Source organism: Paenibacillus sp. PAMC 26794 (genome assembly GCF_000316035.1).
Taxonomy (GTDB): Bacteria; Bacillota; Bacilli; order Paenibacillales; family Paenibacillaceae; genus Paenibacillus.
Map to the genome: position 1 here is coordinate 57672 of NZ_ANHX01000011.1, position 57671 is coordinate 115342.

47 protein-coding genes and 1 pseudogene (2 of these 48 cut by a window edge) are annotated in these 57671 nt (G+C 43.3%); 39 read left to right on the plus strand and 9 right to left on the minus strand.

Features of this window, described 5'->3' with window-relative positions:
* Positions 1 to 368, minus strand: partial view of an aromatic ring-hydroxylating dioxygenase subunit alpha gene (locus tag D829_RS0105410; RefSeq protein WP_017687832.1) — the 5' end (the start) only. The gene continues 679 nt to the left of window position 1, outside the view; the window shows 368 of its 1047 coding nt (coding positions 1-368); its start codon is at positions 366 to 368; its stop codon lies off the left edge, out of view.
* Between the two features lie 408 nt (positions 369 to 776).
* Between D829_RS0105410 and D829_RS0105415 the strand changes: the two genes are divergently transcribed.
* Together D829_RS0105415 and D829_RS0105420 are read left to right on the plus strand one after the other, a co-directional pair.
* Entirely contained in the window at positions 777 to 1223 is a 447-nt protein-coding gene (locus D829_RS0105415; RefSeq protein WP_017687833.1) for a carboxymuconolactone decarboxylase family protein, read from the plus strand.
* A gap of 32 nt (positions 1224 to 1255) precedes the next feature.
* Entirely contained in the window at positions 1256 to 2191 is a 936-nt protein-coding gene (locus D829_RS0105420; protein ID WP_017687834.1) for a sigma-70 family RNA polymerase sigma factor, read from the plus strand.
* A 100-nt stretch (positions 2192 to 2291) separates the two neighbouring features.
* Here D829_RS0105420 and D829_RS0105425 read toward each other — a convergent pair whose 3' ends face one another.
* Entirely contained in the window at positions 2292 to 3245 is a 954-nt protein-coding gene (locus tag D829_RS0105425) for a hypothetical protein (RefSeq protein ID WP_017687835.1), read from the minus strand.
* A gap of 240 nt (positions 3246 to 3485) precedes the next feature.
* Positions 3486 to 4069: pseudogene (locus D829_RS30455) on the minus strand (spore coat protein).
* 193 nt (positions 4070 to 4262) lie between these two features.
* Between D829_RS30455 and D829_RS0105435 the strand changes: the two are divergent.
* A complete protein-coding gene (locus tag D829_RS0105435; protein ID WP_017687836.1) occupies positions 4263 to 4799 on the plus strand; it encodes a hypothetical protein in 537 nt (178 codons plus the stop codon).
* Positions 4800 to 4828: 29 nt separating this feature from the next.
* Complete coding sequence (locus tag D829_RS0105440) at positions 4829 to 5557, plus strand: DUF1361 domain-containing protein (RefSeq protein WP_017687837.1); 729 nt, start codon at positions 4829 to 4831, stop codon at positions 5555 to 5557.
* 141 nt (positions 5558 to 5698) lie between these two features.
* Here D829_RS0105440 and D829_RS0105445 read toward each other — a convergent pair whose 3' ends face one another.
* The gene (locus D829_RS0105445) at positions 5699 to 6637 is read right to left on the minus strand and encodes an alpha/beta hydrolase (protein WP_017687838.1); all 939 of its coding nucleotides are present in this window, start codon (positions 6635 to 6637) and stop codon (positions 5699 to 5701) included.
* Positions 6638 to 6821: 184 nt separating this feature from the next.
* On the opposite strand from D829_RS0105445, the gene D829_RS0105450 reads away from it, so the two are divergent.
* Together D829_RS0105450 and D829_RS0105455 are read left to right on the plus strand one after the other, a co-directional pair.
* On the plus strand, positions 6822 to 7415 hold the full coding sequence (locus D829_RS0105450; RefSeq protein WP_026081014.1) for a TetR/AcrR family transcriptional regulator: 594 nt from the start codon (positions 6822 to 6824) through the stop codon (positions 7413 to 7415).
* Positions 7416 to 7558: 143 nt separating this feature from the next.
* A complete protein-coding gene (locus D829_RS0105455) occupies positions 7559 to 8581 on the plus strand; it encodes a serine hydrolase (protein WP_017687840.1) in 1023 nt (340 codons plus the stop codon).
* An 87-nt stretch (positions 8582 to 8668) separates the two neighbouring features.
* Here the strand turns inward: D829_RS0105455 and D829_RS0105460 are convergent, their stop codons facing one another.
* Positions 8669 to 9649 (minus strand): serine hydrolase, encoded by a 981-nt coding sequence (locus D829_RS0105460; protein WP_017687841.1) that lies wholly within the window; start codon positions 9647 to 9649, stop codon positions 8669 to 8671.
* Between the two features lie 708 nt (positions 9650 to 10357).
* On the opposite strand from D829_RS0105460, the gene D829_RS0105465 reads away from it, so the two are divergent.
* From D829_RS0105465 to D829_RS33335, 5 genes are all read left to right on the plus strand, one after another.
* Complete coding sequence (locus D829_RS0105465) at positions 10358 to 11665, plus strand: SPFH domain-containing protein (protein ID WP_017687842.1); 1308 nt, start codon at positions 10358 to 10360, stop codon at positions 11663 to 11665.
* A complete protein-coding gene (locus tag D829_RS0105470) occupies positions 11665 to 12408 on the plus strand; it encodes a hypothetical protein (RefSeq protein ID WP_017687843.1) in 744 nt (247 codons plus the stop codon). Before D829_RS0105465 ends, D829_RS0105470 begins: the two co-directional genes overlap by 1 nt.
* A 481-nt stretch (positions 12409 to 12889) precedes the next feature.
* The gene (locus tag D829_RS0105480; protein ID WP_017687845.1) at positions 12890 to 13360 is read left to right on the plus strand and encodes a hypothetical protein; all 471 of its coding nucleotides are present in this window, start codon (positions 12890 to 12892) and stop codon (positions 13358 to 13360) included.
* Between the two features lie 289 nt (positions 13361 to 13649).
* Positions 13650 to 15002 (plus strand): glucoamylase family protein, encoded by a 1353-nt coding sequence (locus tag D829_RS0105485; protein WP_017687846.1) that lies wholly within the window; start codon positions 13650 to 13652, stop codon positions 15000 to 15002.
* Between the two features lie 104 nt (positions 15003 to 15106).
* Positions 15107 to 15340, plus strand: coding sequence for a UTRA domain-containing protein (locus D829_RS33335; RefSeq protein ID WP_277422754.1), 234 nt, complete (start codon positions 15107 to 15109; stop codon positions 15338 to 15340).
* Positions 15341 to 15490: 150 nt separating this feature from the next.
* Here D829_RS33335 and D829_RS0105495 read toward each other — a convergent pair whose 3' ends face one another.
* Entirely contained in the window at positions 15491 to 17029 is a 1539-nt protein-coding gene (locus D829_RS0105495) for a hypothetical protein (protein WP_017687848.1), read from the minus strand.
* A gap of 241 nt (positions 17030 to 17270) precedes the next feature.
* Here D829_RS0105495 and D829_RS30460 point away from each other — a divergent pair, with 241 nt between their 5' ends.
* The 5 genes from D829_RS30460 to D829_RS0105520 all read left to right on the plus strand — a co-directional run bounded on the left by D829_RS30460 (position 17271) and on the right by D829_RS0105520 (position 23373).
* Positions 17271 to 17867 carry a cupin domain-containing protein gene (locus tag D829_RS30460; RefSeq protein ID WP_017687849.1) on the plus strand — a complete coding sequence of 199 codons (597 nt, stop codon included), beginning with the start codon at positions 17271 to 17273 and terminating at the stop codon, positions 17865 to 17867.
* Between the two features lie 207 nt (positions 17868 to 18074).
* On the plus strand, positions 18075 to 18755 hold the full coding sequence (locus tag D829_RS0105505; protein ID WP_017687850.1) for a hypothetical protein: 681 nt from the start codon (positions 18075 to 18077) through the stop codon (positions 18753 to 18755).
* A 548-nt stretch (positions 18756 to 19303) separates the two neighbouring features.
* Positions 19304 to 20893: a methyl-accepting chemotaxis protein gene (locus tag D829_RS0105510; RefSeq protein WP_017687851.1), complete on the plus strand. Its 1590-nt coding sequence runs from the start codon at positions 19304 to 19306 to the stop codon at positions 20891 to 20893.
* A gap of 24 nt (positions 20894 to 20917) precedes the next feature.
* The gene (locus D829_RS0105515) at positions 20918 to 21343 is read left to right on the plus strand and encodes a chemotaxis protein CheW (RefSeq protein WP_017687852.1); all 426 of its coding nucleotides are present in this window, start codon (positions 20918 to 20920) and stop codon (positions 21341 to 21343) included.
* A gap of 14 nt (positions 21344 to 21357) precedes the next feature.
* Positions 21358 to 23373: a chemotaxis protein CheA gene (locus D829_RS0105520; protein ID WP_017687853.1), complete on the plus strand. Its 2016-nt coding sequence runs from the start codon at positions 21358 to 21360 to the stop codon at positions 23371 to 23373.
* A 97-nt stretch (positions 23374 to 23470) separates the two neighbouring features.
* Here the strand turns inward: D829_RS0105520 and D829_RS0105525 are convergent, their stop codons facing one another.
* Entirely contained in the window at positions 23471 to 24355 is an 885-nt protein-coding gene (locus D829_RS0105525) for a LysR family transcriptional regulator (protein ID WP_017687854.1), read from the minus strand.
* A gap of 112 nt (positions 24356 to 24467) precedes the next feature.
* Here D829_RS0105525 and zwf point away from each other — a divergent pair, with 112 nt between their 5' ends.
* The 8 genes from zwf to D829_RS0105565 all read left to right on the plus strand — a co-directional run bounded on the left by zwf (position 24468) and on the right by D829_RS0105565 (position 35000).
* Positions 24468 to 25991 (plus strand): glucose-6-phosphate dehydrogenase, encoded by a 1524-nt coding sequence (zwf, locus tag D829_RS0105530; protein WP_017687855.1) that lies wholly within the window; start codon positions 24468 to 24470, stop codon positions 25989 to 25991.
* A gap of 37 nt (positions 25992 to 26028) precedes the next feature.
* A complete protein-coding gene (gene fsa, locus D829_RS0105535; protein WP_017687856.1) occupies positions 26029 to 26694 on the plus strand; it encodes a fructose-6-phosphate aldolase in 666 nt (221 codons plus the stop codon).
* Between the two features lie 60 nt (positions 26695 to 26754).
* On the plus strand, positions 26755 to 28173 hold the full coding sequence (gene gndA / locus D829_RS0105540; RefSeq protein ID WP_017687857.1) for an NADP-dependent phosphogluconate dehydrogenase: 1419 nt from the start codon (positions 26755 to 26757) through the stop codon (positions 28171 to 28173).
* A gap of 245 nt (positions 28174 to 28418) precedes the next feature.
* A complete protein-coding gene (locus tag D829_RS0105545) occupies positions 28419 to 29522 on the plus strand; it encodes a metallophosphoesterase (RefSeq protein WP_017687858.1) in 1104 nt (367 codons plus the stop codon).
* A 322-nt stretch (positions 29523 to 29844) separates the two neighbouring features.
* Positions 29845 to 30699, plus strand: coding sequence for a PRD domain-containing protein (locus D829_RS0105550; protein ID WP_017687859.1), 855 nt, complete (start codon positions 29845 to 29847; stop codon positions 30697 to 30699).
* A gap of 132 nt (positions 30700 to 30831) precedes the next feature.
* Entirely contained in the window at positions 30832 to 32751 is a 1920-nt protein-coding gene (locus D829_RS0105555) for a beta-glucoside-specific PTS transporter subunit IIABC (protein WP_017687860.1), read from the plus strand.
* A gap of 49 nt (positions 32752 to 32800) precedes the next feature.
* Positions 32801 to 34264, plus strand: coding sequence for a 6-phospho-beta-glucosidase (gene ascB, locus D829_RS0105560; protein ID WP_017687861.1), 1464 nt, complete (start codon positions 32801 to 32803; stop codon positions 34262 to 34264).
* A 169-nt stretch (positions 34265 to 34433) separates the two neighbouring features.
* Positions 34434 to 35000, plus strand: a complete 567-nt coding sequence (locus D829_RS0105565; protein ID WP_017687862.1) for a hypothetical protein — start codon at positions 34434 to 34436, stop codon at positions 34998 to 35000.
* 9 nt (positions 35001 to 35009) lie between these two features.
* Here D829_RS0105565 and D829_RS0105570 read toward each other — a convergent pair whose 3' ends face one another.
* Positions 35010 to 35894: an AraC family transcriptional regulator gene (locus tag D829_RS0105570; protein ID WP_017687863.1), complete on the minus strand. Its 885-nt coding sequence runs from the start codon at positions 35892 to 35894 to the stop codon at positions 35010 to 35012.
* Positions 35895 to 36028: 134 nt separating this feature from the next.
* On the opposite strand from D829_RS0105570, the gene D829_RS30465 reads away from it, so the two are divergent.
* The 11 genes from D829_RS30465 to D829_RS0105625 all read left to right on the plus strand — a co-directional run bounded on the left by D829_RS30465 (position 36029) and on the right by D829_RS0105625 (position 50139).
* On the plus strand, positions 36029 to 38749 hold the full coding sequence (locus tag D829_RS30465; RefSeq protein ID WP_017687864.1) for an alpha-L-rhamnosidase: 2721 nt from the start codon (positions 36029 to 36031) through the stop codon (positions 38747 to 38749).
* 149 nt (positions 38750 to 38898) lie between these two features.
* On the plus strand, positions 38899 to 39432 hold the full coding sequence (locus tag D829_RS0105580; protein WP_036660402.1) for a GNAT family N-acetyltransferase: 534 nt from the start codon (positions 38899 to 38901) through the stop codon (positions 39430 to 39432).
* A gap of 140 nt (positions 39433 to 39572) precedes the next feature.
* A complete protein-coding gene (locus tag D829_RS0105585) occupies positions 39573 to 40661 on the plus strand; it encodes an acyltransferase (protein WP_017687866.1) in 1089 nt (362 codons plus the stop codon).
* A gap of 157 nt (positions 40662 to 40818) precedes the next feature.
* On the plus strand, positions 40819 to 41580 hold the full coding sequence (locus D829_RS0105590) for a hypothetical protein (RefSeq protein WP_017687867.1): 762 nt from the start codon (positions 40819 to 40821) through the stop codon (positions 41578 to 41580).
* Positions 41498 to 42058: an AAA family ATPase gene (locus tag D829_RS0105595; RefSeq protein ID WP_026081015.1), complete on the plus strand. Its 561-nt coding sequence runs from the start codon at positions 41498 to 41500 to the stop codon at positions 42056 to 42058. Before D829_RS0105590 ends, D829_RS0105595 begins: the two co-directional genes overlap by 83 nt.
* A gap of 56 nt (positions 42059 to 42114) precedes the next feature.
* Positions 42115 to 42420, plus strand: coding sequence for a hypothetical protein (locus D829_RS0105600; RefSeq protein ID WP_017687869.1), 306 nt, complete (start codon positions 42115 to 42117; stop codon positions 42418 to 42420).
* Positions 42421 to 42644: 224 nt separating this feature from the next.
* Entirely contained in the window at positions 42645 to 43487 is an 843-nt protein-coding gene (locus D829_RS0105605; RefSeq protein ID WP_017687870.1) for a PRD domain-containing protein, read from the plus strand.
* 167 nt (positions 43488 to 43654) lie between these two features.
* Positions 43655 to 45592 (plus strand): beta-glucoside-specific PTS transporter subunit IIABC, encoded by a 1938-nt coding sequence (locus D829_RS0105610; protein WP_017687871.1) that lies wholly within the window; start codon positions 43655 to 43657, stop codon positions 45590 to 45592.
* Between the two features lie 444 nt (positions 45593 to 46036).
* Positions 46037 to 47950 carry a beta-glucoside-specific PTS transporter subunit IIABC gene (locus D829_RS0105615; RefSeq protein ID WP_017687872.1) on the plus strand — a complete coding sequence of 638 codons (1914 nt, stop codon included), beginning with the start codon at positions 46037 to 46039 and terminating at the stop codon, positions 47948 to 47950.
* Between the two features lie 34 nt (positions 47951 to 47984).
* Positions 47985 to 49427, plus strand: a complete 1443-nt coding sequence (locus D829_RS0105620; RefSeq protein WP_017687873.1) for a 6-phospho-beta-glucosidase — start codon at positions 47985 to 47987, stop codon at positions 49425 to 49427.
* 313 nt (positions 49428 to 49740) lie between these two features.
* Entirely contained in the window at positions 49741 to 50139 is a 399-nt protein-coding gene (locus tag D829_RS0105625) for a RidA family protein (protein WP_017687874.1), read from the plus strand.
* A gap of 120 nt (positions 50140 to 50259) precedes the next feature.
* Here the strand turns inward: D829_RS0105625 and D829_RS0105630 are convergent, their stop codons facing one another.
* Entirely contained in the window at positions 50260 to 51417 is a 1158-nt protein-coding gene (locus tag D829_RS0105630; protein WP_017687875.1) for a S8 family peptidase, read from the minus strand.
* 220 nt (positions 51418 to 51637) lie between these two features.
* Between D829_RS0105630 and D829_RS0105635 the strand changes: the two genes are divergently transcribed.
* The 4 genes from D829_RS0105635 to D829_RS0105655 form a co-directional block, all read left to right on the plus strand.
* Positions 51638 to 52159, plus strand: a complete 522-nt coding sequence (locus tag D829_RS0105635) for a GNAT family N-acetyltransferase (RefSeq protein ID WP_017687876.1) — start codon at positions 51638 to 51640, stop codon at positions 52157 to 52159.
* 118 nt (positions 52160 to 52277) lie between these two features.
* Positions 52278 to 53138 carry a Cof-type HAD-IIB family hydrolase gene (locus D829_RS0105640; protein ID WP_017687877.1) on the plus strand — a complete coding sequence of 287 codons (861 nt, stop codon included), beginning with the start codon at positions 52278 to 52280 and terminating at the stop codon, positions 53136 to 53138.
* Between the two features lie 411 nt (positions 53139 to 53549).
* Positions 53550 to 54755 carry an ACP S-malonyltransferase gene (gene fabD, locus D829_RS0105650; protein ID WP_017687879.1) on the plus strand — a complete coding sequence of 402 codons (1206 nt, stop codon included), beginning with the start codon at positions 53550 to 53552 and terminating at the stop codon, positions 54753 to 54755.
* Positions 54756 to 55030: 275 nt separating this feature from the next.
* On the plus strand, positions 55031 to 57671 hold the beginning of the coding sequence (locus tag D829_RS0105655; RefSeq protein ID WP_017687880.1) for a non-ribosomal peptide synthetase. The gene runs 9245 nt beyond the window's last position; 2641 of the gene's 11886 nt are visible here — the first part of the coding sequence; it begins with the start codon at positions 55031 to 55033; its stop codon lies beyond the right edge, outside the window.

A 57671-nucleotide genomic window follows, 5' to 3' on the forward strand; every position in this document is an offset into this window, starting at 1 on the left:
TACACGATAAGTTTGAGCTTAGGCGAGATCTTGGAGCTTGGGTGCGCAGGAACTACGGTACATTTTCCTTCACAATTATAACGGAAACCGTGATAAGGGCAGACAATCTCACCATTTTCTACCCAGCCTTTGCTAAGTGGGGCCCCGCGGTGAAAACAAAGATCCTTGGCTACGACAACCTGATCATTACTGCGATAGAGAACCAGCTTCACATCGAGTAATTGAGCAGCTAGTGGTTTGTCAGTTACTTCGGTTGCTTGGACTACCGGATACCAGTATTGGGATAATACATGCCAGTCTTCAGCGGTGAACGTACAGCCTCTAGGCAATTCGGACGTCCCATTACGGTTTGCGTTGGAAGTTATCATAGGAAACACTCCTTGCCGATATGAATAAACGATTCTCTTTTTTATGTCAGAAAAGTTAACTTGATTAGCCGTATGTTACTACTCTTTTGGTCAAAGTATCAATATATCCAACCTATTTTTGGTTGAAATCACAAACGCTACAGCAAAAACCGTACATGAATACGGAAATTTTCGGGTTTTCATTACGTCAGATGTTAATTATAGAAAAGAGAACAATCTTTCAGTATGTTTTTCCATTACTGATTATTAACTCCATGGAGGTTGTCCTGCCATCAGAATCTCAGTGTGAATATTCGTTAGTTGAGCAACCGTTCTTGTGGGCATAAAAAGATTTTCGCAAAGAATGTCACAGATTCCGGCCGTCATTTGTCTACAGTATGTAAACCAAATGACGGAGGCGAATGAGAAATGAATTTAAGAACAAATTACAGAGTAGCAAGTCCAGGTGCTTTTAAAGCGATGATGGCAATGGAGCAATATATATCCGGGCAATTTGAAAATAAAGTATTGTATGAGTTGTTAAAAATCCGGGTGTCCCAGATTAATGGCTGCGCCTTTTGTCTTGATATGCATGCCAAAGATCTGATGAAACTTGGAGATTATGCGGATCATATTCTCCTGCTGAGTGTGTGGCGTGAAGTGGCTTTCTTCACGGATCAAGAACGTGTTATGCTGGAGCTGGCTGAAGCGGTGACCCGAATCTCGGAACACGGTGTACCCCTTGCGTTGTACGATAAGGTTCGTGAACATTTCAGTGAATCCGAACTGGTGGATCTGATCCTGGCCATTAACACGATTAATAACTGGAACCGGATTGCGATTACAACTGGGATGTATCCGGGTTGCTTTAACTAAAAATACACGCACCATGCCAGAGGAGGCTTCTTATGAATTCTAATTTCCACGCTAATGAGCCAGAAGTGTCTTCTCTGGATGTTGGTGAGTTGTATATTCGTTATAAAAATTATGCATTTTCAATAGCTTACCGCATACTGGGCAGTGTGGTAGAAGCTGAAGATATTGTGCAGGATTGCTTTGCGGGGATTCAGAGTGCGTCTGCTCAGGATATTCGTAATCCCAAGTCCTACATCGCCAGACTGGTTGTGAACCGAAGCTTGAATCTGTTAAATTCCGCCCGTAATCAGCGGGAAAGTTATGTTGGTGAGTGGTTGCCAGAGCCGATGGGTGACAGTGAAGTGGCGAACATGCCAGAGGAAACGATGGAGAAAAAAGAGCTGATCTCCTACGCCTATCTGGTCATGTTGGAGCGTCTATCGCCCATGGAACGGGCTGTTTTTGTCCTTCGTGAAGCGTTCCGATATGATTATTCCGAAATAGCGGATTGGCTGGGCAAAACGGAGAGTAACTGCCGTCAAATCTTTAGCCGCGCCAGACGAAATCTGCCCGAAAGACTTCCGCCGATCGAGCAGAGTGATGCGGATATGATAGCCAAAGGTGAATTGCTGAGCCGTTTTACAACGGCTTTCCTTCGTTATGACGTCTCTGCCATGCTTGAGTTACTGGCGGATCAGCCTGTATTTACAGCAGATGGCGGTGGCGTTGTGCATACGGTTATGAGAACAATGAACGTTCACAAAGGTGTGCTTGCACTCCTGACCTCACGGCGAGTCCTTACGCGATTGCGTGAGAGAGAATGGGTACCGATGTGGATCAATGGCGAACTTCAACTCGCGTTGATGAAAGAAGGGCAGTTGTCCGAGGTACTCTGTTTGGAGTTGGACGCTTCCGGAGAGCGGATTGAGGGAGTATATCTCGTCGTAAATCCGAATAAACTTACATCAATAGACACTTCAACTCTTTGATTCGAAACGTAAGGACTTGATATGTAAACTTCAAAGCGGCACCCTCTGTCACGAGGATTGCCGCTTTTTTGGCATTCACATTTTGCTATTCAGCATCCGATTATTCACGGGAAAATTGTTGTTGAACAGGTTCAATGATTGCTCTGACTTCAGGTGTAAGCTCATCATTGTTCTGATTGAGAACCAGTAAAATCTTTGCCATAGTGTCCAGAAGAACACTCTCCGTATTGGGCTCCCGCTTAGCCAAAGCTTTTTCGTAAGCCTGTTTCACCTCAGGGTCCATGGTGCGGATTTCTTCGTTCGTGTACCAATCATATACAGGCGTGTTGTCACTTCCGTAAAACAGGTAATCCACAAATATCCACTGCTTCACTGCTGATGTGCGATTGGAATTCGGGAAGTTGTTCAAGAAGGCTTCTTTCTCCAATGCACGCTGGATTAATTCGTTCCAAGAGATGATAATGCCACCATCTGAAGTCGTCATTTGGTTGGACTCAGTAGCCATAATATTAATGTACGCAGCAATATCAGCCTTAACAAAAGATTTGAACTTTTGATATATCTCATAATTGATGATGGGGTAATACAAGCCTTCACTGGTTTCCAGTTTGAACCCAAGCTCTGATGCTTCCTGCAGAAGCTTCTTCACTGTCGGATCTTTAATTTCTTTGAGCAGACGACTATATGTAAGCTTCTGTTCGTAACCAAGTTGTTCATGGGCTTGAGATATGGCCTGTTGAAATTGTTCCGTATACATTTGGTAATCCATATCAGCCAGCTTCACGTTCAGCATGTTCTCCAATTGCAGCGTCATTAGTGTGGCCTGCCAAGGGCCGACTTTATCGATATGATTCATCAAGTATTTACGCGCTTTAACCAGACTTTCTGTGGACTTCACTGCTTCTGTTCGATAGGTTTGGAACTGATGATACACCGCTTTGGAAGCGGGAACAGGTGCAGCCAGTGTTGTTGAAGGTGTAATTATTGCGCCAATGGCAGTACAGCCGAGAGCCATAGCCAGTAAACCAAGTTTAGCAGGTTGCTTCCATCTCATTTGTATACCTCCCCATAATGAAGAAAAAGCCATTTAAATTTTCTTATAACAGCATTTCACCGTATTTTATATGTATGATCCGTATGTTGAATATGTAAGTTCTGTCTTTGATTAAACCAGTTTCTGGTAAGCGAATCAAGTGTCTTCAGTATGAAAATGATTTCAAATAATGAAAGAACAGCCCCTAAAACCCGAAAGGGTTAAAGAGACTGTTCTAGGTATTCGGATTCTATTTTCTAATTAATGGAGTGGTTTATTGTTAATAGGCATCTGAGGTGCCCCGCTTGCTAGAATGTATGCCTGAAGCATCTGTTGTGTATCACTTGCAGTGAGTTGAGGTACTTGATAATAGGCGTTTTTATTCTGGAACATGAAAATTTCATAGGCCATCTCGATAAAATGCTGGATCTGAGAAGCGATGACTCGGCGAACCGTTCCATTTGTGATCTCGCTACAGGACATGCCGAGCAGACTCGCATGTGACTTGATCAGTCCCAGCATATGACCGCTAATCCCGGCATCTTTTACATCGGCCAAGCTCTCTGGTTTGGCTTTTTCGGTGCTGAGGGCTTAAGACCATATACCGGTGGTACGATGTTGGGGATCATATAGGTTGCCGTCTCTTGATGAGGCTTCTGTCCGGATGCAAAACACTCTGCTGTCAGATTGTACTGGGATAAAATGAAGTTGTACTGCCGGTCCAGAATGCCTATCAGTTCCTGGCTCTGCACAAATGTACGAAAGATCATATATTGATCCAGCACGTTAATGGTGGAGGACAGAATCTCATGGACATCGAACATCTCATGACCGCCATGATTCATGTTAGGGGTGATATTTGGATTTGCATTCAATGTGGGTTGTACTAAATTCTGAGGGTGCATCGAATTCCGATTCATTGTAAATTTGATTCTCCTTTGGTAAATGGTATGATTCTAGTATGCTTGGAGAGTAGTAAACTTATGTAATATGTTAGGAGTATACGCACAAATAGGAATAGGCATGGTGGTGGTTAAGATGGAAGAGACCGATTGGAGTGTAGCAAAGGATTTGTTCGTCAAACATTACGGGAGCGCTATACAGATGCATCGAGAAGGCGTGTATGCCGACTATAAGCAATGGGACGTACCCCAAGAGTTAGAGGAACAATGGATAGGAGAGCGAATTCAACAATTAAGTTCCGAGCTGTCTATCATGAATTGGGATGCGGTGGACGAACTTGCATTGATTGCCAAACATCGGACAGAACCCAGTATTATTACGGCAATTACAGCATTTGCTTCAAGACAATTGAAGAGTGCGGACAGTATGGTTCGACTCGTGTATGCTGAACGTTTGATTGAGCTGATTAAACGGTATGAATCCTCTCTGCCGATGGACAAGCTACGGGAAACCTATCAATTGACGATGGACTTGCTGGTTGATGTGGCGACGAAACCGTTGGTGCTTGATCCAGGGCATGAATTACAGCAGTATGGATTAAAGGATAAACGTGGATTGAATTTGCGTGTTGAAAAGAATAAGGAAGAAATCATCCGATATTTTCGAAACTAATTGAATTTTATCAAGTGAGGTCAGAATCATTGAGAAAACTGAATTATATTCGCATATTTATTTTCCTTAGTGTGGTTACTGTAGTAACGCTTGGGTTGTACTATGTAGCCGCAGATTGGCTGGATCAGCGTTATTTCCGCTTCCTGATCTGGAATCTGTTCTTGGGCTGGATTCCCTTTGTGTTCTCATATGCAGCATATCTTCTAAGTGATGTGAAATGGAAAGGTGCCGCATGGCTTGCAGTCGCAAGTGGTCTGCTGTGGTTGTTATTTTTCCCGAACTCTTCTTATATTGTTACGGATTTGATTCATCTGACAGCTAGAAGTTCCCGGTATTATGGTGGCAATGGAGTGGACTACACGTATTGGTACGACTTAAGTGTTGTATTAATGTTTGTCTGGACTGGACTCCTGCTTGGATTCCTGTCGATGTATCAGCTTCAGGAAGTGATCTATTACCGAATTGGACGCTGGGCATCCTGGATCTTTGTATTGGCAGGTTGTGCTTTGGGAAGTTATGGAGTATTGCTTGGACGTGTATATCGACTGAATAGCTGGGATGCACTGACGAATCGCGAGACGCTGATTGAGCTGATGCACGAAAGTGTAAGCCGCCCGTCTCTTGCGTTTTGCCTGTTTTTTGGCACGTTTATCACTACAATCTATACCACATTGTATTATCTGATCAATACAAGATCTCCCCGTGAAATGAAGAAGAGTGCAGGAAGTCCCGAAGTGGATCTGCAAGCGTTACGCTAACGTATGTTTTCTTAAGGCCGAACTCATTAGATCTAATCTTAATGTATATTGCTTAAAGGGCTGTTCCAAGTCATATACATGGCTATTGGAACAGCCCTTTAACATGGGATCGAGCGCAGGATATTCTGAAGAATGATACCTCTACTTATCAGAGATTAGCTCAAGGATTGTTTTCACAACCAGTTCAGGTTCATCGTGAATAATCATATGACCACTGCGTGTTGCCATGATGAGTTGACTATCCTTTGATATATTCAACATGTTACGCTGACCCGATTGCCATATGGATTCGAGCTTCTGCCCAATTTCAACCGGAATCCCCGCACTAGCATAGTCTTGAGGACGTCCGCGTGCAATGATACGTACAGGGATTGATCCAAGACGTTGGCCACGAATGGCATCTTCTGTTGAATGGGCGTGGAGGGCTTCTTCTTCTTTGGCGTGAAAATAGGAGGGGGTAGCAATCACATTAACAAAAGTATCCCGATCTTGCTTGGCAACCAGACCATCAAGCATAAAGTCTGGAAATAATCTGAAAGCTCCAGATACCTTCAGTAAAGATAACAAGGAGGCAGGAGGGTTTCCCTGAAACTGAGCCTGTTCCAACAAAGCCTTTGTATTCTGCTCATCATCCTCAGGTCTCGCATCAATGAGGACAAGGCTCTGAACCTCATTTGAATAGGTCTGTGCAAAGAGTCTAGCATACATACCCCCAAGAGAATGACCTACCATAACGTAAGGACCACGGATATTCCCTTTCTCCAGAGCTGCATGTAAATCTTTGACGATATTCGCACCTGTACGTTCTGTAGATGCAGATTCACTCCAGGCATATCCTGCGCGATCATACGTGACCACCGTTGCATGTTGGGCTAGTTCCACAGGAATGTCTCTCCACGACAAACTGGTCTCACCACTTCCAGCCTCCATAAGTATGGTCGGTGAACCATTGCCTTGTTTATGAATGTGTAGTTGGTAACCGCCGACTTGAACTAACGTACCGGGAGGTGGAAAGTCCTTTTTGGCCTGCGACGAAGCAAACCACTCATAGAGGATTGCGGCACCTATCAGTAGTAACATTGTGCAGAATAGCCTTACTATGAAGGTGAAAACTCTGAATTTCTTGCGTTTTGAGGCGGGGGTAGTTGTATGCATGATCGTATGAATTCCTCTCCTACAGCTGTTTTTATATTTTAGTACAATGTATTAAAAAGATTATAGCACAGTGTATTACAAAAAGAGAAGCTTGGTGTATAATGTTGTCATGCCAAAAATCGTAGATCATGAAGCTCAAAGGAAAATCGTTGCTGATGCAGCAATCCGGGTCATTCAAGTGCACGGACTGGAGCATGCTACAGTTCGGAATATAGCGAAGGAAGCGGGACTATCTGTAGGTTCCATGCGTCATTATTTCGCCACACAGGCTGAATTGTTCACCTTTTGCATGAATCTTTTTGCAGAACGGGTACAGAAAAGGGTGGAGGCGTTACAGATGAGTGAATCTGTACTGCAGGATATGAAGAATCTGCTCTTGCAATTTCTACCGTTGGACGAAGACAGAATGATGGAAATGGAGGTCTGGTTTTCGTTTACAGCCAAATTATTGGTGTACCCCGAATTAAAAAAGTTAAGTGATCAGATGCATCAAGGGATGTATCGATCGGTTCAATGGGTGATAGAGGAGTTGCAGAAGCAGGGGATGACACATCCTGAACTGGATGCCGAGATGGAAACAGAGAAGTTATATGCTCTTGTGGATGGACTCGCCATTCATATGTTAATGCAGCCAGATAGACTTACGGTAAAACGAGTGGAACAAGTGATTGAACAGCATTTGAGCATGCTTTGTCAAACTTAATTTTACGTTGTCCGAAGAAGGGTTATTTCCTTTTATAAGGGAGTAATCCTTCTTTTTATGAAAATTTGGCAGGTAAGCAGGATATGACGAAGAATTAAGAATGAGAATGTAATGAATACATAGACAAGTAGGTGAACAACAAAATGTTGAATGCAGTAGAGCTGACAACAAAAGTAGAAGAAGTCATGGAACGCGTGAATTTTTCGGGTGTTGTATTACTTCAGCAAGCCGGGAAAACCCTTTTGAATATGAAACGTGGTTATGCGAATCGCAGTGAAGAACTTGCCAATCAGGTGGACACACGCTTTGGAATTGCATCAGGATGTAAGATCTTCACGGCAGTGAGTGTATGCCAACTAATTGAAGCAGGCAAGTTGTCTGCGGATTCCAAGCTGAACGATGTGTTGGATGTGGAGTTTCCACTGTGGGACGAAGAAATCACCATCCAGCAGTTGTTAACACACACGTCAGGCATTCCAGATTATTTTGATGAAGAAGTGATGGAAGACTTTTCAGAATTATGGAAAGATAGACCCGTCTACGCGATGCGGCGATTAAGTGACTTTCTGCCCATGTTTCAGCATCTGCCAATAAAGTCTGCTCCGGGTGAACGTTTTCATTACAATAATGCGGGATTCATTGTGCTGGGGCTTATCGTGGAACAACATTCAGGACTGTCGTTTACAGATGTTGTGGAAGAGCACATTTTCAAAAGGTGTGGCATGAAGGACTCCGGTTATTTCTTAACAGATCAGCTTCCGCGCAACACAGCTTTAGGGTATATCGATCATGAAAATGGCTCTTGGAACACCAATATGTTCTCTATTCCTGTCAAAGGTGGATCAGATGGTGGAGCCTATGTTACGGCACCGAATATGATTCGATTTTGGGGTGCTTTAGTGGGTCACCAATTGTTGAATGAAGAGACGACACAGCAGTTATTAAATCCACATGCTCATAAAGAGGGTGAAGAGTATTATGGGCAGGGTATCTGGATTGACCGCAAGGAGGAAGATATTTTCAAGTTCCATGTCATGGGGTTTGATCCAGGGGTGTCGTTCATGTCTTCCGTGTATCCGGACTATGATCTACAACTGGTTGTGATCTCTAATCAAGAGTCTGGTCCATATCCAATAACCATTGCCATCGAAGAAGCTTTGGCATGACCAATAAACCCTCAACCTATGGGCTGGTTAATGCCTACATAAGGTTGGGGGTTCATTGGTCGAACAGGATAGAAGGACTGCCTACGTTTATAACATTTTCCATAGATCAGGGGCGATTAAACGAGGGAAAACATCGAGCGGAGGTTTCTCTTTCTTTCGTTTGTCATTGGTTAACACCGTAACAAGTTCGAGCTCTGGGACAATATATACATACTGACCACCAAATCCTCGCGCGTAATAATAATGGAGATTGGGTTTGTCGTCTTCAGCAGCAATATTTTCGGAGTCAGACCTTTCGTTCGGATAGACATCCACCCACCAATGCCAAGCATAACTGCTGTGATTCGGTGGAGTGACTGTAATGAAAGGCTGCGTCGAACGGGATACGAGATCACTTGAAATGAGAGACTCACCCTCCCACATACCTTGCTGTAGAAACAGCTGACCGAATTTCAACAGATCTACGGGTAACATTTTAAGGCCGAATCCGCCAGTATGTACACCGTGAGGGTCACTTTCCCATTCGTAATCCGTAATTCCGAGCGGGCCAAAAAGATAACGTTCTGCGAACTCGGCTACGTTCATACCTGCATTTTGCATCAGGATGGCGGATAGGACCTGTGATACTCCTGAGTTGTACTCCATATATGTACCCGGTACATGGCTTAAGCGTTGTTCCAATGCAAAATTCACCCAATGATCGGTGCGGGTCATGCGAGGGAATGAATTCTGCCCGCCGAACTCGTCCCAGTTGAATCCGGCTGTCATGGTGAGCAGTTGTTCCAGCGTGATCGAAGGTTTACGCGGATCAGGATCGGATGTCAACTGTGGGAAAAAGGTGGAGATTGGGGTTGATGCCTCTGGCAACAAGCCTTTATCCATCGCTATACAGATGAGTGCGGATAGCACACTCTTGGTACATGAATTGACTTTTGCAATATCTGTCGCAGCCTCTTGGTTGCGGTAGTGTTCGAACATGATCTCACCGCGTACGCTGACGAGGCAGCTTCGCAGATCCAGCGGCGGAATGATCTGTTGTAATTTGGATGACAGTGATGAAGGATTCATAGTGTCCTTTCTGTGCGGTTGATTTGTTATAGGATTTTGTAGAAATAGGTGTCCATTATCTTAGCATACTCCCGAGGTAGGGCTCAACAAGCGCTACATTATTATGTCAAAGCAAGCATGTAAAATACGATTTTCGATGAAAGCGATAAGAATCACATGCGAATATTGCATAAAAGCCTATCATTTTCTATCAATCTTATATAATTGTCATGAGAAGAGCACCAGACATGTATAAGAGAAAGGGGGCTGTGATGTGGGAAATATAATAGAAGAATTATATTACGGTAACCTGAGACCAGAGGAGAATATTGTTCCTCAAGATTCGGAGTATCGATCTATTAATAAGGTGATTACAGCGAGGCTTTTGCGAGTGGTTTCAAAATTGGGACGTTGATTATGATCGAGAGTGGATACTCAAGCTAATATATTGATTTTTCGCAACATGTAGTTATATAGTTAACCTCTTTCCTATGAACATATGGAAGAGGTTTTTTACCATTATGAATATGCCAATATAGGAAAAATATCATATGAAAAATGAACTATGTTAGTGCGTATTAAGGTTAGAAATGGTAAAATAGCAATGCCTAAACATGGAACAAGTAGATGAAAGATAATTAAACATAGGAAATATTGTAGAATCAGTGTTTTAGCAAAAGAACTCTTTAATAAATTATAGTAATCTAATACTGAATTGAGGAATTAAACATGGCGATTATTGACGTAATTAAGTATGATGGCTCACCTGATGTGTTTGCTTGGAAACATCCCGAGACTGAACTGGGAACATGGACTCAGTTAATTGTGAATCAATCTCAACAAGCAATTCTTTTCAAGGATGGAAGAGCGCTTGATATGTTTGGACCCGGAAGGCATACGTTGAGTACTGCGAATATCCCAATCTTGAACCGACTCGTTAACCTTCCGTTCGGGGGAAAGTCACCTTTTGCAGCAGAAGTATGGTATGTCAATCAAGTAAGCGCATTGGACGTTAAGTGGGGAACGGCGAATCCAATTCAGATCCAGGATCCCAAGTATAATATTATTGTTCCCGTAAGAACATTTGGACAAATGGGAATTAAAATTTCGGATTCACGAAAATTTTTGGTCAAGCTTGTGGGAACACTGCCTGAGTTTAACCAAGCTAATATGATTAATTACTTCCGCGGGCTGATTATCATGAATATTAACTCCATGTTGTCATCATATCTAATACATAGAAAAGTAAGTGTTTTGGAGATCAATGCATATATCGCCGAGATATCACGACATTTTGCAGATACGATAGCTTCTACTTTTGAAGAATTTGGTATTGAGTTAATCAACCTGTATATTCACAATGTCAATCTGCCCGAAGAAGACCCTTCCGTCATTCGATTAAGAGAAGCGTTGGCCCGCAAAGCTGAGATGGATATCATTGGGTACACATATCAGCAAGAACGTTCGTTTGATACGCTTGAAGGTGCAGCAAAAAATGAAGGAAGCATGCAGTCAGACATCATGGGCGCAGGGCTTGGTATGGGCATGGGGGTTGGTCTGGGTGGTTCTTTCAGTAGCGAGATGTCCCAGATGTCTAAAGTGATGTCTACGAAGGAAACGCCTGCAGTAAGTATATGTAAGCAGTGTCATCATCCGAACCAGGAGAACAGTGCTTTTTGCAGCAAATGTGGCAATTCATTAGCCGAAAAATCGGCAGAAACAACAGACTGTAACAATTGCGGACATGCCTTACCAAAGGGAACCAAATTCTGTCCTAACTGTGGTGACAAATACCATGCATGTCCTTCATGTGGGGCTGATAATGCGGAGAACGCATTGGAATGTATTCAATGTCATCAACCGATGCCTAGCCCATGCCCAAATTGTAGCCATATGAATTCCGGTCATACAAAATTCTGTGGCAACTGTGGCACAGGTTTAAGCTTGAAATGTAGTCGGTGCCAACATGAAGTAAAACCCGGCCAGAAGTTCTGTCTTGATTGCGGAAACAATCTGCAAGAAGGAGGACAGGCATAGTGATGGTAAAACGAAGCAATCTCTTGATTTTGGATGTCGTCTATTTCATATGCATGTTAGTATCCTCAATCGTTTCTTTTACGCTGTTTAATCATGCGCTACTATCGTTTTCTTTTTGGATGAATCTCGTTGCTTCTTATGTAGCGATTACGGCTATTTGGATCTACGCACGGTTCATCATGCAAAATATGGATGGGTTTAAACGGTTTGTTCCAGGTTACACAGCGTTAGGTGTAGTATTGGTTATTTATCTGATTTGTGTGATGATCTACACGTTGTTAACAGGTTCAGCAGATCATGCGCTTCGCTGGTTCGTATTGTTACATACGGTAACGATTGCGATCGCAATTATTTTGTGCGGAATCATTATGATCTATATTCAGAGTGCGCGCAGTCATGAAGCAGATGAACATACAAAAAACGCAAACTTACAATTAATCGAAAAAGCTTTACAGCAATTGCTTCATACCATGGTGCAACAACCCGTCCTAACTGTGGAAGAGGAGCGTAAAACCGTTCAATCATTAATTGAACTTGTAAAGTATAGTGACCCAATCACTCCGGATACCCTTGAGAAAAATGACCGCCAGATCTTGCTGGACATTGAATTGATGAACAGTGAGCTTGCAAATCAGTACGAAGCAGGGGAATTGGTAAATAGTGAACGTCTTGCTTCGCAACTATCCAAGTTAAAGTTCCGTTTGAAAGAGCGCAATCAACAGATCATGACAAGCAAATCATAAATTGCAGGAGGAAACGCGATGAAAAGATTTTTTGGAATTATATTCATTATCCTTTCGTCTCTGACGATCTTGTTATCTTTAATATTAATATCCGAGGGAACAGAAACGGCCATTATCAGTACGATAATTCTTTTTATCCCTGGGGTTATCGTACTTGTTACGGGCATTAAAATGTGTGGTCGACCTAAATCTCGTTCTAACACTGATCAATACCATCATTACGATTCTAATGATAAGCAATATTACGAAGATCAGCATCATGAGAAATATGACGAGGCACCTCAAGAATCTGTAGCCGTGAATTGTTCAGGGTGTGGAGCCAAGGTAAAGGTATATCCTACTTTGTCTGCGGATTGTGAGTATTGCGGAACAACGATGAGGATCTCGTAGTCGTAGCTTGCTAAAGATACTGTATAAATTTTGTGAAAACTTGTATTATGCATAGCTATGTATAGAGTGTTGTTTTTTGGGAGGAATCAAATTGAGGAAGTTTTTCGGGCTCATTTTTATGGTGTATGCAATTGGCATACCCATTGCTTTTTTCAATGCAGACAATCACAAAAGTGGGGATCTATTTGGCATAATTGGAGTTATTATCATTGAATTTTTATTTTTGTTTTTTGGTATTAAATTGCTTAGGAAAAAACGTGTTCCGGAACGAAAATTTTATGGGGGAGACTATGGAGGTTCTCTTGATCGCGAAAATGCGAATCCACATACTTATTCAAGTTACAATAGCAACACCGTGAGTTACAGTAGTCATAATACAATTAACTATACAGAGATCAATTTTTCAGATAAGGAAAACGTTGAAGAGAAAGCCGAACAAAAAGTTGAAGAGCCACAAAGGCCTATATCAGTGAGTTGCCCGGGATGTGGGGCGAAGGCAAAGGTGCTTCCTAAGCAATCAACGGACTGCGAGTATTGCGGAACAACAGTTGTAGCAACTTAGAACGGTTCAGAATGGATATGAGAAAGGATTGAGCCTGATTCCTATGGAGTCAGGCTTTTATCTTCTTAATTTAGAAGCTAAAAGTCCCTTAAAAGATCAAATACGTCATATAATTCCGCGTGAGCCGCCTTGATGTGGTCCCGTTAATGAAACGTTTCGAATGTATATTTATAAATGATCCATAATAAAATCAATATTTGTAAGCGTTTTATTTTAATGTTTACGAAAATGGGAAATTTATGATAACATATACACGAAACGTTTCGAATCCATTTGAAGGGAGAAAATCATGAAAAAAGCAAAACAATTCAGCTTCATTTTAACTTTTTGTCTGTTAGCTAATCTAGCTTTAACTCCTATGGCTTCAGCAGGTGACTCAAACCATTTAATTGGATTTCGAGCAGAATTGAAAGCGATTGCATATAAGACCTATACGTTTTTTGAGGACTATACGGATCAGAATACCGGCTTGACTTACGATGAAGTACGGCACACTGAAAACGGGACAGAAGAAGCTAAACGTACCTCGCCCACGAACATCGCAATGTATATGATGAGTACTGTTTCAGCGCAACAATTAGGCATTATTTCAAAGAAAGAAGCTGTACATCGCCTGCAAACGACTATAAATTCCCTCGAAAAGTTAGAAAAGTGGAACGGCCTATTTTATAACTGGTATAAAACAGATGACGGGTCAGTGAAGAAAGATTGGGGACAATTTATTTCCCAAGTCGATAATGGCTGGTTATCCGCTGGTTTAATAGTCGTTGGGCAAGCCTATGAAGAACTTCATGGAGAAACAAGCAAGTTGGTTAAAAATATGAATTATACTCCGCTATATGATCCTGAAGTCGGCCAATTCCGCGGAGGCTATGATGTGGCTAAAGGCGCGCTGACGGACCACCATTATGGGATGTTTTATACGGAACCACGTGTAGGCAGCTATATTGCTATTGGGAAAGGTGACGTTCCCCAAGAACATTGGTGGAAGATGTATCGCACATTACCTCAAGAATGGGATTGGCAAGCTCAGATTCCTCAAGGCAAATCCATTAAGTACGATGGAGTGGATGTGTTTGAAGGAAGTTATGTATACAAGGATAAAAAGTTCGTGCCAAGCTGGGGAGGCAGTATGTTTGAAGCTCTTATGCCCGGTATGGTCATAAAGGAAAAAGAGTTGGGTACTCAAGCTTTGGGATTGAACAACCAGCGTCATGTCGAATTGCAGATCGAATATGCCAAAGAAAAAGGGTATGCCGCATGGGGCTTCTCACCTTCTGCAACTCCGACAGGTTACAGTGAGTTTGCAGCAACGCCGTTGGGTACCTCAGGTTATAAAGACGGAGCAACGGTAACAGCACACGCAACATTCCTGGCCTTGGATTATGCCCCTGAAGCTGTTCGAAAGAACATTAAAGCTTTAAAGAACTTCAAAATGTTTGGCAAATATGGGTTCTATGATTCAGTCAATGTTGAAACGGGAGAACTTGCAAAAGCTCATCTGGCACTGGATCAAGGAATGATTATGGTATCGATTGCCAACTACCTTCAAGATGGCGTTATCCGCGATTATTTTCACAGTGATGTGATAGGGCAGACGCCAGAAGAATTATTGAAAAAAGAAGTGTTTTCCATCCAATGATGGAGAGGAGAATTTGCCATACCGATTGTTCAAATGGAACGAAGCAGAGTGTTCTCTGCTTCGTTCCATTTGCGTTTATCGACCTTCGCGCCTTTTAGCGCTACATTCTTAACGGACAACCTTATATTTATCTGATACACTTCTTGGCTGCAGATGCATTGCCCGGCGGAGACATGGAAGAAATGAATGGAGACATCCAATCGCTGTATGACTCACTGGAGGAGAATGACATTTTGCTGGAGAACTTCAAAGACCGTTTCTTTGTAGAGCCGGCAGCTCCTGAGGTATGTCAACTACTGAAGCCCCCCGGGGACGCATGTGCTCAAGCGCCTTCGTAACTCCTTCGACGGAGAAGGCAGATTAATCGAGCACAGTATTGGCTGTTATAACACGGAACTTCATCATTATCTGGTTAGTTACGACACTTGAGGTCGGCGGTGCAAAAAGAGGGTCCTGCCATTTTCATAACAGGACCCTTTTTGTGTAAACTAAAAATCCCTTAAACGATCAAATACCTCATATAATTCCTCGTGATTAACCTTAATCAAATCATCTTGACGCAGTTCCAAATTCTCTTGTAACTGATTCAGTAACTCCGTTAGCACAACATAAATCTCTTCACGCTCAACAGTTTCAATAAAGCCGGTCTTGGCATCCATCTTGTTGAAGGTCTGTGTGTAGTTCTCAACCATGGAGACGAGCTGTTTGTGCATAGCTTCCTGATTGTTAAAATCTTGACTTAATTGACGGATTTCCTTCAAGCACTGCTTGTACAATTGAGCTGCTTTTTTGGCGTGCACTGCCTTGATGTGGTCCCGCCCATCCCAGTCCCGAAATGGATTGTTCAGGTTCTCCGCAAGCCATTCCGGTTTGCGTGCTTTGGTGATTTCCATATCAAGTCCGGCAGCAGCGGATTTTTTATATCTTGTTTTGATCGATTTGACTGCATCGGCAGGCAGGCTGGTTAGCCACAGCGTAGCCAATTTTGGAAGTTGATCTGGATCAGGGAATTCTTCACCATTGAAGCCGAACAGGTCATATGTAGTGAAGGTTTGCAGATTCGCCAAATGCTGAATCGATTCTATATGGGATACATTGCCGGGTTTACCCCACAATCGCAACTCTGAAAGCTCAGGATAATACTGCACAAGTGGCTCCAGATTGAGTTCCGTAATATCTCTGATATACAGACCTTCAAGTCGTGAGATACCCGTAACCTGTGGCAGGCACGATGGAACATTGAGAGTGATGCATTTACCGTCTTCATAAGCCAAGATACGCAGATCAGAAGACAACTCTCCTGTAAAATTCAGACTTTTCATCTTAGTGTTCAAAATTAACTCCTTCAACCCACTGACATCCACAATAAGTTTGGTTAGGTGACTCTTACTGATATCCAGCATCGTTTGACCATGATCTATGATATGAAGTTCATTAATGAACGGGTTGTCCTCTATAAATGGAAAGATCGATTCCGTATATCCATCCAATTCAATATGTGTCAGACAAGGTAGCTTTGCGAGTTCGGCTACATCTTCAGAAGATTTAGGGCTGAAATCGCGGAGTGTACTCGTACTGCGCCGCATTACACGATCGCCAACCATCACTTCTTTGTCATCATCCGCAGCTTGTTTGAACTGCGCTCTTCGGATCGCATCGATACCTTCCCATTCACGCTGGAGATAGAGACTTTCTCCGATCGGCCAGCCTCCGCCATACGTATTTGTTTCCTCGGTGTAGAGAGGAGGGATATTGCCTGCAAGCACATACTGTGAAGGAACATTAGCACTCACGAAACTATGGGCAAGTCGATCATTCCAGAAATAGAAGTTACAGATCAGCGGTTTCATCTGATGAAGCTGCATTTCATTAGGCAGTTGATCACCAGTCCAATCCAACTGAAGAACGGAGGCAAGCGTGTCGGAAGTTTTACCCTCCGTTTCTTTCAGTCCAATGACCTGGCAGGCGGTATATTGTTGTAATTTTTCGACGTACACGCAGTACACATCTCCAACATTGGGGATCATGTTATGCTCCTTTCGTTCTGCATCAATCGATGCTAAGCTACTTGTAAATCAAGTACTCTGCAGAAGTAATAATAGATAAATTATATCAAAGTCATTCAGAGACTACCATTTTGGGATAGAGTCAAATAGGCTTGAATACTTTTATAAAAAGGAACGATGTCTATGGATACAAGTATAAGCCGCATTTCCTCGGCATACAGTACAACAATGAGATGTATGCCCAAGGAGGAGAAATGACCGTATGATTGATCCGATTTTGCAAGCTCCGAATGTTCCGTTAGCTGCCGATTCTAATGCGGTTGTCAATTATCAGAGGGATTCACGCAACTATATAACTCAGTTGTTTGGAGAACAGCTGCCGACCATTGCGAATGGTTTCTTCAACGTGTACTTAAGCAAAGGAATCATTGTGCAGCCGCACTGGCACACCAATGTTACGGAGATGGTTGTGGTCATCACCGGTGAAATTACAGCGTCAGTCTTCAATCCGTTTACGCGTGAACGATTGACATATCGTCTGAAACCAGGTCAGGTTGTGGTATTTCCGAAAGGCTGGTTTCACTGGTTTGTCGCTGAGACAGATGATGTATATGTATTAACTATCTTTGATCAACCAACGCCTGATATTGTGTTTGGAGCGGATTTCTTGGCAGCTACACCACCGGAGGTGGCTCACCGCGCTTACTGTTTGGATGAAGAGGCATATGCGAGAGCTGTTGCTTCCATTAAAAATGATGCGATTCTGGGCCCTCCAATAGGGTGTGATACGCAGGTTTCTGATCAATCGACTTCACCCTCCAAGACGTCCGTGTCACCATCCAATAAGCTGAAATCTTAATTCAAGATTCCTTATTCATTATCAAAGTACACAACCTGTAACTGGAGAATAACAGTTGCAGGCTTTTTGATGTGTCTATGTAATAATCGTATGAAGTCCACGGAGGGGGTTGGTATTATATTGGAGAAAATTCAAAATGCCTGAGTCAGTGTGTTACGATCTCTGTTAGTATAGTATGAACATCCAACAAAAACGGAGGACTCATGAATGAACATGTCAGAAATGAAACCGCTTGAAACTGCAATGAGTTATGCACCTGTCTTGATGTTTGACCGAAACGAACCCTTTTATCCGGATTTTGTTGGCATTTCTGTGTTGCATCAATCTGGGCCTTCACCATCGTTCAGAAGGGACATTAAGTTTCCGACCGAGGCAGTACAATATGTAATTGAATATGCAATCTGGTGGGATTATGAGATTGGACATCTGTATGAAATGGAGCATGTATGGGTTTATGTGGGTCATGACGGAGAGGTAGTAGACTGTGAAGCCAGCTTTCATGGGAAGGTGCTGCGCGGATTGTTGAAGGAACGGGTCAATGTGGTTGGACATCATGTATGTCTGTACTCGCAGCCTGGCAAACATGCCTTCTCACCACTTCCGGTTGTATTTGAGTTATTGCCAAACCTGTATAGTGCAGCAGGTGCCGAAGCTGGATGTGATGGGCTACTTGTCAATGAGTTGTTTCAAGATTATTTTGAAACGAATGAACAGATCGATGCTCAGGTGGAGCGTTATCTGCAGACCAAAGCGTTTGTACCTACCATGGAGTTCGAAGAATTACTACTAAAACCGGAGATGTTTATGACGTGGGATAATCTGTTTGGTATTATTCCGCACAGAATTAAGGACCGTTTAATTGAACTGGAGCAACTATATAACACATAAGTAATTAATTTTAAACGGGTTTTATGTAAATTTAAAGTGTGTTTTATCGCTTCAAAACCAAACTTTGTTGATTCGAGTTTGGTTTTTTTTATGGGAAAATGGACTCAGTATGAGTAAGTATTTATTAGACTTAAGTCTTGAAATGTGGAGTGTGTACAGCAAAATACATAATTTTTTTGCATGATAAATGATATTTGTTAGACGGAAGAACTATACAACTTCTTATGTAAATATAAGAAGATCATGTCACATGAAATTTTGTATGGAGGTGCATGTGAAAGTCAATGCAAATTGTTGAATATACGTATATATGTAAGTAAAAATAACAATTAAATAGGTAAAAAGTATAAATTATATTAAAAAGAAGATTCTTTATATCTGAAATAAAAATTCATAATAGTGCAAATTTATAGAAATATAAAACTCCTATTCAGTTTTGGTATATTTATGTCGAAATAGATCGTAAGTTGTCTGGAACGCGATCTAGAGAAGGGTTTACCAAGCGTTATATACATAACTGGACACTAAGATGCCTAGGAGGAGATTACATGAAGTGGTTTGGAAATTTGAAAACAGCAACAAAGATTATCTCAGCATTTTTAATTGTGTCGATAATCCTAGCGGGGCTTGGCGTCTACTCTGTAGTAACATTGAGAAGTACGAATGAACGAATGCAAGAGATGTATAACAACAATCTAATCTCTGTAAAAGAATTATCCTCTGCTCAGATTGATTATCAAAGAATGCGTGTGAATGTGCGTGATTTGAACTTCGAAACCGTTGAAACTGAAAAAACTCGGATCACGGAAAACATTGCTTCGATTCGTCAGAGTGTGAATGATCGCCTGACTATCTATCGTCCACTTGCAACAACCCCTGAAGAAATAGAATTACTCCGTAATTTTGATGCGGAATATCCAGGATATTTAACAATGTTTGAACGAGCAACTAATCTGGCTGTCGCAGATGATCAAAGTGCCTTTAATACCTACCTTAAATCTGAACTTAAACCACAAGGGGACAAGATTGTTGAGCTCCTTACCAATTTGATCGACCTTAATGAAAGTTTGACTGAACAGGCGAATATACAATCTCAGGCTGCCTATTCACAAGCATTCAAAGTAACGATAATTCTTGTGGTTCTGTCCGTACTCTTCAGTATTTTCATTGGATATATCATCTCTCGCTCCATTTCGAAGCCACTCGTGGCTATGTTGGGTCTAGCCACGGAAGTTGCCAACGGAAATCTAACCCTTAAGTCAGACATCTCCAGCAAAGATGAGGTGGGTCAACTGGCTGCGGCATTGAATCGTATGGTAGACAATCTGAGAGAGTTAATTAATAACATTGTGATGAACTCCCAAAGTGTTGCTGCTTCTTCGGAACAGATCTCAGCCAGCACCCAGGAAATTGCAAGCACCAGCACCAGCCAATCCAGCGAGGCAGGAAATATCTCCGAATTGTTCAAGGAGCTTTCACTTGCCATTAACTCCGTCGCTGCAAGTGCGGAAGAAGCGGCTGAACTGTCCAACGATACGGTGAAGACTGCCCGTGAAGGTGGGCTTGTTGTACAGACTTCATTGGAAGGTATGCAAGCCGTTAATACAAAAATGACCAAGCTTGAAGATGATTCTCGTAAAATCGGTGACATCATTGAAGTGATTGACGATATTGCTGAACAGACCAATCTGCTCGCGCTGAATGCTGCGATTGAAGCGGCACGTGCGGGAGAACAAGGACGAGGATTCGCCGTAGTAGCAGATGAAGTCCGGAAGCTCGCCGAACGAAGCGGTGAGGCAACCAAGGAAATTACAGCTATCATCAAAGCGATGCAGGAAAATACGAGACAAAGTGTACAGGCCGTAGTAGCAAGTGTTGAGCAGTCTTCCATGACTGGACAGGCTTTTGATCAGATCATTGATATGGTCAATAACTCCTCACAGAAAGTAAACGAAATCGCAGCTGCATGTGAAGAAGAAGCAGCACAAGCCGCAGAGGTGATGAGTTCTGTTGAATCCATCTCGGCGTCCAGTGAGGAATCAGCTGCTGCATCAGAAGAGACAGCGGCGACATGCCAGTCTCTGGCACATCTGGCGGAAGAGCTGGCGAATTCGGCAGCTGCCTTCAAAACAAATTAATAAAATTGAATTGAGGGTGAATCGATGTCTTCACTTCAGAAGGAACAATATATTGAACTGTCTGTAGGTGCAGAGACTTGCGCCATTCGAATCGAAGAAATTCACGAAATTATTAAAATGCTCAGCATTACAGATATCCCATTCAGCCGCCCAGAGATCAAAGGGGTAGTTAATCTGCGTGGCAAGGTTGTATGTGTGATGAGTCTACGGAACCTGCTGGGTATGCCGGACGAACCGGACACCAGAGCAACTCGGATTATCGTAGTGCGACATCAGGAAGAATATATTGGCTTGATTGTGGATCGCGTGAACAAGGTAACCACATATTCGGAAATACATCCGCCAACCGGCGGATATGGTCGTAACCGTGAAGGTTTATTCCATGGTGTGGGTCAACAGGAAGACAAGCTTGTGGGCATTTTGAAACTGGACGAAATATTGGGCGGTTAGGGAGGTATATACGAATGATGGATTTGTCTGCCTACCGTGACATCTTTATCGAAGAACTGAATGATCAACTGGAACGTATGGATCAGTCTTTACTGGCATTGGAGCTTTCGCCTTCTGTAGAACTGGTTCAGACGCTGTTTCGGGCAGCCCATACGATCAAGGGATCGGCATCCACAATGGATTTCCGTGAATTAAGCGACCTCACGCATGAAGTGGAGTATGCTCTTGAATGGGTCCGGGAGAAAAAACCGGAGATGACTTCGGAGCTAATTGATACGTTGTTCCGCTCTTTGGACGCCATGAAGGTGCTTCGTGATCAGTACATCCGTGGGGAAGCCTATGCAGACTTTCGAGCTGTAGTACGAGAAATAAAGGATTTAATTCAAACCCCGGCAGTAGTCGGAAAACTTATAACACCTCAATTGCAACCAGCAGAATCGATTATGGCACAGGTGGCTATAGTGTCAGGCAAACAGTTATTGTCCATTCACATTGTGCTGGAGCAGAAGTGCATGATGAAAGCGGCCAGATATCATATTTTACGACAACGTATTGAGGACATCTGTGGTACGGTTGTCGCTACTTCGCTCATGGAGAGTCAACCGGGCGCGCAGAATGAAGATGACCATTATGGTCAGTTCATCATCATCGTAGCAACGTCGAAGGACCCACAGCAGCTTAAGGCAGAGCTGTCTTCAAACTCGGATATTCATATGCTGGAGATTGATCCATATCTGCTGGAATCCAATGAGGTTGCAGCGACTTCTGCACCACTTGAATTAATCTCTGAAACAGAGCAAACGAAACAAAGCTTGCCTACCGTGAATACAACTGGCTCGGATGAGAAAGTGAAAGCTGCTCAACCTACAGTTCGTGTGAGTGTTGAACGTCTGGACCATTTGATGAATTTGGTCGGTGAACTGTTAATTGATCAGACATCCCTTGCAGATCTGAGTGGATCGGGTGCGCGTAAGGAGTCTTCACCACTCATCCGGAGTATTAGTGGTGTATCCGATCATATGGGCAGGGTGATCAAGGAACTCCAAGAAGGTGTAATGAAGACACGGATGTTACCCATTGATCAACTATTCAGTCGCTTCCCGAGATTGGTTCGTGACCTGTCGCAGAAGCTGGGTAAGGATCTGGAACTAGTTATTCAAGGTGGAGAGACGGAGCTTGACCGGATGATTATTGAAGAATTGAGTGACCCGCTGATCCATCTCATCCGTAACAGTGCAGATCATGGCATTGAAAGTGCAGAGGTTCGGGCGGAGAACGGTAAGCCGTCCAAAGGGCGTATTACATTAACTTCGTTTCATGAAGAAAATCATGTTGTCATTCGTTATTCAGACGATGGCAAAGGTATCGATGGTGAGAAGATCAAAGCTTCCGCCTTGGGCAAGGGCATCATTAGTGAGGAACAGGCTGAACGACTAACAACACAGGAAGCTGTCCATCTCATATTTGAGCCTGGTTTCTCCACAGCATCTTCTGTCAGTGAAGTATCGGGGCGGGGCGTTGGAATGGACATCGTGCGTAGCCAGATCGGGCGGCTCAACGGTATTATTGATATTGATACGGAGGTTGGTGTTGGCACCACGTTTACGATTCGTCTACCGCTTACTTTGGCGATTATTAAAGGTCTGTTAGTCAAAGTATCCGGTCGTGTTCTGATATTACCGATGTATAATGTTGCTGAGATTGTTCGAATTTCACCTGAAGATATTCATATGATCCAGGGGCAACAAGCGATCCTGAATCATGGACGAATTGTACCTTTTCACCGACTGTGCGACAGGCTCAACTATCCACGAACGGACCGCAAATCCAAAACCATTCCGCTGGTGATCGTACGTTCCGTTGATAAAATTGAAGCTTACGCAGTAGATGAGATTATAGGAAATCAGGAAGTCGTCATTAAGACGCTTGGTACGTATCTGGGAGCGATGAACCATCTATCTGGCGCAACGATCCTTGGTAATGGTAAGGTTGCCCTTATATTGGACGCGTCCTATCTGGTGAGTCTTTAATCGTTAGATAAACAAAAACATTATGCAGGCCAAAGAGCCTCATTATCCATAACTGGATGGTGGGGCTCTTCATTGTACCTTTTGACATTATGGCCACTCAGGATTTGAAAATAAGATCCATAAATCGGTTGGCAGCCAGAGAAATCGGCATATTGCGTTTGGTCATAATCCCCACATGGGAAGGGGGGAGCGGGACATCAAGCTGAATTTCGAAGAGCGAACCTTCCTCTAGCTCTTTGGATATAAATTCACGTGTGACATAGGAAATACCCAGTCCTCGACGCGCAAACTCAATCAACAGATCAACGCTACCGACCTCAATCTCAGGTTTCAACGTGTAATTATAGCTGTTAAACAATTCGGTTATAGCCATCCGAACCCGGCTGTTCCGGGAGAAGAGGATCAGTTGATGCTCCAGAAGCATCTCAAGTGTCATGACTTTACCCTTCAACTGAGCATAACGTTCCCCAGCTACAAAACAGTCCTTCAACTGAATACTTTCCCTGACTTCTAGCTGTGGATCAACAATGGGCATCCTAACAACACCAAGATCAATCTTGCCTTCTTTCAGAAAGGTAATCACTTCCGGCGTGGTTCCATGACTCAGATGTAGCTTGATGTTAGGGTACAAGATGTGGAATTCCTCTAGATACGCCAGCATGTAATGCTTGAACAGGGAGTCACTGCCACCAATTCTCAATTCACCATTGTCGAGACTCTTCAGTGCGGCCATTTTTTCTTCCGCAAGGGAGATCAGAATCTGGGATTGTTCAATATAGGAGTATAGACTGGCACCTTCCTGTGTCAACGCTACACCCTTGGAATTTCGATAAAACAAGGTGAGACCAAAACTCTCTTCCAATTGCTTAATGGCATGACTAACGCTGGGTTGAGTGATATACAGTGCTTTCGCAGCCTGTGTCAAACTTCCCGTTTTGGCGGCCCAATAAAAGACTTTATATAGTTCGTAATTTGTAGTCATAGATGTGGTCTATAGCTCCTGTGAAATATATTAATTACTTGTATAGCTATAAAACGTATTATAGTGTAACTACAACAAAGAAACCAGAGTTACTTGGAAGGAGAACGGTAAGATGGAACCAACTACCATTGTTTTATTTGGTGCAACTGGCGATTTAGCCAAAAGAAAAATATATCCTGCCTTATATAACTTATATCTTGAGCAGAAGCTTCCGGAAACCTTCTCATTGATTGGTCTGGGCCGTAGAGAGTGGTCTGATGAATTCTTTCAGGCACAAGTGGAAAAATCATTAAATGAATTTTCCAGACGCCAGGCTGATCCTGAAGTTGTGAAGTCATTTGTGAAAGCTTTCCGCTACAGTGTATTGAATATAAGCCATAAGGAAGATTATATAAAGCTGTTGGGATTAGTTGAACAAAGAGAAGCTGAGCTTGGCATTCCGTCCAATCGCTTGTTCTATCTCTCGGTTGGTCCCGAATTTTTCGAACCGATTGCCGAGAACATTCAAGAAAGTGGACTGGGTTCCACAGAGGGCTGGAAACGCCTCGTCATAGAGAAGCCATTTGGTCACGACCTGCAGTCCGCCAGAGACCTTAATCGCAAATTAAGCGAATCGTTCACGGAGGAAGAGATTTATCGGATTGACCACTATTTGGGCAAACCGATGGTACAGCGTCTGGAGACGTTGCATCAGAGTAACCCAATCATGAAGGCGTTATGGAACAACCGTTACATCTCCAATGTGCAAATTACGGCGAATGAGACTGTAGGTGTCGAAGAACGTGCATCCTATTATGATCATGTTGGTGCAGTGCGAGACATGTTCCAGAATCATATGTTGCAATTGCTCATGATGATGGCGATTCAGCTTCCATACAACAGTACTTCCGAAAAAGTTGGATTGAAGAAAAAACACATTATGGAATCGATCCAGCCGTTACAAAAACAAACTGTTGGCGCAAACATCATCCGTGGACAGTATGCAGCAGGCAATATTCAAGGTAAACCGGTAAATGCTTATACTGCTGAACCGGGTGTAGCCGAGAATACGATGAATGACACATTCATTGCTGCCAAATTGCAAATTGATGATTTCTTCTGGCGTGGTGTTCCGTTTTACATTCGCACGGGTAAAAGAATGAAGGAGAAATCAACACGTATCGTGATTGAATTCAAAGAACCTTCAGGACAGACAAATGTGCTGAAAAACAAGGGTTCCAAGCCAAACCTGCTCGTCATTGAGATGAGTCCGGATCAGAGCATGACATTGCAACTGAATGCAAGTGATCCTGAGAATAAAGGTGAATTCAAACCGGTTCACATCGATCTTTCTCCGGATAAAGGTGACCTCGCGGAAGCTTACGAGAATTTGATTCGTGATGCTTTGCTGGGTGATCCAACATTCTTTGCCCACTGGGATGAAGTAGAATTGTCATGGGCGTGGGTGCAGCCAATTCTGGATGCATTCCAGGAAAATCTGTTACCACTTCACCTGTATCCTGCGGGTAGCTATGGACCGGCTGAGTCGGATACTATGCTTGAAGAAGAAGGTCACCACTGGTGGTTTGATGAGCCGGCGGATCAGGAGTCTGTAGTTACAACTAGCATACCCTTGGCGGTTAATGCGAATCTCTAAACCATAATAAAAAAATATATCTGGAGGTAATTAAATCATGAAATTTTTTATCGATACAGCTAATGTGGAAGATATCCAAAAAGCATACAAAATCGGCGTATTGTCTGGCGTAACAACAAACCCATCTTTGGTAGCCAAAGAAGGCGTGAAATTCGAAGATCGTATTGAAGAAATCTTGCGTTTGGTACCTGAAGTGGAGTCCGTTTCTGCAGAAGTGACACCGGATGCCCTTACTGCTGAAGAAATGATCGCGCAAGCAGACGAATTGATCAAAATTAACAACAGCGACAAAAACATTACCATTAAACTGCCAATGACACTTGCAGGACTTGAAGCTTGTCGTTACTTGACCAAAAAAGGTGTGAAAACCAACGTAACGTTGATCTTCACGGTCAATCAGGCGCTTCTGGCTGCACGTGCTGGTGCGACGTATGTATCCCCGTTCCTGGGACGTCTCGATGATATCTCCGAGGATGGCGTACAATTGGTTACCAAAATTGCTGAATTGTTCCGTACACATAACCTGGATGCTCAGATTATTGCGGCTTCCGTAAGACATCCGGATCACGTTACACGTGTAGCGATGGCTGGAGCACATATTGCTACGGTTCCATTCTCCGTTATTGAACAGATCTCCAAACACCCGCTGACAGATCAAGGTATAGACAAATTTGCAGCGGATTGGAAAAAAACAGTACAATAATCTATAACCATTCATTCGTTTCAACTTACTATATAAATAATGGAGTATTGGGAGGACATAATGAGTAAACAACAGATTGGTGTTATTGGATTGGCAGTAATGGGTAAAAACCTGGCTTTGAATATTGAAAGCAAAGGTTTCTCGGTATCGGTATTTAACCGTTCCCCGGAGAAAACGAACGATCTTTTGAAAGAAGCTGAAGGTAAAAACCTGACAGGTGCGTTCACCATTGAAGAATTCGTGGAATCCCTGGAGTCTCCGCGTAAAATTCTGATCATGGTGCAAGCAGGTAAAGCAACAGATGCAACGATCGAGCAACTGCTTCCTCATCTGGATCAAGGCGACATTATTATTGATGGAGGTAATGCTTACTTCCCTGACACACAACGTCGCAGCAAAGATCTGGAAGAAAAAGGTTTCCGCTTCATCGGAGCAGGTGTATCCGGTGGTGAAGAAGGCGCACTGAAAGGCCCGGCAATCATGCCAGGTGGTCAGGAAAGTGCTTACCAGTTGGTAGAACCGATCCTTACAGCGATCTCCGCTAAAGTTGGCGATGACGCTTGCAGCACATATATCGGACCAGACGGTGCCGGACACTATGTGAAAATGGTGCATAACGGTATCGAGTACGGAGATATGCAGTTGATTGGTGAAGCTTACCACTTGCTCAAATCCGTATTGAACGTTTCCGTTGAAGAGTTGCATGAGATCTTCACCGAGTGGAATCAAGGGGAGCTGGACAGCTACCTGATCGAAATCACGGCAGATATCTTCTCCAAATATGATCCAGAAACCGGCAAACCAATGGTTGACGTCATTCTGGACGCGGCTGGACAAAAAGGAACAGGTAAATGGACAAGCCAAAGCGCGCTGGATCTCGGCGTACCATTGTCCATGATTACGGAATCCGTATTCTCCCGTTTCCTGTCTGCCATGAAGGACGAGCGCGTAGCAGCTAGCAAAATCCTGAATGGACCAGCGACTGAAGCGTTCTCCGGCGACAAAAAAGCGTTCATCGAGAACGTGCGTAAAGCGTTGTTTGCAAGTAAAATCGTATCCTATGCACAAGGATTTGCACAAATGCGTGCAGCTTCCGATGAATACGGCTGGGATCTGAAATACGGTAACATTGCCATGATCTTCCGTGGTGGTTGCATCATCCGTTCGCAGTTCTTGCAAAACATTAAAGAAGCATACGACAAAGATGCAGAACTCAAAAACCTGCTGCTTGATCCATACTTCCAAAACATCATTGAGTCTTATCAAGGCGCATGGCGTGAAGTTGTAGCGGCTGCTGTAAAACAAGGTGTGCCGGTACCTGGCTTCTCCAGTGCTCTGTCATACTACGACAGCTATCGTACTGAGCGTTTGCCAGCGAACTTGCTGCAAGCTCAACGTGACTACTTCGGTGCTCACACATTCCAACGTTTAGACAAAGAAGGTTCATTCCACTTCCAGTGGATGGACACGAACGAGTAATTTTAATTCCGAAATATAGCATTCCTGCAGTGGTCCTTGAATTTAACTATTCAGGGCTGCTGCGGGAATGCTTTTTCTCGTTAATGGTTCGAATTTGAATATCATCAAATTGTAATAAAATGTACGAATCTGGGTTTGGCAAACAGATGATCTGACTCATCAACTACGTTATACTTGTTCAGACGGACCTGCATCCGTGATGAAAATTCAGAATACAACTTATTGACGTGGAGGTTAGACTGGGCATGTTCGTATTAGCAGGACTATTATTTGTGGTAGTATATGGTTTATTAGTATTCTACATAGGCAGGAGCGGCTGGAGTTGGATGAAACCTGTCGTGTCAGCCAGATTTCGGTGGTTTTATATTATAGCGCTTGTATTTCTTGCTGTTTCTTTCATTTTGGCACGATTGTTTAGCAGCATCTCTTTTCTAAGTATCATCGGTTCCTACTGGCTTGCGATTTTCTCGTTATTATTGCTAATTCTGCCTGTAGTTCATTTGACACTGTGGTTACTAAGATTAACCCGAATTCCAAGACATCATGCACACAAGTGGGCAGGTGTCGTTACGCTGGTGTTGTTAGTGTCTACAATGGCTTATGGGATTTTCAATGCTTACAGCCCGGTAGTGAGAATATATAATATCCAGATTGATAAAAAAGTAGAAGGTGTAGACAAGCTCAACATTGTTATGGCTGCCGATATGCACTTTGGACTTCTATCTGGCCCTGCACATGCCAAACGCATGGTGGAGGAGATTAATGCACTGAAGCCGGATCTGGTGCTGTATCCTGGAGATATTATTGATGACAATCTGGAGATGTACCTTAATAGCGGAATTGCAGATATTATCAGTGACATTCAGGCCCCATACGGTGTCTATGCTTCTCTCGGGAATCACGACAAGTTCGATGGTCCGATTGAAGATCTGATTGCTGCGCTGGAGAAGAGCAACATGCAAGTTCTGTACGATGACAAAATCGTTTTGGATGACAAGATCACTCTGATTGGACGGAAAGACCGGACAGAGAAGGATCGTGCAGAAGTAGCTACTTTAATGCAAGGTACTGACTTGAGCCAACCGGTACTTATGATGGATCACCAGCCGTATGATCTGGATATTGCGGAGCAAAACAATGTAGATCTGGTCGTATCCGGTCACACCCACCGTGGACAGATTGCGCCGGCTCAGTTCATTACACAAGCGATCTACGAGAATGATTGGGGTTATCTGCAAAAGGGCTCTATGCACTCCATCGTAACCTCAGGATTTGGCTTCTGGGGACCACCAATTCGCACAAGCAGTCGTTCGGAGATTGTACAGATTAATATTACATTTCAACAATGATGATAGGCTCTTCGAGAGAAGGGTCTTTGGTTTGTTTGAAGCAAGAGATAGTTGTTGGATGACGCCGTTTGAATCTGCATCAAAATGTGAATATTAAAACATATGCACCCTTAAACGTGGAAGCATAGGGAAATGACTTAAGTAAGGGATGAAGTGGAATAGAGCGTTAGCATTTTTGGGTTGACACCGTTTTCAGGTTATGATAAATTAGATCCGAGGCTTGTTACCGGTAATGCGGGCAAAACCACTATGGAAATGATTTTATTATTTCTGTTTTGGTTTTGCCTTTTTTATTCCTCAAAAAAAACCAGGTGGGTCCATAATGATTATTAAACAGATATTTAATAACAATATTGTCAGTACCGTGGATGACAAAAATCAGGAACTACTGATCCTCGGCCGGGGTATCGGATTTAAGTTCAAAGCAGGCGATGAGATTGATGAAGAGCGGATTGAGAAGATATTTCGTCTTCAGGATACATCGATCTATGAGAAATTTAAATCCATCGTAGCTGAAGTGCCGATTGAGATTCTGCAGGCAACAGATGATATTGTGACACTGGCACGAACACAACTGAACAAAACCATCAGTGACGGGATCTATGTCTCGCTGTCTGATCACATTCATTTTGCTGTTCAACGCTTGGAAAAAGGAATGATTACTCGTAATCCACTTTCTTGGGAAGTTCAGCATTTCTATAAGGCGGAGTACGATGTGGCCAGAGAAGCACTGACCTTGCTGAAGGAAAGACTGGATATTGAGTTCCCCAAAGATGAAGTCTGTAATATTGCATTGCATTTCATCAATGCGGAAGTCAATGATTCCATGAACGATGTCACCCATCTGATGCAGCTGTTGCAGGAGATTATGAATATCATCAAATATCACTTCAACGTCGAATTGGATGAAGATAGCGTCAATTATTTCCGCTTCATCACCCATTTGAAATATTTCTGTCAGCGTGTCATTACCCATTCTTCACATGATGATGCTGAGGAGTATTTATATGAAGTGGTTCGGAAAAACTATCCGGAGACATTCAAATGTATTGGCAAGATCGAGACTTTTATCCATAAAAACTATCAGTATGACATGACTCACTCTGAGCAGTTATATCTAACGCTCCATCTGGAACGTTTGATGAAAACCAAGCGGGACGAAAAGTCCACGCAATAGAATCAAATCACAACTGGATATCCTATGGGCTTGTTACTGTTCAATCAGGCAATACCCGAATGAGATGGCGCCATCAATATGCGCTAGATTCGTTCGGGTATTTTTTATTGGAAAAATGAGGAGGAAAACATCATGAAACATCAGGAAACGGCGCAGGAAATCATCAAAGCCGTTGGGGGAACTAACAATATTAACTCAGTTTATCACTGCGTCACACGTTTGCGCTTTGATCTGAAAGACAACGAGAAAGTTGATAACGGCTCACTCAAGAAATTGGATAAGGTCATGGGAACGAATATTTCGGGCGATCAATTCCAAGTCATTATCGGTAATGATGTGGCAAAAGTGTTCGATGCTATGGTGAAGGAAAATCCGGCAATCCAGCAAAGTACAGAAAATAAAGAGCCAAAGTCGGATAAAAAACAAAATGTCGTGCTGAAAATTTTTGAAACAATCGCAGGTGTCTTTGCTCCGATGCTCCCAGCGATTACAGCGGCAGGTATGCTCAAAGGATTACTTGCTCTGTTCGTATCCTTAGGTTGGATGTCTGCTGGAACGGATACGTACCGGATTCTTTCAGCCATTGGTGACGGCGTATTCCACTACCTGCCCTTACTGATTGCAGTCAGCGCTGCTCGTAAATTCGGCAGTAACCCGTTTGTTGCGATTGCACTAGGTACGGCACTGATGTATCCAGACATGACAACATTGCTATCTAGCGGTGAATCGGTTGGCTTTTTGGGAATCCCGGTTACAGCAGTAAGTTATGCTTCATCGGTAATTCCGATTCTTCTTGCAGTGTGGTTGATGTCCTATGTTGAGAAATGGGTTGACCGCGTTATCCCTGCTGCACTCAAGCTATTGCTTGTGCCGCTGATTACCTTACTTGTTATGGTTCCGGTAACGCTGATTGCGATCGGTCCATTGGGTACATTTGTAGGTAGCGGATTGTCTGGCGGCATCAACTGGCTGCTGAATGAAGGCGGATTGATTGCAGGTATTGTTCTGGGCGGCGCGATGGCGCTCATTATTATGACAGGAATGCACTATGCACTTGTGCCGATCATCCTGAGTAATATCGCTACACTGGGCTTTGATAAATTCTTGCCATTAACCTTTATCTCCAATATGGGTCAGGCTGGTGCAACACTCGGCGTATTCTTCCGGGCAAAAGATAAAAAACTCAAAACCGTGGCATTGTCAACGAGCTTCACCGCACTAATGGGTGTAACGGAGCCGGCTATGTACGGGGTTAACATGAAGTATAAAAAACCATTTGCCGCAGCCATGATTGGTAGTGCAGTGGGTGGCGGATTCGCCCTTGCTTTTGGCGCGAAAGCGTATGTACTTGCGGGTAACGGGGGTCTCCCGGGACTTCCTTCCCTGATCGGACAAACCTTCTGGTATTCCTTTGGGGGTATGATTTTGGCCTTTGTCGTGGGTACGATTATGTCTACGATATTTGGTATTAAAGAAGAAGAAGGAGACGCTGAGGCGTTGGCTCAATTCTCACCAGGCGCTTCTTCTGCAACAGCGACAGCACCTTCCAACGATGCTGCAAGCGTGAATGTGGACGATATGGGCGCTCCAACACCAACAAGTAATGCGGTAGCCGTTGCACCGATGACGGGTAAATCGATTCCGCTCAAAGAAGTCAATGATCCAACATTTGGTGATGAATTGATGGGTAAAGGTGTGGCATTTGTTCCAACGGTGGGCGAATTGGTATCTCCAGTGACAGGTACGATCATGAATGTGTTCAAAACAAAACATGCGATTGTTGTCCGCAGTGATAACGGAATGGAATTGTTAATTCATGTTGGAATTAACACGGTGAAGCTGCGTGGACAGTACTTCGATGCACATGTTGTTACAGGAGCACGTGTACAGGCTGGAGACAAGTTACTCTCATTTGAACTGGCCGAGATTGCAAAAGAATACGACATTACAACGGCTATGGTTGTTACCAATACGGCTGATTACAAGCAGGTTCTACCTGTGAAATTGGGTGAAATCACGATGGGTGAAGACGTATTGAAAGCAGAAATCTAAACAGCCTGTCTTAGGACTAATAATATCAACAAAAGAAGGAGAGATACGGATGATTAATCGACAAGGGTTTCCGGAAGGTTTTCTATGGGGCGGCGCTATTGCCGCCAATCAGGCTGAAGGTGGATTCGACGCTGGCGGCAAAGGATGGTCGACGGCCGATATGGTTCCTTATTTTGAGAAAAAGGACTACACCAACCTTAGAGAACTGATGCATGTTACCAGTGCAACGGTTGAGAAAGCAATGGCACATCACAGTGCAGAAGGTTATCCCAAGCGTTACGGGATTGATTTTTACCATCGTTTCAAAGAGGATATTGCGCTCTTCGCAGAGCTGGGCTTCAAGACATTCCGTCTGTCCATTAACTGGCCGCGTATTTTCCCAAATGGTTATGATGCCGAGCCTAATGAAGAGGGACTGCGTTTCTATGACGAAGTGTTCGATGAACTCCGGAAATACGATATCGAACCACTGGTAACCCTCTCGCATTACGAGATGCCTATGGCACTTGTCCTGAAATATAACGGCTGGGCTGGCCGCGAAGTGATTGGACATTTTGTAAGATATGCGGAAACCGTTATGAACCGATACAAGGACAAAGTCAAATACTGGTTGACGTTTAATGAGATTAACACAACCATTATTGAACCGTTCACAGGCGGCGGTATTATTGAAGACCGGGTTGAAAACACGATGCAGGCTTCATATCAGGCACTTCATCATCAATTTGTAGCCAGTAGCCTGGTGACAGAGAAAGCACGTCAGATTAACCCGAACTTCCAGATCGGATGTATGCTTGCGCGTATGATTCACTACCCGGCGACGTCGAAGCCAGAGGATGTGCTGCAAGCACAGATCGATAATCAGCTGAACCTGCTGCATACAGATGTACAAGTTCGTGGTAGTTATCCAACGTTTATGGCTCGGTATTGGGCAGAGAACGGAATTACCATTGCCATGGAACCGGGGGACGAGCAGATCCTGCGTGAGCACACGGTTGATTTCATATCGTTCAGTTATTACACATCCTTGGTGTCCGCAGTGAACCCAGAGGAATATGGAGTAACTGGTGGCAACCTGTACAGTACGATCAAGAACCCGAACCTGGAGCGCACGGAATGGGGCTGGCAGCTTGATCCGATCGGTCTGCGCGTTGCATTGAAAGAGCTGTATGACCGTTATCAACTGCCATTGTTTGTGGTGGAGAACGGCCTTGGTGCCAAAGATACCGTTGAAGCAGACGGTTCCATCAACGATGATTACCGTATTGATTATCTGAGAAAACATATTACACAAATGAAAGAAGCCGTTATGGATGGTGTGGACCTTATGGGATATACCAACTGGGGAGCGATTGATATCATCAGTGCATCCACTTCGGAAATGTCCAAGCGTTATGGCGTGATCTACGTAGATCAGGATGACAACGGACAAGGCACATTGAATCGTTATAAGAAAAAGAGCTTTGGCTGGTACCAAAAAGTCATTGCCTCGAATGGTGAGAACTTGGAATAGATCAACCTATATAGGCACCCCGGGCGTAGCTGGTATTATGGCGCCGGGGCGCCTTTTTAATATAATCAGGTAGAATTCTCATCAACGCTATTGGCATTTTCAAGGTAAAAAAGATGACTTCATAACATACTGGATGGTATACTGTGATCGTATTGGGGGAGGGATAACCATGAAGAAGCCTATCATTGCTATAGATATGGATGACACGATATGTCATCTGGTCAAGCGGGCTATATATCACAACAACCTCAACTTCCCGACCCATCCGTTGCGCTATGAGGATATGATTCATTGGGATACATCCCATTTGCGTCATCCAGAGAGCACGCATGATGTATTTTATGGTCGGCCGGGTCTGTTCGAGGAATTGGAGTTATACGACGAATATGTTGTAGATGAGATGCGAAAGCTGAACGATGCTTATGATGTTATTGTTGTGACGGCAGCAGAACCAAGAACAGTCGTTGAGAAGTGGAATTGGCTTCAGCAGCATATGCCTTTTATAACCGCAGAACAGTTTATTACATGCAAAAGAAAAAACTTGCTCGGTTTCGATCTGCTCATTGATGATGGAGCACATAATCTGATTCCCGCGCATGAGGACGGCAAAAAGGTCATCTGTATCCCGCATCCGTGGAATATACAGGAGCGTGAGCGATACAACTTTCCGTTGATGTCTTCATGGAAAGAGGCCAAGGCATACATAGATGAAGTGTTACAGGTTGTTGGTGTCTGAGAGTAAATCTTATTGTCCAGAGTGCTGTGCTCTGGATTTTTTGCGATAGGCGAGAGGTGTTTCGCCTGTTATTTTTTTGAATGCAGCATAGAATGAATCCATATCCCGATATCCAACCAGCTCTGCAATCAGACTGACTTTGTGCTGTGAACTCTTTAGAAGTTCGCAGCTTTTTTGTATACGGAGGTGTTGCAGGTAGCTGCTAAAGGTCTGTCCGGTATGTCGCAGAAACATTCGCCCAATTTGCTTCTCGCTCCAGCCGGATGCACGGACCAGATCAGACATCCGAATACGATTGCTTACGTGTTGCTTGAGATAGTGAAGAATGTACTCAAAATCGGTGGAATGAACCGCTTCATCATGATCCTCTTGATAAAGTTGTCTGTAGGTCATCAATACCAACTGGCTCACCAAGGTGTATAACATGGTAGACGAACCGATTCCCGGAACAGAGGATTCACGGTACAGCTTCACCATTAGTTCTTCAATCCGATCGTTGTGATCCACAACGGATATATAAGGAACCTGATTTTGTGCCAGATCCATCAGATGATGAATGATTTCTTTTTCCTGAATGACGGATGTCAGGGTGTTGATCAGTTCAGCATTAAATAGGCAATTATATAGAATTAACGGATGCTCGGATACGTTGGTGCTCACAGGACGGAAAACATGAGGAACACCGACAGGAATAACAAACAGCATCCCTTTCGTCACCGGAATGACATCTTCACCGATATGATGAAAGCCCTTTCCTTCAGCAACATAGCTATACTCAATAAAATCATGTGCGTGAAAAGGAAGGACAAAATCTTCAGAGCAACGATTGACAAAAAGTTGCAGATGATTATGCAGAAAGTATTCACTTTTCATGAGTTGTACAGATGAATTCACAAGCAACCTCCTCGCACAGATGGCTGAAACCCCGGATGAAATAGTCCTGATAACCGGGTATTTAGGGCAACAGGATCGATATAATTATATCGTAACCCCGAATGGGAAGCCAAGATGGAAAGGACGATCTGCTAATGTTCAACGTTAGTCACCTTCGCTGTGAGTATAGAATCAATCCGATAGGCCTTGATGTCCAATCACCGAGATTAAGCTGGCAGTTGCAGTCAGACCGTCGGAACTGTATGCAATCAGCGTACCAGATCCAACTGTCATTGACGGAAGATTTTGATGAGATTGCATGGGATTCTGGCGAGATAAGTACGGATCAATCCATACATGTGGAATTAAACCATTTTCAGCCTTCTCCGCGAACGCGATACTATTACCGGATTCAGGCATGGGATGATGAAGGAAGTGATTCGGGCTGGTCCGAAACGGCTTATTTCGAGATGGGACTTATGGATCGTCATAACAAGTGGCAAGCAGAATGGATCACAGCTCAACCATCAGATGATGGAGATACGTCATGCCCGCGTATGCGCAGGCATTTTAATGTGAAACAAACTGTTAAGTCTGCCCGCATATATGTTACAGCACTTGGATTATACGAGTTGCATATGAACAACACAAGAGTAGGAGAAGATTATTTTACACCTGGCTGGACCTCTTATCGTAAGCGATTACAATATCAAACTTATGATGTTACCCACCTGCTTCAGGATGGACAGAATATTTTAGGTGCTAATCTGGGAGATGGTTGGTACCGAGGGTATCTTGGCTGGAACAAAGAACGGGAGATATTTGGTTCAACGTCCGCATTGCTGCTGGAACTGCATATGAAATACGCAGATGGATCAGAGGAATGTATTCTATCCAATGGGGAGTGGACGGCTGCTCCAAGTGCCATTCGTATGTCGGACATCTATATGGGGGAGACGTATGATGCACGAATGGAGTCCGATTGGTCGGCTTCATCTCAGGCGAATTGGTCACCCGTGAACGTACTGGATCATCCCAAAGATATCATCGTTGCGCAGGAGAACGTACCCGTCACCCAAGTGGAACAGCTACAGCCAATCGCTTTGTTAACAACACCACAGGGAGATCGTGTAATAGACATGGGGCAGAATATGGTGGGATGGATGAGATTCAGCATTCAAGGTGAGGCAGGTCAGACGGTTGAGTTGCATCATGCAGAGATATTGGATCATCAAGGCAACTTCTACACCGATAATCTTCGCGCCGCCAAGCAGTGTATTCGCTACACCTGCAAGGGGGATGGCGTGGAAACATTTGAACCGCATTTTACGTTCCAAGGGTTTCGCTATGTGAAGCTGGTTAACTTTCCGGAACACGTTCGTCTGGATGAATTCACCGGAATAGTGTTGCACTCGAATATGGAGCCAACAGGTCAGTTTTCATGCTCCAGTCCACTGGTGAACCAACTGCATCACAATATATTGTGGGGGCAAAAGGGGAATTTTCTTGATGTGCCGACAGACTGTCCACAGAGGGATGAACGGCTCGGGTGGACTGGCGATGCACAGATGTTTGTTCGCACGTCTTCCTACCTGATGAATACGGCTCCCTTCTTCACCAAATGGCTACGGGATCTGGAAGCGGATCAGGGAGAAGATGGCGGTATTCCATTCTTCGTTCCGGATCTGAGAAGTTCCACGTCAGAAGGATGGGGAGACACCAGTCATTCCTCCGCCGCTTGGGGTGATGCAGCAGTTATCTGTCCTTGGACCATCTATGAGATGTATGGGGATGCCAGATTACTGGCCGAACAATATGAGAGTATGAAGCAGTGGATCGAGTATATTCACGTGCAGGGTGACAATCCGTACCTGTGGAACACGGGATTCCACTTTGGCGATTGGCTGGGACTGGACTCCAAGCCTGATAGTTATGTCGGCGCAACGGACACGGATTATGTGGCAACAGCATTCTATGCCTATTCGGTGTCGTTAACTCAAAAGGCAGCTGAGGCACTTGGAAAGACAGACGATGCTGAATATTACAAGCAGTTGCATACAAACATTGTTCATGCGTTTCGAAATGAATTCGTGACTCCAGCCGGCAAAATTGCTGTTCCAACGCAGACAGCGCATGTTCTTGCGCTTCAATTTGACCTGCTGGACGCCACTGCTCGAACTCGTGCTGTTGAACAATTGGCAAAACTCGTGAAAGAGGCGGGGAATCATCTTACTACAGGTTTCGTGGGCACACCTTATCTGAATCCGGCATTGAGTGATGCAGGTCTTCACGACCTGGCTTATACATTACTTTTTCAAGAGGATTATCCGTCCTGGCTGTATCAGGTGACTCAAGGCGCAACGACCGTCTGGGAACATTGGGATGGGATCAAAGAGGATGGCAGTCTCTGGAGTGCCGGTATGAACTCATTTAACCATTATGCGTACGGGGCGATTGGAGAATGGTTGTATCGTTACGTTGCAGGCATTCGGTCCGATGAACATCAGCCAGGATTCCGAATGGTGCATATCGAGCCGCAACCCGGACCCGGACTGGATTGGGTGGAAGCGAGTCTGGAGACGATGTATGGTCAAGTTGCTTCAAGCTGGCACCGGTTGGCGGATGGTGAAATGGAGATACGGGTGCATATTCCTGTCAATACGAGAGGTACGGTACGTCTTCCTGGAGCAGGTGCACAGATCGTTCTGGAACAAGGGAAACCGTTGGATCAGGTGAGTGAAGTTCAGGTTATTCGCAGTATTGGAGAAGATGTTGAAGTCACACTTGGATCTGGGAGTTACCAATTCACGTACACAGACACGAATGTTAAGAAGGATGGGGATGTTCAGGAGGCTACATTGACAGAGTCCGTATAATGATAGAATATGCGGTAAGAGGTACACTTGAAGAGGATCTGCACACACGCAGGTCCTTTTTCGAACTTGTCTGATGGAAGAGCAAGAACGTCGTGTCCTGGAAGAGAGAACGTGGCAATATCAATATCTGTTGGGAGGATGTAATGATCATGGGAAAAAAACACGTTAGATTAATTAAACCATCAAAAGCCTATAAGGATGCGTATTTGGCATTTTATGAAGACTGGGTCAGAAGTGGAGAATTGATGGTACCTTGGGTCATTTCCAAAGATCCTTATGCGTTCGATGAGATGTTGGCGTTTTTGCAGCGCAATGAACAAGGGATCGACATCCCGGAAGGCTGGGTCAAAGACAGTACATACTGGCTGGTCACGGAGAGTCAACAAATCGTGGGTGCCGTGAATATAAGGCATGAGCTTAACGACAAATTGTCCAACAGCGGAGGACATATTGGTTATGGCATTCGTCCGGGGGAACGGCACAATGGCTATGGTTCCGAAATTCTCAGGCTATCTTTGGAGAAAACGAGAGAGCTTGGAATCTCCAAAGTATTGGTCGTATGCGATGCGGTTAATGAGCCTTCGAGAAGGGTTATCCTTCGAAATGGTGGCATTCGGGATGAAGACTATGTGGAGTCCAATGGCAACGTTGTTGAACGATTCTGGATAGAAAATGTCGAATAATGCAGAATAATGATGTAATATCACGAAAATAATATGGATTATGATTGTATTACCCTCGTGTGCTGATTAAAATGAAGCATAGAATCTGGATTGCGGCCGGAAACTATCATCCCATATCAGGCACAAGTGAGGTTATCTTTATGAATCAACCGGTTAATCGGCCCCGGCGTATTGAGTATCTGGATCTCTATCGTGCTTTTGCCATCATGGCAGTGGTAGCTATTCATGCGACTTCAACAGCAGTTGCGCATTACCCCAAGAACACTTTAGATCATGATGTGTATTACTTCTGGAACACGTTTTTGCAATTTGCCGTTCCAGCGTTTCTGTTCCTGTCATCTCTGGTCTTGTTCTACAACTACAGCTCCAAGGTGAATGAGAAGGGTTGGATGCTCGCTTTTTATAAGAAGCGTTTATTTAATGTATTTGTACCTTATGTGGTGTGGTCCCTTATCTATTTTTCCATTAAACAGTTGCTTGCGGGCAAAGAACCTTTGACCCATGGTGTTCAATTTGCAAAACAATTAGTGATGGGAACCGCTCATACGCACTTGTACTTTTTTTTGATTATTCTTCAATTCTATATCGTTTTTCCGTGGCTTCTGTCCCTTACTCGCCATCGTTTGTTTAATCGTTATTTGCCATTATTTTTTATTGCGGGCCAAGCGATCTTTTATGCAGTACATTTGCAGTTTCATTTCGAACGAACAGGCAGTTTATTACCCAGTTATCTGATCGTCATCGGATTTGGCGCATGGGTTGGGTTGAACTTTGAGTGGGCATTAAAGAAACTGTATACTCACCGTTATGTACTTATAGCTGCATTGTTGAGCGGAGGTGCCATTTTTATATATGGTAATGCTTATATCAAAACCGCTTTTGCTGTATATCCGGTTATTACCTATACCGTGCTGTTCCTGTTCCGAAATTTGTTTACCTTGTCAGCCTGCCTGCTCCTACTGATCTTTAGCGAACGAATCGGCACAGGAAAACATACCGAGGTTCGAAAAGCTACGCGTATTCTGGACTCCTTGGGTACAGTTGCGTTCGGTGTGTTTTTAATGCACCCACTTGTACTGCTCTTCTGGAGACGTGAATTCACAGATGACCTGGCTCGTCACTTCAGCGTGGGCATCATTCTATCTTATGTTGCGGCGCTCCTGATCTCATGGATCTGCGCGATGGGATTGCGCCGGATGAAGTGGGGATGGGTACTGATCGGACGTTAATCCAAAATAAATATATTTAATTAAAGATAAGAGTTTTCAAGCCCTCACGCGTGGAGGGAATCACTTGAAAACTCTTTTTTATTTGCCTTAAAGAAGGTATTATAGAGTTTAATGTCCATAAAATTGAATTAATGGAATGTGATAAAGGAGGCATCGGATGCACTTATTTCGAACAGTTAATAGTCATAAATTAAGTGAGCCTGTCGTTCCGAAAATCCAGACACCATTTGGTCAGTTAATAACAAACATTCAATGGAGGCAAGAGAATATCCAGGAATTTGCTGTAAATACAAGATCGTTGAAGAACGATTCATATATTATCCTATTCGAGACAAGGGATATCACAGCAGAGCTACTGGTTACAAAACCTGAGCCAAACCTGCCGGATGGAGCTACAATTGACGATTGTCGTTCATTGATGTGGCGGTGCCAAACTAAGAAATCTTTGGAGCAAATCCTCTTTACGCTAAAATGGGAAGTACCTTTCAATTGGAATCAAAGTGCACCCGATAGTGGTGAGAACCTCGACGCCATTAGTTTCTATGATGATTCTTATGTCCTCACGGTAGGTACGGAAGATGGGGAGACCCTGGTCCGCAGAGCAAAAAAGAATCATTGGATGACAAAAAGCATAGCAGATCTAAAAGAAGCTTTTCATTTAATTCGATATCTTGAGGATGGTTTACAAGTTGAAATTCCGATGATACAAGTGGGAGAGCAGCTACAGATCCATTTTAATGTGGCCTGGGGTGAATCAACTGATTACAATGCGGGCCCATGGTTTGCAGTGGATATGCTGCCTGAACAAATTATGGCGAAGTCAGGAGTGATCGAAAATGAAATTAGTGATTATTTTTGGCCCACAGGCTGTGGGCAAGATGACGGTGGGGCAAGAACTGGAGAAGATAACAAAACTTAAATTGTTTCATAACCACATGACCATTGAATTGGTGTCTCCTTTCTTCAGCTATGGAACACCACAAGGCAAAAGACTGGTGAGTCTGTTCCGGCAGGAGATTTTTGAGGAAGTGGCAAAGAGTGATTTGCCGGGTCTGATTTTTACATTTGTGTGGGCTTTGGACGCGGAGTCAGATGGTGAATACATCCGTAAGATCAGCGAGTTATTCGAATCTAATGGAGGACAGGTCTGTTATGTGGAACTGGAGGCTGCTCCATCGGAAAGATTGGAGCGCAATAAAAGTCCGCATCGTCTGTTACATAAACCAACAAAGCGTGACATCGCGTGGTCTGAGCGAGATTTGCTTGATACGATGAAGCATTATCGATTGAACTCGGAACCGGGAGAAATCAAGCATGAGCACTACATAAGGATTGATAACACACAAAAGAGCCCGGATGAAGTGGCACAGTTAATCCAGGAACGCTTTAATTTGTAATCTATGAAACGTTTATCTTCGCAGAGTAGATATTTTATATGAGAGGGGCACTACACATGTATTTTGTTATATTTTTGCTCATTGGACTTGTTTTATGTTATCTGATCCCATTTGGTCCAATAGTGGCCGGGGGCATTATTTTTGCACTTGTTGTAGATCAATACCGTCAGACGATACATATGCGTGAAGATATCCGAGACATTAAGAATCATCTGGGGTTAATGAACAAAGGCGAGGCGCAAGAGTACGAGTTGGATAAGCAATTTAAAGATGTCGATCGTTTGAGCTCAGAAGAAATGGACAGTATTAATCGAAAAATTGAAGCAGAGCTGGAGAAAGACAACAAAAACAATAAACCGTGAATCCCTGTAAAATAATTCTTGATTTGCTCACTCCTGTGAGTATATTTACCTAGATCAGGAGTCATGCTAATTCGATACTAACTTTTTGTTGCACTGTGTAGAAATTTGTAATATTATGAGGGAAGCGCGTACAACATATCGGGTTGTAACTGTTGAATCAGGCAAAGCCGTATACCTTGAGAAAAGGGATTGGTTTGTCTTTTTCTGTATATTGGAGTGATAAAGTGAAAATCGAGAAGGTGCTGAACAATAATGCTGTAGTTGCGATGAATGACGAACAACAGGAAGTTATTATCATTGGCCGGGGGATTGCTTATCAGAAGCGGGCGGGTGATATGGTTTCCGAGCAGCATATCGACAAGATATTTACTTTACAGAATGAAGATATTCAGGAAAACTTCAAGGCATTAATCTCAAGCATTCCTCTGGAATACATGAAAGTATCCGAGGAAATCATCGCTTACGCCAAACTGAAACTTGGCAAGAAATTAAATGAGAGCATTTACTTACATCTCACAGACCATATTCACTTTGCCATTGAGCGGTATCGCAAGAATCTGCCCATACGCAACGGCTTAATCTGGGAGACAAAGCAGTTATACAAAGAGGAATATGAAGTCGGAATGGAAGCGCTCAATATGATCTGTGATCAGTTTGGTGTGATCTTGCCCGAGGACGAAGCCGGTTTTATGGCACTTCACTTTGTCAATGCAGCTTTGAATGAGGAAATGCCCAACATCAAGAGTATGACGCAGGTCATGCAAGAAATCTTGACAATCATCAAGTATCATTTCAAGATTGATTTTGATGAGAACTCACTGACATTTTATCGCTTTGTGACGCATTTGAAGTTTTTCGCCCAACGTTTGGTGAAGGGAAAACATTACAAGAGCAACAACGATGATGAACTGTTCCTGATGATTCAGAAAAAGTATCCGGCAGCACACAAGTGCTCGGAGAAAATTAAGAAATTCATTGAAAGCAACTACACGTATCAACTAACTGACGAAGAAATGATGTACTTAACGATCCATATTGAGAGAGTTGTGAATGCAACTTCTGAATAATCCCATAGATCAGCTTGCAGGGTTGCAACCACTAGGGCAAAACCTGAACGCTTGAATGACAGAACATACCGTTAACCGGATGTTCCATACATTCAGATGTTCAGGTTTTTTTATTCTCTCCAATATGCTTCGAATCCGTGTCTAGCCAGAAAGGAAGAAAAGACTTCATGAAACACGAGCAATTAGCCAAAGACATTCTGTCTGGCGTTGGCGGTAAACAGAATATTAACAGCGTGGTGCACTGCGCGACCAGACTTCGTTTCAAATTAAAAAATGACAATAATGCCAAAACAGACGAACTCAAAAATTTACCTGGAGTTATAACGGTAATGCAAAGCGGGGGGCAATACCAGGTAGTTGTGGGTAACGAAGTGTCTGATGTGTATAAAGCCTTGTTACAGGTGGGTAATATGAATGCGGATGAACCGGTCTCAAGTGATGATTCAGAATCTTCCGGTAAAAAAGAGAGTCTCTTGGGTCAGTTTATCGACTTGATCTCAGGTGTATTTACACCCATTCTCGGCTTGCTTGCTGCAACAGGGATGATCAAAGGTTTCCTGTCCATGTTTACTTCTCTCGAATGGTTGGACCCGGCTTCAGGAACATATCAATTGTTGAATGCTGCAGGAGACTGTCTGTTCTACTTCTTCCCAATCTTCCTGGGTTACACAGCTATGAAAAAATTCGGTGGATCTCCATTCCTCGGGATGGCCATCGGAGCATCACTTGTATATCCGACCTTATCAGGCTTTAGTGGTGGGGAACCGCTCTATACGCTGTTTGCAGGCACATTGTTTGAATCACCGATTCATATCACGTTCCTGGGTATTCCCGTTATCTTGATGAGTTATTCCTCATCCGTCATTCCGATTATTATTGCTGCTTATTTTGGGGCAAAGGTAGAAGCGTTCTTCAAAAAGATCATTCCGTCTGTTGTGAGAACGTTCCTCACGCCATTCTTTACGATTTTGATTGTTGTTCCAGTAACATTCCTCTTGATTGGTCCAATCGCAACATGGGCAAGTCAACTGATTGGTGCGGGCGTATCGGGCATCTATGACTTGAGTCCGTTGGTAACAGGTATTGTTGTTGGTGGGTTGTGGCAAGTATTGGTGATCTTCGGGTTACACTGGGGTATCGTACCAATCATGCTGCTGAATCTGTCCACACTGAAAGCAGATCCGATTCTGGCGATGATGTTTGCTGCTTCTTTTGCTCAGATTGGTGCTGTTCTTGGCGTTATGCTAAAAACGAAAAATACTAAACTCAAATCACTGGGTGTTCCTGCCTTTGTATCAGGGATTTTCGGTGTAACTGAGCCTGCTATTTACGGTCTTACTTTGCCATTGAAAAAACCATTTATTATGAGTTGTATTGCTTCTGCAACCGCTGGTGGTATTATTGGATTCGCAGGTTCCAAAATGTTTGTATTTGCTTCAGGAATCTTCGGTGTTCCTGCGCTGATTAGTCCCACAGAAGGGATCAACTACGAATTCTGGATGGCTATGATTGCTACTATCATTGCTTTTGTGCTAGGCTTTGTTCTCGTTTATTTTGTAGGATTCAAAGATCCTGCTAATCCGGAGGCTGCAAATCAGGCTCCAGAGCCAGTAAAAGAAGAGAAGGCTGCACTTGAGCCTAATCCAAACAATCGCTACGAAATTGCCAGCCCGATGACGGGTGATGTGGTTCCTTTGCAAGAAATTAATGATGCTACATTTGCTGGTGAACATATGGGTAAAGGGATTGCTATTCGTCCAACCAGTGGACGAGTTGTATCCCCGATTAATGGTGTGGTTCAGACGATTTATCGTACCAAACATGCGATTGGACTGGTAGATGATCAAGGTGTAGAGATTCTGATCCATATCGGTCAGGATACGGTACAGCTCAAAGGTCAACATTTCACTGCACATGTGAAAGACGGAGATCGTGTGAGTGTTGGCGATCTGATCGTTGAATTCGATCTGCAGGCCATTATTGAGGCGGGATATGAGACCGTAACACCTATTATTGTAACCAATACAGCTGATTATTTGGACGTGGTTGCTACAACAAATCGTGAAGTGCAAGAAAAGGATAAATTGATTACGGTTATTGGTTAATTCTGCTTTAGTGCGTATTTATAAATGTGAATATTATACAATACAGAGACCACTTCGATGCTTTCGAAGTAGTCTCTTTTTTTATTTTCGCTCAATCAAGTGTATTTGTGAATTTAATAAAAATAAGTGTTGCAAACGTAGTTCAGATGTACTATGATGAGTTCAAGAAGTAAGCGCATACATCAATCGGGTTGTAACTGTTCAATCAGGCAATGCCGACCATCCTCAGTTCAGAGGATATGGAATGCAACTTACTTTCGTTATCCAAAAAATTAAATACCAATGTGTACAGCCTTACAGGGTTGCAACCGTTAAGGGCAAAACCTGAATTGCTGAATAACACGACTGATTTCCGGACGATCCGGTATGTTGTGTATGTTCAGTGGTTCAGGTTTTATTTGTTTCAAAAGTCATGGGGAGTCTACTTAGAGAGGGAGAATTACAATGAGCAACTACGATCAATTGGCTAAGGACATTCTGTCACGTGTAGGTGGTCGCGAGAATGTAAACAGTGTATTCCATTGCGTAACAAGACTGCGGTTTAAATTGAAAAATGAAAGCGTAGCCAAAACGGAAGAACTTAAAAATCTGCCAGGTGTTATTACTGTCATGCAAAGTGGTGGACAATATCAGGTCGTTATCGGCAACGAAGTGCCGGATGTATATAAAGCAGTTGTTAAGGCGGGGAATTTCCCAAGCGAAGGTCAGTTTGAAGAGGAAGCAGACAACTCAGGTAAAAAGGTAGGGTTGTTTAGCCGATTTATCGACATGATCTCCGGTGTGTTCACACCGTTACTCGGTTTGCTGGCTGCAACAGGTATGATCAAAGGTTTTACAGCCATGTTTTTATCATTTGGATGGATTACAGATACTTCTGGAACGTACCAACTGTTGAATGCAACGGGTGACTGTCTGTTCTACTTCTTCCCGATCTTCCTTGGTTATACTGCAATCAAGAAATTTGGCGGTTCACCGTTCCTGGGTATGGCGATAGGTGCTTCGTTAGTTTATCCTACCCTGTCCGGTCTGACTACCGGAGATCCACTGTACACCTTGTTTGCAGGGACGTTGTTTGAATCACCGATTCACATTACGTTCCTGGGTATTCCGGTTATTCTGATGAGTTATTCAACATCGGTTATTCCGATCATTGTTGCTACATTCTTCGCTGTTAAAATTGAAAGATTCTTCAAAAATATTATTCCTAAAGTCGTTAGCACGTTCCTTGTTCCATTCTTTACTTTGCTCGTTATCGTTCCGGCAACGTTCATTCTGATTGGTCCAGTATCCACTTGGGCAGGCCAGTTGATTGGTGCAGGAGCAACAGGCATCTATGATTTAAGTCCAGTTGTTACAGGTTTGATTATCGGTGGATTGTGGCAAGTGTTTGTATTGTTTGGTCTTCACTGGGGACTCGTGCCAGTCATGCTTCTTAACTTGAGTACTTCTGGGGCTGATCCGGTAATTGCCATGTCATTCGCCGCCTCCTTTGCCCAAATCGGTGCCGTACTTGCCGTTACACTGAAAACCAAAAATACGAAATTGAAATCTTTAGGTATTCCGGCCTTCATCTCTGGGATCTTCGGTGTAACCGAGCCAGCAATTTACGGTGTGACACTTCCACTGAAAAAGCCGTTCATCATGAGCTGTATTGCAGGTGGTATCGGTGGAGGTATCTTGGGATTAGCGGGTTCGAAGCTTTACATGTTTGGCGGACTTGGCGTATTTGGTTATCCAACCTTCATTAACCCAGCTACAGGCGTTGATTCTGGATTCTACATGGCAATAGTAGCTACAGCGGTTGCGTTCATCCTTGGCTTTGTTCTGACGTACGTAGTTGGATTCAAAGACAAAGTGGAAGCTACACCAGCTCCAGCACCTGTACTTGATCCAAATCCGAACAGCAGATACGAAATTGTAAGCCCAATGGCTGGTGAAGTTGTTGCACTGAACGAAATTAATGATGTAACGTTTGCAGGAGAGCACATGGGTAAAGGGATTGCAATTCGTCCAACCAGTGGCAGAGTGGTATCTCCAATCACAGGTGTCGTTCAAACTGTATATCGTACCAAACACGCCATTGGTCTAGTAAGCGATGATGGTGTAGAGATGCTGATCCATATTGGACAGGATACGGTCAAGCTGAAAGGTGAACATTTTACAACCCATGTGAAAGATGGAGACCGTGTTAACGCAGGTGACCTGATTGTTGAGTTTGATCTGCAAGCGATTAAGGATGCAGGATATGAGACGGTTACACCCATCATTGTTACTAATACTTCAAATTATCTGGACGTTGTAGGAACGAAAGATGCATCCGTTCATGAGAAAGATAAATTGATCACGGTATTAAGCTAATTCAAACTAAGGATGGTTAAGGAGGAACTCCTCAATGATTGAAAAGTTTACAGCCTTCCCGGAGAATTTTCTCTGGGGAGGAGCAACCGCAGCGAATCAATTGGAAGGTGCTTATCTGGAAGGTGGCAAAGGTTTAACAACGGTAGATCTGATTCCGATTGGTGCCAATCGATGGAATATTGCTCTGGGTAACCTGGATTCGTATGAGCCAAAAGCAGGGGAATTCTATCCTTCACATGAAGCCATTGACTTCTATCATCGATATAAGGAAGATATTGCGTTATTTGCAGAAATGGGATTCAAGTGCCTCAGACTTTCCATAGCCTGGGCACGGATTTTCCCTAATGGTGATGAAGCGGAGCCAAACGAAGCAGGCTTGCAATTTTATGATGATGTCTTTGATGAGTTATTAAAATACAACATTGAACCTGTGGTAACGATCTGCCATTTCGATGTACCTGTACATCTGGTCGAGACGTACGACGGTTGGAAGAATCGCAAGATGATTGGTTTCTTTGAGAAATATGCGACGACGCTATTTAATCGATACAAGAATAAAGTGAAATACTGGATGACGTTTAATGAGATCAACATGTTGCTGCATCTCCCGTACATTGGAGCGGGTATTGTTCTGCAGGATGGTGAAAACAAAGATCAGGTCCTGTATCAGGCAGCACATCATGAATTGGTAGCGAGTGCACTTGCTGTTAAGGCTTGTCATGAGATCATTCCTGGTGCACAGATCGGGTGTATGTTAGCCGCTGGAATGGTCTACCCATACAGCTCTAACCCCGATGACGTTTGGAAGGCTATGGAGAAAGATCGTGAGTCATTCTTCTTCATTGACGTGCAGTCCAAGGGAGCATATCCGGGTTATACGAAAAGATTTTTCAGGGAAAATGACATTCGGATTGACATGCAACCGGAAGATGCGGAGATTTTGATACAGAATACGGTTGATTATATCGGTTTTAGCTACTATGCAAGCCGCTGTACAAGTACGGACCCTGAGATTTTGAAAGATTCGACAGAAGGCAATGTGTTTGGTTCGGTGAAGAATCCATATCTTCAAGCATCCGAATGGGGATGGACCATTGATCCAAAGGGTCTTCGAATTACATGTAATCAACTGCATGACCGCTATGGCAAACCTTTGTTTATCGTTGAAAATGGACTTGGGGCAACCGATGTGTTGTTAGACAATGACTCCGTTGAAGATGACTATCGCATCGAATATTTGAATAGTCATTTTGCCGAGATGGCTGAAGCGATTCAAGACGGTGTAGAGCTCATAGGTTACACAAGCTGGGGACCGATTGACCTCGTCAGTGCGGGTACCGGAGAGATGAAGAAACGGTATGGCTATATCTATGTAGACAGAAATAATGATGGCACGGGCACACTTCGCAGAGTGAAAAAGAAAAGTTTTCACTGGTACAAAGATGTCATTGCGAGTAATGGCGCACAATATTTCTGATACAAGGTGTCCGACGCTATAGAATAGACACAGAGCAGTCTCGTTATTACGGGATTGCTCTGTGTTTATAAGGGGATGAATTTGACCCTTGATGTGGCTTTCAGATATAATAAAGAAATGAAGAGAATCTTGTCACTTAAGAAGGGAGGAGCATCCACTCATGAAGAAAAAATCACTTGCATTTATATCTTCGGGATATGGATACTCCACTGCTGTCTTTTTCTAGAATCTATTCCAAGGGTGAGGTCTGCCCAAAATCGGAAGAAATTAGGAAATAACGCAGAAAAATCTTAAGAATGACGAGGTAATCCAAATGAATATGGACAAAATTACTAGAACAAATCCAGAAAATATGCCAGCTCCTGTAGGTCAGTACACGCATATTACAAGAATCCCGAGGAATGCAGAGTTATTTGTGACTTCGGGTCAAATTGGAGCAGATCAAAATGGACTCTTTCCAGAGAGTCTGAATGAGCAAGTCACTAATACATTTAATAATATTAAAACAGTGCTCGAATCTGAGCGTTTAGATGCTGAACATATTATCAAAGTGAACGTATGGGCAACCGAGAAAATCGATTGGGATTTCTTATATGCCGAGTGGGGACAATTATTTAGTACGGATTATCCTGCAATGACGATTGGATATATTACGGCGTTAGGTCTACCAGAGATTAAAATTGAAATAGAGCTTTGGGCAGCAAAAGTGTAACATCGAATACTTTTTAACCAAACGAAGGAGCATCTCACTTACAGATGCCCCTTCGTTTTTTAATTTGTGAAAAATGGAAAGGATATGCCCTGTGTGCAATCATGAGCGATAGTAGGTGTATTATGGCACCTGCAAGCTCTGATAAGCATTCAGTCGACCATATGTCCAGTAGATCCCGGAGCCTGATACCGGATCAGAAGCGAAACACAGCGCATCCCGAATCTGAGCATTTGTTTTCCCTTGTGCAGCGAGAAGTGCAGCCACTCCAGCCACATGAGGGGCAGCCATGGACGTCCCGCTAAGGTAGGCATAGGAACCACCCAGGTATGTGGATAGAATGGTATCACCCGGTGCAGCCATATCCACCCAAGAGCCATAGTTGGAGAAATTGGATTTGAGATCGGAGGGATTGGTTGACGCGACAGCAATCACGTTTGGATACGATGCGGGTACGATTGGGAATGAAGTGTTGTCGTTACCGGCTGCAGCAATAATTACAGCTCCACGATCCCAAGCATACTGTACGGCAGCTTGAAGGAAAGCATTTCCCATCGGCCCACCAAGGCTTAGGTTAACAACCTGTACACCGTTATTAGCAGCAAAGACAAGCCCATTACCAACATTACCTACCGTTCCTTGCCCGTTGTTATCCAGTACCCGGAGCGGAACGATGGAGGCGAGTGGTGCAACGCCTGCGATGCCCACACCATTGTTGGTAACGGAGGCAGCGATCCCGGCTACATGGGTGCCGTGACCGTTCCCGTCCTCAGGGATGTTATCATAATCAACATAATCATAACCGGGGAGGAGCTTGGAGGCCAATTCTGGATGGTTCAGCTGTACACCGGTATCGATAATGGCGATTTTGACAGAGCTGTTACTCTGAGTAATGTTCCAAGCAGCGGGTGCATTGATTTTGGACAGGTTATACTGATAAGGAAAGAATGGATCATTAGGGGTGAAGGATGCCTCAACGAGGTAATTCGGCTCTGCATGTTCAATAAGTTCATGATCTTTGTAATGTTTTAGCATCCGGTGCATTTTTTTGCGGGATTCCATGCGGTACCATCCTAAATCTGCATAGGTCTCAGCAACTTTACATCTCCCTTTTTTGTGAAGGGTGTGCATCTCATCCTCGGTTGTACCTTCCTTGAATTTGACTAAGAGCTGCTGGGGAGCGTGAGGGTGAAACTTGCTCTCGGCACGTTGGTCCAGATAACGGTACACGAACCCGATTACTAGCAAAATGAAAGCAAAAACACCTAACCATAACCACATGAGCGTTTCTCCCTCCAATATGGATTGTGACACGCCTTATCGTATGCAAACTCTATCGGACTGCGTGGGCACTCTTTCAATTTGGTTAGTAGTGTAGATAGGTTGATAGGAAGGGATAAGTTCGGTAAGATGAGATGAAGAGAGCCGATTTGGCATGAACAAGATTCAAGGAAGGGCCAAGAAGTAGCTCTTAATACAGAGGATAAGGAATGTGGTTTTATTGACACAACTTCAGAGTATACCGACAGTCACACCAGTTCAGGCACACCAGATTCATGATGCCATTGATTTTGCCATGCGTGTACGCAGAGAGGTATTTCCGATGATGAATCATACGAAATTGCCTGTAGACTTCGAGCAGTTCAGAGAACATTATCTGGACTCCGATGGTTCGATCTTTCTTGTTGCAATGATGGAGGATGCGGGCATCGTCGGGTCTATTGGGATATTACCATATGATGGACGTATCGAAGCTGTGGAAGGTCGATATGCAGCTCAATCGGCTGCCGAAATAGTAAAATGTTATGTAGATCCCGCGTATCGTAGGTTCGGCATTGGTTCGATGTTGATGAACGAACTGGAGAACGTGGTAAAGGATATGCACTATACGACGCTGTATCTGCATACACATCGCTTCTTGCCAGGAGCCGTAGATTTCTGGAAACGCCAAGGGTTTACAGTTATTGCTGAGCAGGATGATGACTGGCAAACCGTACATATGGACAAGTTGGATTGTATGTGACCATTGGAAACGGAACCGAAATTCTGACCACATTTTTGGAAAAATTGATTGATGATACTATAACTCTTGTATACAACAACATAGACATATACGAGATACATGATGGGGGCATAAGAAGATGCAAGAAACGAAGCGAAAAATTGTTTTTATTGATATTGATGGCACATTGGTCGACGATGACGGAAACATTCCGTTGTCAGCACAGAAGGCTTGTAAACAGGCCAGAGAGAACGGACATCTGCTCTATTTATGTACAGGCCGATCCAAAGCAGAAATTTATGATTCCATCTGGGATGTCGGATTCGATGGTCTGATTGGTGCAGGTGGGGGTTATGTGGAGTTTGGCAAGGACGTGTTATATCACAAAAGGGTAACAGCGGAAGATGTTCGACATATGGTCGATTTCTTTAATGAAAATGGCATTGACTTTTACCTTGAATCCAATTCGGCATTGTATGCGAGTAGCAATCTTCAACCTCACCTGGAACGCCGTATCTATGGTGATGTGGAGAATGACCCTGTAGCCAGAGAGAAGAAGGAGCTGAAACCGCACCCGTTTATTGCCGGATTAACGTATGGTGAGGCCGACCTGTACAAGGATGATGTGAACAAAGTATGTTTCTTGGAGAGCTCAGCTATCCCGTTTGAGCGGATCAAGCAAGAGTTTGAAGGGAAATTCGAAGTCATTCAGTGCACCGTGCCGATTTTTGGTGAAGGAAGTGGTGAGCTAATGATCCCTGGCATTCACAAAGCCATTGCGATAGCCGATCTGCTGAAGCATCTGGGCATGTCCCAAGAAGATACATTTGCCATCGGTGATGGCATGAATGATGCGGAGATGTTGGAATTTTGTAACATCGGAATTGCCATGGGTAATGCAAAGCCAGGTCTGAAAGCCATTGCAGATGATATTACTGGAACAGTAGAGGAAGATGGATTGTATCATAGTTTTGTGAAGTATGGATTGATTGAGGGATAAGATAATCCGATTCACACGAAAAAGATGGTAACACACATATCTGAAAGAATTGTCGTTGAACTTGAAATTAGTGTATTCAGATACTTAAGATAATGAGGAATAATAAGCATCGAATGATCAGATCAGAACAAAACAGGCATCTCCGTATTGGAGATGTCTATTTGTCATGTTCAGGCTTCAGTTAATATCCAGTATAGAACTACACTAAATGCCACGACACAGAGTCCAAAAAGGAGTCCAAAAATGATCACGAATTTCTTCCCATTCATAGGAATTGATAACCCTCCTCTTGACTTTATTATTGCATAACTCCTAATGAAAGCTTATTATAAATTTTGCAAACAAGGAATTTATTGGTTTTCGGTTGTAAAAGTGCATGAAATATAAAGTTGATACATGGGAGGATGCTGGATGAGTAATGTAGCTCTGTTGTTTCCTGGACAAGGTTCTCAGATGATTGGCATGGGTAGAGACTTTTGGAATAACTTCGATGTAGCCAAAAAGTTATTTGAAGAAGCCAGTGATGCTATTTCTTTCGATTTAAGAAAACTGTGTTTTGAAGGCAGTATGAATGAGTTGACAATGACGATGAACGCTCAGCCTGCACTTTTAACCGTTAGTGTGATTGCTTTTCAGGTTTATATGCAAGAAATCGGATTGGAACCTGCTTATTTGGCTGGACATAGTCTGGGAGAATATTCGGCTCTGGTATGCGCGGGTGTTCTTTCTTTTCATGACGCTATTAAACTGGTAAGACAACGAGGTATCATTATGCATAATGCAGACCCATATCAGGAAGGTACCATGGCTGCCATTTCAGGCATTCATTTAGATACACTTCAAAAAATATGCGAACAAGTTTCCACGATCGAATGCCCTGCCTGTGTGGCATGTATTAACGCTGACCAGCAGTTTGTCATTTCAGGACATCGTCAAGCCATACAAGAAATTATAAAAAGGACAGAATCTATGGGAACAAAACACTCGTATATTAATGTAAGTGGTCCCTATCATTCGCCCCTGATGCAACATGCAGCAGAACAATTTGAAATAGAACTCGGTCAATATCCATATGCTCTTGCAAAGTACCCGGTTATATCCAATGTTACAGCAGCACCCTATGAGTCTGATCGATCTGTCACGGATTACTTAAACATGCAGATGACGATGCCTGTAAGATGGCTAGAGTCGATGCACTATTTGATTGACCAGAAAGTTACTGAAGTTATAGAGTTGGGTTCAAAACATGTGTTAGTTAGTCTTATGAGTAAAATAACGAAAGGTATTGTACCTTATTCCCTAAGTCAGCCTTCGGATTTACTAATGCTAACGAATACACATGAAAGAAAAAATAAGTTGTTAACGATTCGCAAAAATTGGTTGTCCGAGTTGATGGTAACCGCGTTTATTTCAAGAAATTATAATCCAGATTCAATATCATATACCCAAACGGTAGTGCCCTTATTTCATCAATTACAACGGGTACAGGAACAAATGCACAAGAATGGATACGAACTCAGCGAAGAAGAGATAAATGATGCTCTGCAGGTATGTCATTCCATTTTTACAGCAAAACAAATTCCATTCGATGGAACCGCGTTGATTGATGCAATCTAGTAATCCTGTATATTCTCTCGCAGGATCTGTAATAGAGCGCCAGACTGCCTTATTATAAGGTGGTCTTTTTTGTCGTTTGATACGTCCGGACTTGTTGAAATTCCAGAGATTAGGTAATAAATACGTCAATAACTCACGAATTCATATCTATTTTTTACCAAAAAGTAACAATAAATTGATTGATTTAACATATATTTCTATGGTAAAATTTTGCTTGAAAATATGTGTAAATAATTAGATAAGCATACTAGAGATGATCCATTTGGAGGAGAGATATGTATACTAATCAGTTTCAAACATTAGTGGATGTTATCCACGACAGAAGTAAAATAATGGACCGTGGTATTCGTTTTATCGACGCGGACAAACGTGAAACCTTTATATCATACCATCAATTATTCAATGAAGCAGAAGGATACTTGGGTCATTTGCAGAACATCGGCATGAAACCAAAGCAAGAGATTATTTTTCAAATCCAAGAAAACAAACGGTTTTTAGTCGCATTCTGGGCTTGTATACTCGGTGGAATGATCCCTATCCCTGTAAGTATTGGTGAAGATGAAGAACAAAACTTGAAAGTATGTCGTATTTGGAATTTGTTAAATAACCCTTTCATGATTGCATCTGAAAAGGTACTGGATAAAATGAAAAAATTTGCTTTGGAACATGACATGTTTGATTTCCATCATCAATTAGAGTCTAGAACGGAAATAATACAAGACCATGTATATGATCATACATTTGTAAAATATGATGAGCCTAAACCGGATGACTTGGCATTTATTCAATTTTCTTCCGGATCAACCGGTGACCCCAAAGGCGTTATGCTCACCCATCGAAACCTCATTTATAATACTTGTGGTGCTATCAATGGTACAAAAATCAGTCCAAATGATAGCTTTCTCTCCTGGATGCCGCTTACCCATGATATGGGTCTGATTGGGTTTCACCTCATACCCATCGTGGCAGGGATTCATCAATATTTGATTCCAACGGAATTATTTATTCGAAAACCGATTCTATGGATGAAAAAAGTAAATGAACATAAAGCAACTATATTGTCCTCTCCTAACTTTGGTTATAAATATTTCTTGAATTTCTTTCGCGAAGACAAAGCGGAGGGATGGGATCTGTCATGTGTCAGAGTTATCTATAATGGTGCGGAACCTATATTACCCGAAGTGTGTCATGAGTTTCTAAATGTATTGTCAGCATATCACTTAAAGAAAACAGCCATGTTTACCGTATATGGACTAGCAGAGGCCTCTGTTGCCGTCTCCTTTCCCAAGGTAGAAGAAGAATTTACTGCGGTGTACGTTCACCGGGATCATCTGAACTTAGGGGAGCGTGTCATCGAAGTCGAGAAACATGCTGAACATGTGGCATCATTTGTTGCCGTTGGCGAAGCAATTGATTATTGCCATGTTAGAATTTGCGATGAGGAAATGAACCGTGTTCCCGATTTGGTTATTGGAAAAATTCAAATCAAGGGGGATAACGTCACCCAAGGTTATTATAATAATTCACTAGCAACGGAGAAGTTATTAACGCACGACGGATGGGTGAATACAGGAGATCTGGGTTTCATCATGAACGGAAAACTGGTTGTAACAGGACGGGCAAAAGACATTATCTTTATCAATGGTAAAAATGTATATCCCCATGACATTGAACGTGTCGCCATACAATTAGATGATATTGAACTCGGAAGAGTTGCTGCTTGTGGTGTGTATGATTCGAATAGTCAAAGTGAAGAAATTATTGTGTTTGTCGTGTACAAAAAAAAGATCGAACACTTCTTGCCGCTTGTTAAAGAAATCAAAAGACATCTATATAAACATGGGGGATGGAGTGTCAAAGAGGTACTGCCCATCAAAAAATTACCCAAAACAACAAGTGGGAAAATCCAGCGGTATCAGTTAGCCAAGCAGTATGAAGCAGGCAAATTCTCAACAGAGTCTGCTTTCATCCAAGACTGGGTCAAGAATGACAATGACAAGGCGAAAGAAAAGGCTCCTGTTTCGGTTCAAGTCCTGGAACGTGAATTAATTTCACTATTTTCTGAAGTGCTTGTAGGGAAGAAGATTGCACTTGAGGATAGCTATTTTGATATGGGTGCAACTTCATTACAGCTGGCGCAAATCGCTGAACGTATAGAGCAAAAATATGGAGAAGAGCTTGCCGTTACGGACCTCTTTACATATCCCTCAATCACTGAATTAGCAGCATATCTGGCTAGAGGCTACAGCGAGACCATGCAAGTCAACAAAACTCAAGAGGATCATACGCCATCCAAAGATATTGCAATTATCGGTATGTCTTTGAACCTGCCTGGAGCCTCGAATGCAAGCGATTTTTGGCGTGTTTTGGAAAATGGAACGCATAACATTCGGGACTACCCGGAAAGTCGGATAAAAGACGCAGCGGATTATATACAATCCATGCGAAGCGAAATGAGCGAAGTTCAATGGATCAAGGGTGGTTACTTGGATCAAATTGATCAATTCGACTATTCTTTCTTTGGCATAACCCCAAAAACTGCACAATTTATGGACCCGAATCAAAGGATGTTCTTGCAAACGGCATGGCATACGATTGAAGATGCTGGGTATGCAGGAGAAGGAATCAATGGAAAAAATGTGGGCGTGTACGTGGGGTATTCCAAAGTTGGGTATGATTACGAACGGCTCGTGACGGCGAGTTACCCCGCAGAACTCAAAAATTATATCATTGGAAATTTACCATCTGTACTGGCGAGCAGAATTGCATATTTCTTGAATTTAAAAGGCCCGGCCTTAACGATTGATACCGCTTGTTCCTCCTCACTTGTTGCTGTTCACATGGCATGTAAAGGAATGCTCGCTGGAGACTGTGAAATGGCAATCGCAGGAGGCATTCGAACGGCATTATTACCGA

Coding starts and splice junctions, on each gene's coding strand:
- D829_RS0105495 (WP_017687848.1), bottom strand. CDS start 17,029: ATGATCCCCAATGTTGGAGATGTGTACTGCGTGTACGTCGAAAAATTA.
- D829_RS0105630 (WP_017687875.1), bottom strand. CDS start 51,417: ATGTGGTTATGGTTAGGTGTTTTTGCTTTCATTTTGCTAGTAATCGGG.
- D829_RS0105435 (WP_017687836.1), top strand. CDS start 4,263: ATGGAAGAGACCGATTGGAGTGTAGCAAAGGATTTGTTCGTCAAACAT.
- D829_RS0105550 (WP_017687859.1), top strand. CDS start 29,845: ATGATTATTAAACAGATATTTAATAACAATATTGTCAGTACCGTGGAT.
- D829_RS0105595 (WP_026081015.1), top strand. CDS start 41,498: ATGAAATTAGTGATTATTTTTGGCCCACAGGCTGTGGGCAAGATGACG.
- D829_RS0105425 (WP_017687835.1), bottom strand. CDS start 3,245: ATGAGATGGAAGCAACCTGCTAAACTTGGTTTACTGGCTATGGCTCTC.
- gndA (WP_017687857.1), top strand. CDS start 26,755: ATGAGTAAACAACAGATTGGTGTTATTGGATTGGCAGTAATGGGTAAA.
- D829_RS0105610 (WP_017687871.1), top strand. CDS start 43,655: ATGAAACACGAGCAATTAGCCAAAGACATTCTGTCTGGCGTTGGCGGT.
- D829_RS0105615 (WP_017687872.1), top strand. CDS start 46,037: ATGAGCAACTACGATCAATTGGCTAAGGACATTCTGTCACGTGTAGGT.
- D829_RS0105590 (WP_017687867.1), top strand. CDS start 40,819: ATGCACTTATTTCGAACAGTTAATAGTCATAAATTAAGTGAGCCTGTC.
- D829_RS0105525 (WP_017687854.1), bottom strand. CDS start 24,355: ATGACTACAAATTACGAACTATATAAAGTCTTTTATTGGGCCGCCAAA.
- ascB (WP_017687861.1), top strand. CDS start 32,801: ATGATTAATCGACAAGGGTTTCCGGAAGGTTTTCTATGGGGCGGCGCT.
- zwf (WP_017687855.1), top strand. CDS start 24,468: ATGGAACCAACTACCATTGTTTTATTTGGTGCAACTGGCGATTTAGCC.
- fabD (WP_017687879.1), top strand. CDS start 53,550: ATGAGTAATGTAGCTCTGTTGTTTCCTGGACAAGGTTCTCAGATGATT.
- D829_RS0105445 (WP_017687838.1), bottom strand. CDS start 6,637: ATGTTACTACTGATAGGTGCCGCAATCCTCTATGAGTGGTTTGCTTCG.
- D829_RS30460 (WP_017687849.1), top strand. CDS start 17,271: ATGATTGATCCGATTTTGCAAGCTCCGAATGTTCCGTTAGCTGCCGAT.
- D829_RS0105620 (WP_017687873.1), top strand. CDS start 47,985: ATGATTGAAAAGTTTACAGCCTTCCCGGAGAATTTTCTCTGGGGAGGA.
- D829_RS0105420 (WP_017687834.1), top strand. CDS start 1,256: ATGAATTCTAATTTCCACGCTAATGAGCCAGAAGTGTCTTCTCTGGAT.
- D829_RS0105485 (WP_017687846.1), top strand. CDS start 13,650: ATGAAAAAAGCAAAACAATTCAGCTTCATTTTAACTTTTTGTCTGTTA.
- D829_RS0105565 (WP_017687862.1), top strand. CDS start 34,434: ATGAAGAAGCCTATCATTGCTATAGATATGGATGACACGATATGTCAT.
- D829_RS30465 (WP_017687864.1), top strand. CDS start 36,029: ATGTTCAACGTTAGTCACCTTCGCTGTGAGTATAGAATCAATCCGATA.
- D829_RS0105555 (WP_017687860.1), top strand. CDS start 30,832: ATGAAACATCAGGAAACGGCGCAGGAAATCATCAAAGCCGTTGGGGGA.
- D829_RS0105625 (WP_017687874.1), top strand. CDS start 49,741: ATGAATATGGACAAAATTACTAGAACAAATCCAGAAAATATGCCAGCT.
- D829_RS0105585 (WP_017687866.1), top strand. CDS start 39,573: ATGAATCAACCGGTTAATCGGCCCCGGCGTATTGAGTATCTGGATCTC.
- D829_RS0105545 (WP_017687858.1), top strand. CDS start 28,419: ATGTTCGTATTAGCAGGACTATTATTTGTGGTAGTATATGGTTTATTA.
- D829_RS0105450 (WP_026081014.1), top strand. CDS start 6,822: ATGCCAAAAATCGTAGATCATGAAGCTCAAAGGAAAATCGTTGCTGAT.
- fsa (WP_017687856.1), top strand. CDS start 26,029: ATGAAATTTTTTATCGATACAGCTAATGTGGAAGATATCCAAAAAGCA.
- D829_RS0105580 (WP_036660402.1), top strand. CDS start 38,899: ATGGGAAAAAAACACGTTAGATTAATTAAACCATCAAAAGCCTATAAG.
- D829_RS0105515 (WP_017687852.1), top strand. CDS start 20,918: ATGTCTTCACTTCAGAAGGAACAATATATTGAACTGTCTGTAGGTGCA.
- D829_RS0105415 (WP_017687833.1), top strand. CDS start 777: ATGAATTTAAGAACAAATTACAGAGTAGCAAGTCCAGGTGCTTTTAAA.
- D829_RS0105510 (WP_017687851.1), top strand. CDS start 19,304: ATGAAGTGGTTTGGAAATTTGAAAACAGCAACAAAGATTATCTCAGCA.
- D829_RS0105600 (WP_017687869.1), top strand. CDS start 42,115: ATGTATTTTGTTATATTTTTGCTCATTGGACTTGTTTTATGTTATCTG.
- D829_RS0105520 (WP_017687853.1), top strand. CDS start 21,358: ATGATGGATTTGTCTGCCTACCGTGACATCTTTATCGAAGAACTGAAT.
- D829_RS0105640 (WP_017687877.1), top strand. CDS start 52,278: ATGCAAGAAACGAAGCGAAAAATTGTTTTTATTGATATTGATGGCACA.
- D829_RS0105455 (WP_017687840.1), top strand. CDS start 7,559: ATGTTGAATGCAGTAGAGCTGACAACAAAAGTAGAAGAAGTCATGGAA.
- D829_RS0105460 (WP_017687841.1), bottom strand. CDS start 9,649: ATGAATCCTTCATCACTGTCATCCAAATTACAACAGATCATTCCGCCG.
- D829_RS0105465 (WP_017687842.1), top strand. CDS start 10,358: ATGGCGATTATTGACGTAATTAAGTATGATGGCTCACCTGATGTGTTT.
- D829_RS0105505 (WP_017687850.1), top strand. CDS start 18,075: ATGAACATGTCAGAAATGAAACCGCTTGAAACTGCAATGAGTTATGCA.